Source organism: Polymorphum gilvum SL003B-26A1, assembly GCF_000192745.1.
GTDB lineage: Bacteria > Pseudomonadota > Alphaproteobacteria > Rhizobiales > Stappiaceae > Polymorphum > Polymorphum gilvum.
The window spans coordinates 3233901-3291571 of record NC_015259.1 but is presented as its reverse complement, the minus strand read 5'-3'; the positions used below and the strand labels follow the sequence as shown (position 1 = coordinate 3291571).

The window sequence follows — 57671 nt, the reverse complement described above, 5'->3', positions numbered from 1 at the left end:
ACCGGGTGGAAGGGAATACTGATGAACGTGCCGTTGGCCAGGGACGAGAGCGCGCGCCTCGGTGCGTTGTACTCCCTTGATGTGCTCGGCACCGGCAGGGAGCCCGAATACGACGCCATCGTCCGTCTGGCGGCGGAGATGTTCGCCTGTCCCATCGCGGTCATCTCCTTCGTCGATGCGAACCACCAGTGGTTCAAGGCGCGCCACGGCATCGACGCCGAATACGGTCCGCGCGAGATCGCCTTCTGCGCTCATGCCATCCTGCAGGACGACTGTCTTGTCATTCCCGACGCCGCCCGCGATGCCCGCTTCCGGGACAATCCGCAGGTGGTCGGCGAGCCGGGCCTGCGCTTCTACGCCGGGTATCCGTTCTCTCTCGACGGCCGCCACAACCTCGGCACCGTTGCAGTCGCCGACGTCGTGCCTCGGACGTTCGGTCCCGATCAGGTCCGGTGGCTCGGCCATCTTGCCAAGGCGGTCGAAGGGTTGTTGAAGGCGCAGGAAAGCCGCTTGCGCGCGGAAGAGGCCGCACGGCGGGCCGAGGAGCAGGCACGTGCCGCCGAGACCAAGGCGCGACTGTTGCGCCAGATCGAGCAGATGGCGCGGATCGGCGCCTGGCGAGTGGACCTCGACAGCCGCGAGGTGACCTGGTCGGAGCAGGTGTTCGCCCTGCACGACTTGCCTGTCGGTACGCCGCCGTCCCTCGACGAGGCGCTTGGCTGCTTTCCCGACCATGAGCGCAACCGGATCCTGCAGACGCTCCCCAAGGCGCTCCACGAGACGGGCCGCATCCAGTTCGAGGGCGATTTCGTCTCCTTCGCCGGCCGCCAGCGCCGGATGCGCTTTTCCGCCGAGATCGACGATGCGGTGGCGGGCCGACGGCAGCTGATCGGCGTCATGCAGGACATCACCGACCAGCACGAGGCGCAGCGCCAGCTCTGGCAGGCTGCCCATGTCGATCCGCTGTCGGGACTGGCCAACCGGACCTGGTTCCAGCAGGCGCTTGCCGGCGCGTTCGAGGCGGCACTGGGCGCGCAGACGGGCGCGCCGCGCGATCTGGCGCTTCTGTTGCTCGACCTCGACGGCTTCAAGGACATCAACGACAGCTTCGGTCATCAGGCCGGCGACGCGGTGATCCGCGAGACGGCGGCGCGACTTCGCAGCGAGTTCGGACAGGACGCCTTCTGCGCGCGTCTCGGCGGCGACGAGTTCGCCGTGCTGATGCCGGCAGCCGGCGAGGGCCAGGATCTTCTCGCCAGGGCAGAAGCCGTCCTGGCGCGGCTGCGCGCGCCGATCCTGTTCCAGGAGGAGGTGCTGCATGTCGCCGGCTCGATCGGGATCGCACGGGCGCCGGCGGATGCGGACACGCCCGACGCCCTGCTCAGATGCGCCGACATCGCGCTCTACACGGTCAAGCGGTCGGGGCGTGGCGCGGCGGGTGTATTCTGTCCCGAATACAGCAGCGTCTTCGACGCCCGCCGCCAGGCCATCGACACGGTGCGTGCAGCCCTGCGCACCGATAGGGTCGTTGCCCACTACCAGCCGCTCATTTGCCTGCACTCAGGCGCCTATGTCGGCGCCGAGGCGCTGGTGCGTCTCCAGACGGGCGATGGCGGCCTGCTCGGTCCGGAGCAGTTCTGGCCGGCTTTCGCCGATCCGGAATGCGTGCGGCAATTGGACGAGGCGGTGTTCGAGCGGGTTCTTTCCGATCTCGCCGGCTGGCAGGCTGCCGGCATCGAGACCGGGGTCGTCAGCCTCAATGCCTCGCGCTTCTGGTTCCAGACCAAGGGATTTGCGCGGCGGTTCGTCGACGCACTGGCAGCGCGTGGCATTCCGGCCGAATCGCTTTGCGTGGAGGTGACCGAGAGCGTCCTGCTCAACGAGGATTCCAGGAGCGTCGCCCGCGCGCTGAGCATTCTCAGCGAGGCCGGCGTGTCGATCGCGCTGGACGATTTCGGCACTGGTTTCGCCTCGCTGACCCACCTACGCGACTTCCCGATCGACAGCATCAAGATCGACCGCTCGTTCATATCCGGGCTGGGGGCGAAGCCGGAGAACACCGTGGTCGTCAAGGCGATCGTCGACCTGTCGAGAAGCCTTGGCATGAATACGGTGGCGGAGGGGGTCGAAACCGGTGCCGCATCGGAATTCCTGTCCGCGATCGGCTGTAGCCACGCGCAGGGCTTTCTCTATGCCCGTCCGATGGCCCCGCACGCCTTCGCCGCGCACGTTTCAGTGTCACGCGCGGAGATGCCGTTGAACTGGTCGATTTGACCTCTCGACCGACTTCCGGCGCCGCGCCGCAAATCCGCGAAAAAATTTCATGGCATCGGCTGTGAGGGCGAGGGGCGCGAATTGTCCTGCCGCGGGTCTTTTCCTGTCGTCAAAATAACGCGAGAAATCAGGTGTTTACTCGCAATAATTGCGTTTTGGCTGGCGCAGCCGGTCGACGACTGGTCGGCCGCTGCATGATGAATAAGTAATTTTCCCAATGTTACAAACTGTATGAATAAATTCTTTCTTATCGATTAAAGCCAAGGATCTCGCACGGCGGAAGCTTGATGCGGAGGGCTTCGAGATGGCTTCACCCGAAACGAGCAGGACGGAATTCCTTGGACTGGACGAGCAGCTTGGCGCGGTGCTTCGAGCCAACAGGGCAGGCATCCTGCAGGTCATCGAGGCGGTCCTGACCGACTTCTACCGGCATGTCGCACGCTATCCGGAAACGGCGCGATTCTTCCGCGACCCCGCCCATGTCGGCCATGCCAAGGCGATGCAGCTCAGACACTGGTCGGTGATCCTGGAAGGGCGCTTCGACGCTCCCTATTTCGCTTCCGTGGCCCGCATCGGCGAGGTGCACAACAAGCTTGGCCTGGAGCCGCGCTGGTACATCGGCGCCTACAGCTTCCTGCTCGGCGGCATCACCGAGCGCCTGCTCGCCTGCGACACCTCGTTCTTCCCCTCGCGGCGCAGGCAGCGCGAGCGCGGCTTGCTGCAGACGGCAATCCTGCGTGCCGCCATGCTGGACATGGACTGCGCGATCTCGGTCTACATCGACGCTGGCAAGCGGGATCGGCGCGAGACGCTGGAGCGGCTCGCCGCATCGTTCCGCACCTCGATCGGCGAGATTGCCGCTGGCGTCGCTGCGGCCGCGCAGGAGCTCGAAGGGGCTTCGGAACGGCTGACCCGGGCTTCGGAGCGCTCCCGCACGCGCGCTGCCGAGGTCGAGGCGTCATCGCTGGAGGCTTCCGCCAATGTCCAGACCGTCGCCGCGGCGACGGAGGAACTGTCGGTGTCGGTGCGCGAGATCGGCCGCCAGGTCAACGAATCCTATGCCATTTCCGACATGGCGGTGAAGGAGAGCGCCAAGGCGATGGAGATCGTCGGCGGACTCACCGCCGCCGCCGGCCGGGTCGGCGAAATCGTCAGCCTGATCAACGAGATCGCCGAGAAGACAAACCTGCTGGCGCTCAATGCCACGATCGAGGCGGCACGTGCCGGCGAGGCCGGTCGCGGCTTTGCAGTGGTCGCCGGCGAGGTCAAGGAACTGGCCGGGCAGACCGCCAAGGCGACCGCCGAGATCGCCGCCCAGATCGACGGAATCCAGGCCGCGACCAACCGCTCGGCGAGCGCCATCCGCAGCGTCAACGAGACGATCGAGAAGATGAATGCGATCTCCGCGACGATCTCGGCGGCGGTGGAGCAGCAGGAGGCGGCGACCGGCGAGATCAGTCGAAACGTCACCGAGGCGTCGACCGGCACGACCTTCGTGACCCGTTCCGTCGGCGACATCACGGTCGCCTCGGGCGAGGCCGCCGAGGTCTCCCGGCACGTCCTGTCGTCGACCAGGTCGCTCTCCGGGCAGTCGCGTACGCTGGATACGGAATTGACCCGCTTCCTGGACAGCATGAACGCCGCATGAGCGCCCGCCGGCAGGAGCCGCGCGTCGGCTCCGGCTCAGTCGACCAGGGTGGCCTGATAGGCGGAGCCGGCCAGGTTAAGGTCGATGAAGACCAGCTTGCGTACCGAGGCAAGGGTGTGGCGGAGGTGGTCCGGGTCAGTCATGCGCGTTTCGAGTACCCGCTCGAAGGCGTTCAGGAACCACAGATACGACAGGATGTAATAGGCCATCGGGACCTGGAATTCGCGATGACGGATGGCGATCCGCCGCGTCTGCGCGATATAGACCGTGTCCAGCGAGCCCGCGAACAGGTCGTCCCAGTAGTCCAGCTGCTTGGTAATCAGGGCGGAAGAGTCGAAGGCCGGAATCGAAAGGCTCGCGTTGTTGACGATCCGGGTCGCATAGAACTCCTCGAGGATCGCGCGCATGTGCGGTCTGACGACTCCCCACGCCTTCTGGCTGAGCCGGATGTCCTCAGCCGACAGGCCGGCGAATTCGATGAAATCCGAGATTTCTCGCCATTCCGACACTTTCATATGCTGAGGTCTCGTCCCGAATGGAATCAGTGAATTGACGATAGCATTGAAGTCATTCCCGTAAAAATTTCTAATTAAAATATATATAAGCAATATATGTTTAGACTGTTTGTTTATTTCAGTTGCCTAAATATAGATTGCGATAGTTACGTCACGCTGGTTATTATTTCACAGAGTGCAGATTTTTTGGGATGGAGTATGCGTTTCACAGAGCGTACTGACATAGCGGTCCGGCTTCTTCTTTTTCTTGCGTTGCACAAGGGGGCGAAGCTTTCGGTCGACGAGATCGTCGACCGGTATCTCGGCCACCGATCCCAGGTGGTCGCCGCGATCCAGGACCTGCGCAGGGGCGGCTATATCGGCTCCTCGCCCGGCCGCTCCGGCGGCGTCTGGCTCGTCCGGTCGGCGCATGAGATCACCCTCGCCGAAATCGTGCGGATGTTCGAGACCGACTTTCATCTGACCCGGTGCTTCAAGGACGGCGTCAAGGCCCGTTGCCTGATCTACGACGTCTGTGTCTTCAAGCAGGCCCTCGAACGCGCGCTGGGGAGTTTCTTCGCGGTTCTGGAGGAAACCACCATCGCCGACCTGATCGAGGACGAGGGCCGCATGCTGCAGGTCATGGAGATGGGGCGCTGACGCCGTCCGTCTGATCCGGCAGCGGCACCAGGCGGACTGGACCGGAAGCCGCCGCGCTCAACCGCCGGGGCTGGGCCTGAAAGCGCGCCTCCTGCCGTGGCCCGTGCAGCGGGCAAATCGGGGAAACTGGATGGTCGGAGTGGCAGGATTTGAACCTGCGACCCCCTCGTCCCGAACGAGGTGCGCTACCAGACTGCGCTACACTCCGATCCAGTGAGTTCCGGCGTCGAGGCCGCCGGGCGGGAGCGACGAGGCGCTTTGCATCGTCGATGGGCGCGTCTATTAGCACCGCTTGGTCAGGCCCGCAAGCCCGCATTGTATCCTTCCGGGCGGTTTTGGCGCCGCTCCGGCAAATCCCTGGCGGCCCGCCTCGGGCGGCCTGTGGAGAACCGATGTCGGGCCCGCGTCGCGGCGCCACGGCTCCGCCCGGCGCCCCCTCTGCCGCCGGGGCGCGGGGGCGCGCGACGGCTTGCGCGGCGCCGGAGGCCCCGCTATACAGCGTGCCCATGGCCGACGCACAGGCGCCCGGCCGGATTGGGGCGTAGCCAAGCGGTAAGGCAGCGGTTTTTGGTACCGCCATGCGGAGGTTCGAATCCTCCCGCCCCAGCCAATCCACATCTTCCCATCGGTTCCCGACTGCTGGCGGCGGAGCAGGCGCCGCGCCATCCTGCCGGCAGGCCGTCCGCAGGACCGAAATCGGGCGATGCTTCGCATTGAAGCGAAAAGGTTTAACAGTTGTTAGGCTTTGCCTGATATCGATGAACCCATGTTTTCTCAAGGAATTGGTCGGGTTCCATGTATCGCGTAACCTCCTGTTCGAACCTGGAGAAATCGGCCTCGCTGCCGATGGCCGATGCCGGCTGGAGGCAGGGACGCTCGGCCAGCCACGGCCGCTTGCGGATGCTGGTCGTCAAGAACCTGCTGTTCTGGGGGGCGATCGGCGTCTCCGGCACCATCCTCTACCTCGCCGGCAGGGCCCTGTTCGGATAGCGCCCCGGATAACGCCTCGGATAGCGCCTTGAGGGTCGGCAGGTCCGCGGACAAGCGGACACCGGAATATACGAACCGGCACATACGAAGCGGCTGCCGCAGCGTCAGTGAAGGGCGCGCGGGCGCTTGGCCGAATGCCTGTGGCCGAATGCCTGTGGTTCGTGTGCGGAGACGGCTTTCCCATCGCCGTGGTTGATGCTAACGTTAACGCGAATTGACGCATGTCATGCGACGGAGGCCGACCGATGACAGCAGCCCTTGTTGCGGGTGTTCTGCTCGTTGCGCTCTATGGCGTGGTGGCCGTCGTGTTCATGATCTTTTCCTGCGCCGAACTGGTCGATACAGGCCGCAGTTCGCCGGTCACGTTGCTGCTGGCGGTCGTCACGTCGCTGGCTTGGCCGCTGACGCTGATGGTCATGACGGTGGTCGTGGTGATGCGCTCGTCCCGTCACGCCGAGCCCGAGCGGCCGCGCACCGCCCCCACGCCCTTGGCCGCCCGTCGCCGGTTCCCGGTCTGAGCGTCTGGCTGAGCGTCTGTCTCGATCGGCGGGTCCGATCCCGTCCGAACGCCTGAGACGCGAACGCCTGAGACGCCCAAGGCGCGCGCCCAGACGGATCGGCCGCTTGGGCTGACAGCTGGATTTGGGCAGCTGGGACTAGTAGCCGCTCCCGCCGAGAAATTCCTGCCAGAAGGTGCGGAACAGGATCTTCAGGTCGAGCCGGTTGGAATAGCCCGCGACATATTGCAGGTCGTAGTGGAGCCGCATCCGGGCAGCATAGTCTTCCGTCGTTTCGCCGCGAAAGCCGTTGACCTGGGCAAGCCCCGTAATGCCCGGCTTGACCTTGTGACGGTCCATGTAGGCGCTGTCGAACTGTTCGTAGGGCACGCCGGCGGCGAGCATCCCCGGCACGTGCGGCCGCGGCCCGACCAGCGACATGTCGCCCTTCAGCACGTTCCACAGCTGCGGCAGTTCGTCGAAGTTCGACTGGCGCAGGAACCGGCCGACCGGCGTCACGCGCGGATCGTTCTTGCGCGTCTGGGCGACGCCCGACGCGTCCTGGCGATCGACGTACATGGAGCGGAATTTCAGCGTGTAGAACAGCTTGCCGTCGAGGCCGTAGCGGGCCTGGCGGAAGATCACCGGACCGCGGCTGCTGGCCTTGACCGCGACGGCGATGCCGAGCAGCAGCGGACTGAGCAGGACGAGTCCGGCGCTGCTGCCGGCGATGTCGACGGTTCGTTTGACCGCCGGCCGAAGGCGCGGCGCCTTGGGCGCGCTGCCCGCGACGCTGCGTCCGATTGTCAGCGGACGGCGATAGGATGCCTCGGATGCCTCGGATGCGCTCGGCGCGGCTGCGGCAAGAGCGCCTGGCGCCTGGCGGTTGACGGCGAACCGTCCGAACAGGGTCCGTTTACGCCGGTCGCGCCCGGTCTCCGAGGCCGGCTGCGTTACGACATACTCATGCACCATACCCTGACGCCCCCAATCGACACTAGGCCCGGTCTGGCCTTGCCGGCCACCATTGGTCCCTCGCACGCGTCATGCGAAAACGTTTTAATCAAAGTAATGTCAAAGCGGTACGGCCCGCTTAAGGATTTGGTAACACATGTTGCGGCGCACTGCAAATGCGACAATGGGCAAAAATCGCCATGAATGGGTCGCAGAAGCGCCTTATTGCCGTTAACGTGAATCCGCGCTGCGGCACGGCATGCGCGGTCGGGGCTGCCCGTGGACGCTCCGGATGCGTCCGGGTTCGGTTTTCGAATCCGGTCGTCAGGATTAACAGTGTTTTAAAAATCCGCCGCGCCGGGCGACTTGGTTGCTGTGCGGCGCCTTGACAGCGATTGTGCACTGCGTCAAGACTGCCGCACGCATTTGAAGACGGCCTGCGAGACTTGTTTGACGGCCGCAAGCATTCGTTTCGGCAGGCCAAGTAGTTTCATATTTCGAGAGGGACTGTTTTGAGTATCCTATCGCTGAACCAGCTGCGCGAGGGCGCATCGCCGTTGGCCATGACCGAGGCACTGATCGCGCTCGCGCTCGAGGCCGGCACGGCCATCCTGGCGGTCTACGAAACCGCCGGCGCGGCCCGATCCGAAGCCAAGGCCGACGGCTCGCCGGTCACCGAGGCAGACGAGGCGGCCGAGAAGGTGATCCTTGCCGGTCTCGCCGCGCTTGCGCCGGAAGTTCCGGTGGTCGCGGAGGAGGCGGTCGCCGCCGGCGACATTCCGCCGGTGTCCGGCCCGTATTTCCTGGTCGATCCGCTCGACGGCACGCGCGAGTTCATCAAGCGCAACGGCGAGTTCACCGTCAACATCGCCCTGGTCGAGGACGGCGTGCCGGTGCTCGGCGTCGTGCTGGCGCCCGCCCTCGGCGAGATCTACTGGGGCGATGCGACCGGCGCCTGGTCCGGGCGCGTCGCCGGTGCGGCGGTCGTCGAGCGCCGGCCGATCGCCGTTCGGCGCCGGCCGGAAGGCGGCCTCGGCGTGCTCGCCAGCCGCTCGCACCTGTCCGAGGAGACCAGCGCGCTGATCGACCGGCTGCCGGTCGCCGAACTGCTGTCGGTCGGCTCGTCGCTGAAGCTGTGCTGGGTGGCGGCCGGTCGCGCGGACGTCTATCCGCGCCTGTCGCCGACCATGCAGTGGGACATCGCCGCCGGCCATGCCGTGCTGCGCGCCGCCGGCGGGCGGGCGCTTGCGGCCGGCACGCGCGAGGAACTCGCCTACCGGCTGCCGCCGGTGCCGGGGCGCGACGACCTCGTCAATCGCCATTTCATCGCCATCGGCGACCAGGACCTCATCGACCTGGTGGCGTGAGGGCGGACCGGCTCGGCCGCCGGCCGGGCAGAAGACAGTCACTATCGGTTTGGAAGGGTCAGGCATGTCTGATCGTTTGAGCAATCTTCGCCGTCTTGAGGCGGAGAGCATTCACATTCTCCGTGAGGTTGCGGCGGAGTTCCGCAATCCGGTGATGCTGTATTCGATCGGCAAGGATTCTGGGGTGATGCTTCATCTTGCGATGAAGGCGTTCGCGCCGGGCAAGCCGCCGTTTCCGCTGTTGCATGTCGACACGACGTGGAAGTTCAAGGAGATGATTTCGTTCCGCGACGAGACGGCGCGGCGTCTGGGTCTGGACCTGATCGTGCACACCAACCCGGAGGGGCTGGCGGCGGGGATCAACCCGTTCGAGCACGGGTCTTCGGTGCACACGCATGTGATGAAGACGGAGGCGCTGAAGCAGGCGCTGAGCAAGTACGGCTTCGACGCGGCCTTTGGCGGGGCGCGGCGCGACGAGGAGAAGAGCCGGGCCAAGGAGCGGGTGTTCTCGTTCAGGACCGCCAATCACGGCTGGGACCCGAAGACGCAGCGCCCGGAGCTTTGGAACCTGTACAACGCGCGCATCGCGAAGGGCGAGTCGATCCGGGCGTTCCCGCTGTCGAACTGGACCGAGCTGGACATCTGGCAATACATCCTGACCGAGAACATCCCGATGGTGCCGCTGTATTTTGCGGCGCGCCGGCCGGTGGTGCGGCGCGACGGCATGCTGATCATGGTCGACGACGCGCGGCTGACGCTCCAGCCGGGCGAGGTGGTGGAGGAGCGCATGGTGCGCTTCCGCACGCTCGGCTGCTACCCGCTGACCGGGGCGATCGAGTCGGAGGCCGACAGCCTGGCGGCGATCGTGCGCGAGATGCTGATCGCGCGCACCTCGGAGCGCTCGGGCCGGCTGATCGACCACGACGAGGGCGCCTCGATGGAGAAGAAGAAGCGCGAGGGGTATTTCTGATGGCCGAGACCGAGACCGTGGCCGCGACCGTGGCCGAGACCGTGGCCGAGACCCTTGCCGACACCCTGGCGGCGCCGGCGGCGGTGGCCGACTACATCCGGGCGCAGGAGGGCAAGGACCAGCTGCGGTTTTTGACCTGCGGCTCGGTCGACGACGGCAAGTCGACGCTGATCGGCCGGCTTTTGTACGACACCAAGCTGATCTTCGAGGACCAGTTGGCCGCACTCGAGAAGGAGTCGCGCCGCCACGGCACGGTCGGCGACGACATCGACCTGGCGCTGCTGGTCGACGGGCTTGAGGCGGAGCGCGAGCAGGGCATCACCATCGACGTCGCCTACCGCTTCTTCGCCACCGACAAGCGCAAGTTCATCGTCGCCGACACGCCGGGCCACGAGCAGTACACGCGCAACATGGCGACCGGGGCGTCGACGGCGGATCTCGCCGTGCTGCTGGTCGACGCGCGCCACGGGCTGATGGTGCAGACGCGCCGGCACGCCTTCATCGCCTCGCTTCTGGGCATCCGCCACGTGGTGCTGGCGGTCAACAAGATCGACCTGGTCGGCTTCGACCGGGCGCGCTTCGAGGCGATCGAGGCCGACTTCCGCAGCTTCGCGGCCGGCTTCGACTTCGAGAGCCTGGTGGCGATCCCGCTGTCGGCGCGCTACGGCGACAACGTCACGGCGCGCAGCGAGGCGATGGCCTGGTACGGCGGGCCGACGCTGCTGGAGCACCTGGAGACGGTCGACGTCGGCAGCGACGCCGGCGAGCGGCCGTTCCGCCTGCCGGTGCAGTGGGTGAACCGGCCGAACCTCGACTTCCGCGGCTTTTCCGGCACGATCGCGGGCGGCCGCATCGCGGTCGGCGACCCGCTGGTGGTCGCCGGCTCGGGCAAGGGCTCGACGGTGGCGCGCATCCTGACGCCGGCGGGCGAGGCGCGCGCGGCGGGCGCCGGCCAGGCGGTGACGGTGACGCTCGCCGACGAGATCGACATCTCGCGCGGTGACGTGCTGTGCGCGCCCGAGGCGCGTCCCGACGTCGCCGACCAGATGGCGGCGCATGTCATCTGGATGGCCGAGGAGGCGCTGCTGCCGGGCCGCTCGTACCTGATGAAGATCGGCACCAAGACGGTGACGGCGACGGTGACGGAGATCAAGCACAAGATCAACGTCACCTCGTTCGAGCACGTGGCGGCCAAGACGCTGGGGCTGAACGAGATCGCCTTCTGCAACTTGGGCCTCGCCGCGCCGGTCGCCTTCGACCCCTACGAGGCCAACCGGACGACCGGCGCCTTCATCCTGATCGACCGGCTGACCAACGCCACGGTGGGGGCGGGCATGGTGTGGTTCGCGCTCAGACGGGCGAGCAACATCCACTGGCAGGCGCTCGACGTCGACAGGCAGGCGCGCGCCGAGGCGCTCGGCCAGAAGCCGGCGGTGCTGTGGTTCACCGGCCTGTCGGGCTCGGGCAAGTCGACCGTCGCCTCGATCGTGGAGAAGAAGCTGCACGCCGAGGGCCGGCACACCTACACGCTCGACGGCGACAACATCCGCCACGGCCTCAACCGCGACCTCGGCTTCACCGACGCCGACCGGGTCGAGAACATCCGCCGGGTCGCCGAGGTGGCCAGGCTGTTCGCCGACGCCGGGCTGATCACGCTGGTGTCCTTCATCTCGCCGTTCCGCTCCGAGCGGCAGATGGCACGCGCGCTGCTGCCCGACGGCGCCTTCGTCGAGATCTTCGTCGACACCCCGATCGCCGAATGCAGGAGGCGCGACCCCAAGGGCCTCTACGCCAAGGCCGACCGCGGCGAGATCGCCAACTTCACCGGCATCGACAGCCCCTACGAGCCCCCCGAGGCCGCCGAACTCGTCCTGAACACCGTCGGCCGCGACCCCGAAGCCGTCGCCGACGACGTCATCGCCTACCTCAAGGCTCAAACCATCATCGCATGACAAAATCACCAGAAGGGGACACCCCCTGCCGGTCCGGCCCTGCGCCAGACCGGCAGGGGGTGTCCCCCCAAAAGAGGCTTTCGCCTGCCGCGAAAAAGCCTTAGAAAAAGATACATTGTTAACCAGTTCCGGCGCCGCATCCGGGGTGCCGTAACCATTGATTTTTGACCCGGCCCGGCCACTCCGTCCGGCCCGGCACTCGATCGAGACGCCTCCATCCATCCGTTTTGTGAGGGGCACGTGTCATGACCACGGACTCGAGCAGGGACGACGCAAGCAGGGACATGGATGCCGTTGTGGCGACCAGGCGCTTCGGCTACGGTGCCCAACCGGGCGAGATCGCCGCTCGGGCAACCGATCCGCGCGCCAGCGTGCTCGCCGAACTCGAGCATCCCGACGCAGCACTACTCGACGACGCCGACCTGCCCGACCGCAGCGCCGTCATGCGCCGGTTCTTCGATTATCGCGACGAACGCAAGGCGTTCCGCGCGTCGACGCAGCTCAAGGGCGCCGAACGGGGCGAGGCGGAGCGCGAGCAACTGGGTCCGAACCCGCTGCAGGAGATCTACCGCGCAGAGGTTCTTGCCCGGATCCGGCGCGCGACCGCGACCGCCCGCCCGCTTCTCGAGCGCCTCGTCGCCTTCTGGTCCAATCACCTGTGCATCGCCGCCAACGCGGGGCAGGTTGTCCGCCTGCTCGCCGGCCAGTTCGAGCGCGAGGTGATCCGCCCGCACGTGCTCGGCCGCTTCGAGGACATGCTGGTCGCCGCCATGCGCCACCCGGCGATGCTGAGCTATCTCGACAACGACCGCTCGGTCGGTCCCAATTCCAGGGCCGGGCAGAGGACCGGCAAGAGCCTCAACGAGAACCTCGCCCGCGAGATCCTCGAGCTCCACACGCTCGGCGTCGACGGCGGCTACTCCCAGGCGGACGTCACCGACTTCGCCCGCGTGCTGACCGGCTGGGGCTTCGAGGGAGCGAAGGGCGACAGGCCCGGCGCCTTTCTCTTCAGGCCGGCGCGCCACGAGCCCGGCGCACCGACAGTGCTCGGCCGCGTCTACGGCCAGGCGGGCGAGGCCAAGGGCCTCGCCGTGCTGCGCGACCTGGCGCATCATCCCTCGACCGCCCGCTTCCTGTCAGTCAAGCTGGTGCGCCATTTCCTGGGGCGCGTGCCGGCGGGCGACCTTGTCGACCGGCTCGCCGGCGTCTATCTCGGCTCCGGCGGCGATCTGGGCGCCTTGACCCGGGCGCTGGTCGCAGCCCCCGAGCTGTGGCGGCCGGAGCGGCCGGTGCTGACCGCGCCCTACGACTTCCTGGTCGCCACCCTGCGCGCCTCCGGCGCCGTCCCCAAGGATCGGCAGATCCTGCGCATGCTGGAGGTGTTCGGCCAGCCGACCTGGGTGCCGCCGTCGCCGGCCGGCTGGCCCGACGAGGCCGAGGCCTGGCTCGCGCCGGGTGCGCTGCTGGAACGGCTCGACTGGGCCGAGATGATGGCCGGGATCGTCGACCTGCCCGATGACATGGACGCCTACGGCCGCGACATTCTGGGCGCGGCCTACGATCCCGACACGCGGCTGGCGCTGCGTCGCGCCGAATCGCGCCGGCAGGCTTTCGTCATGCTGGTGATGAGCCCCGGCTTTCAGAGGAGATAGGCGACATGGGACTGTGCGACTATTCGCGGCGCCAGGTCCTGGCCGGCACCGCCGCCCTGGTCACCTGGGCCTTCCAGCCGCGTCTCGCCGCGGCCGCACCGGGACGCGATCCGCGCCTGCTGGTCGTCAATCTGCGCGGCGGCATGGACGGCCTCGGCGCGGTCGCCCCGCTCGGCGATCCGGACTATCGCCGGCTGCGCGGCGAGGCCGTGCTGTCGGCCGACGACCCGGCCCGCGGCCTGCCGCTCGACGGCTTCTTCGTCCTGCATCCGGCGCTGCCGACGCTGGCGCGGCTGTTCCGGGCCGGCGAGGCGCTGATCGCCCATGCCGTGTCGACGCCCTACTGGAAGCGGTCGCATTTCGACGCCCAGGACGTGCTTGAATCCGGCCTTGCCGGCGCCGGCCAATCGCGCTCGGGCTGGCTCAACCGGGCGCTCGCCGCCCTGCCGCGCGGCGAGGCGCTGCCGCCGCTGCGCGGCCTGGCGGTCGGCGCCCAGGTGCCGCTGCTGCTGCGCGGCGAGGCACAGGTCTTGTCCTGGATGCCGCCGGGCTTCGCCCCCGCGGGCGACGACATCCGCATGCGCCTGCTCGATCTCTATCGCCACACCGATCCGGCCCTGCTCAGAACCTTCGAAGGCGCGCTGAAGCTCGACGAGATCACCGGCGGCGAGGCGGCGATGGAAAAGGCGATGGAAGCCGACATCGGCGCGAGGAAGGGCGCGGACGCGGCTGCGCGCATGACCGCCGCCGCCGTCGGCCGCCTGCTGCGCGACCCGGCCGGGCCGCGTCTCGGCGCCATGGATCTCGTCGGCTGGGATACCCATGTCGACGGCGAGCCCTTCGACCCGCGCTTCGTCGGCCAGCTGGCGCGGCTCGATGCCGTGCTCGCCGATCTGGTGGAAAGCCTGGCGCCGGTCTGGGACCAGACGGCGATCCTGGTCATGACCGAATTCGGCCGTACCGTGCGGCTCAACGGCTCGGGCACCGACCACGGCGTCGGCACCGTGGCGATCCTCGCCGGCGGCGCGGTCGACGGCGGCCGGGTGCTGGCCGACTGGCCGGGCCTGTCGGACCGGGCATTGTACGAGGGTCGCGACCTGCAGCCGACGCTCGATGTCCGCGCCCTGTTCAAGGGGCTGCTCCACGAGCACCTGGGTCTCGGCGAGCGGACCCTTGCCGAGACGGTCTTCCCGGACACCGGGGCGCTGCGACCGCTGTCGGGCCTGATGCGCGCGGTGTGACGCGCGTGGTTTCGAGATCCTGCAACCTGAGCGCCGACGTCATGTTTACCAAGATGTGAACGCGCGCTGGTGCAATGCGGTAAGCCTCTGTAGGATCGACGGGCAAGGGGGGCACCGCACGGCATTTCGGGTGCCTGCCGATCGATTGCGAATGGGGCGATTTTCATGAGACGGGCGGTTGTCTTCGGGGGGGCCGGCTTTATCGGCACCCATCTTCTGACCGAACTGGGCCGGAGCGGCGCCTACGACCTCCTGGTCAGCGCCGACATCGCCGAGCCGGAGCGCGCGGTCGAGGGCGTGAGCTACCGGCGCATCGACGTGCGCGACAAGATCCCGGCCGATCTGTGCCCCGGTGTCGACGAGGTCTATAACCTCGCCGCCGTGCACCGCACGCCCGGCCACGACACCCACGAATATTACGAGACCAACGTGACTGGCGCGGTCAACATCTGCGCCTATGCCGCGCAAGCCGGCGCCGGCCGGCTGCTGTTCACCAGTTCGATCGCCGTCTACGGTCCCGAGGAGACGGCGAAATCGGAGGCGACCGAGCCGACGCCGAAGTCCGCCTACGGCTGGTCCAAGCTGCTCGGCGAGCGGGTGCATCAGCGCTGGCAGGAGGCCGATCCGGCGCGCCAGCTGGTCATCGTACGCCCGGCGGTCATCTTCGGCACCGGCGAGAAGGGCAACTTCACCCGCCTGGCCGGCGCGCTGAAGAAGGGCATGTTCTTCTTCCCCGGCCGCAAGGACACGGTCAAGGCCTGCGGCTATGTCGGCGAACTGGTGCGCTCCATGGATTTCATGCTGAGCCGCAACGAGCCTTTCACGCTCTACAACTTCTGCTATCCGACCCCCTACACGATCGAGCAGATCTGCGACAGCTTCGGCCGCGTCGGCGGCCTGCCGCGCCCGCGCGGCACCGTGCCGCTCGCGCTGCTCAACCTCGCCAGCCTGCCGTTCGAGCTGCTCGACGCGCTTGGCGTCAGGAACGGCATCAACCGCGAACGCATCCGCAAGCTGGTGGTCTCCACCAACATCGTGCCGCAGACGCTGGTCGACGTCGGCTACCGCTACGAGACCGACCTGGACAAGGCCATCGCGGAGTGGAAGGCGGCAGCGCCCCAGGGGCGGTTCTCGTGACCGCCGCCCGGCAGGAAGCGGCGCCGGTCGCGTCGAGCGCTCCCGTGGCGGGCGGACAGGGGCTGAAGGTCGCCATCGTCCATTACTGGCTGGTCGGCATGCGCGGCGGTGAGCGCGTCGTCGAGGCCCTGTGCCGGATGTTCCCGGGCGCCGACATCTACACCCATGTCGTCGATCGCGCGCAGATCAGCGACACCATCGCCCGCCACGACATCCGCACCACCTTCGTCTCGCGCCTGCCCAGGGCGCACAAGCTCTACCAGAACTACCTGCCGCTGATGCCGCTGGCGCTCGAGGAACTGGACCTCGCCGGCTACGATCTGGTCATTTCCAGCGAGGCGGGACCGGCCAAGGGCGTGATCGTGCCGCCTGGCGTGCCGCACTTGTGCTACTGCCACTCGCCGATGCGCTATCTGTGGGACCAGTATCACATCTACAAGGCCGGCGCCGGACGTCTGACCCGGCTGGCGATGCCGCTGCTCGCCCATCGCCTGCGCCAGTGGGACGTCACCTCGGCGGCGCGTGTCGACGCCTTTCTTGCCAACTCGCATCACGTCGCCAACCGGATCGAGAAATACTGGCGCCGGAGCGCGCGCATCGTGCATCCGCCGGTCGCCGTCGACGACTTCGCGCCGGTGCCGCCCGGCGAGATCGGCGACCACTACCTGTGGGCGGGCGAACTGGTCTCCTACAAGCGCCCCGACATCGTCATCGAGGCGTTCAATCGCACCGGCCGCAAGCTCGTCGTCATCGGTGGCCCGGACAAGGCGGTCGCGGCGCTGAAGCGGACCGCGAAGGACACCATCACCTTCCTCGGCAAGGTCCCCTTCGAAACCCTGAAGCATCACATGGCCCGCTGCCGCGCCCTGGTGTTTCCGGGCGAGGAGGATTTCGGCATCGTGCCGGTCGAGGTCATGGCCTCGGGCCGCCCGGTCATCGCCTACGCCAGGGGCGGGGCGCTGGACACGGTCGTCGACGGCAAGACCGGCCTGCTGTTCCCCGACCAGAGCGTCGAGGGGCTGATCGGCGCGATCGAGCGCTTCGAGGCGGCCGGCGCGGCCGCCTTCGATCCGGCCGTCCTCGTCGCCCATGCGCGCCGCTTCGACGAGGCGCATTTCCGCCAGGGCGTGCTCGACGCGCTGGCCGCGACGAGCCTCGCCGGCCGCCTCGGCCTTGGCGGCGCGCGCCGCAGCGCGGAGGCGGACCTGCCGTGATTGCCGCCGCCATGACCCGCACCCGCCGCCTGCTCGACCGCCTGCTCGGCGACGACCTGGCCAGGAAGCTCGCCCGCGGCGGGCTCGCCGCGCTGGTCATCAAGGTCGGCGCCGCCGGCCTGTCGTTCCTGATGTTCCTGGTCCTCGCCCGCGCGATGAGCGCGGAGGATTTCGGCCGCTTCGGCTTCGGCTTCTCGCTGGCGACCCTGCTCGCCGTCGCCGGCAGCTTCGGCCAGCGCATGCTGGTGCTGCGCTTCGCCCCGGTCTACGACCATGACGGCGACCGGCAGAAGCTTGCCGGCGTGGTGCGCGACGGCTACCGGCTGGTTGCGCTCGGCTGCGGCCTCCTCGGGCTCGCCACCGTGGTGACGGGGCTGCTCTGGCCGGGGCTGGCGGCGCGCGGCTACCTGGTCGCCGCCGGCGTCTTCACGCTGGTCCTCGGCCTTGCCGAATACCAGGCGCATGTCTTGCGCGCCTTCGGCGGCATGCTGCTGTCGCTCGGACCGCGCGACATCCTGTGGCGCGCCGGCGTCATCCTGCTGGCGCTCGGTGCCGCGCTCGGGCTGCTGCCGAAGCTGGACGCGGCGGGCGGGCTCTGGCTCACCGCCGGCGTGCTCGCCGCCGTTGTCGCCGGCCAGGCCCTCGCCCATCCGGTCACCCGCCCCGCAGCCCTGTTCGCGGGCCCCGCCGATACGTCCGACCGCCCGACCTGGCGGCATGCCATGTGGGGGCTGTGGGCCAGCAGCTTCATCCGCACCGCCGCGCCGAACCTCGCCGTCGTCGTGCTGGGGCTCGTCCTCACCCCGGAGGCGACCGGACCGTTCTTCGCCGCCCTGCGCCTGTCGATGCTGCTCAACCTGTTCCTGATGGCGGCGAACATGATCGCCGCGCCGATGATCGCGCGCACCTATCATCGCGGCGACCGCGACGACCTCCAGCGCCTGTGCGCCCATGTCTCGGTCGGGCTGACCCTGCCGACGCTGGCCGTCTTCCTCGTCTTCGTCCTCGCCGGCGACCGGCTGCTGGAGCTGTTCGGCACGGGCTACGCAGCCTATTACTGGGTGCTGATCGTTCTGTCGGTGGGGTACCTGGTCAACGCCCTGTCCGGATCGACGTCGCAGCTGATGGAGATGACCGGCGACGAACGCTATTATCTCAGGATCGTGACCGTCGTGAACGGCATCGCCATCGCGGCGCTGGCGCCCCTGAGCCTGCTCCTCGGCCCGCTCGGCGCGGCGATCGCCCTGACCTTCAGCCAATGTGCCTGGAACGCAAGCTGCATCCTGCGATCGCGGACCCGCTGCAAGGTCGACCCGTCCATCTTGAGCTTTCTTTACAAGCCCTAAAATTTTCGAGGAATTTCCCGAAATGCGATTGCCGGATTTCATCTATGTCGGGACGGGCAAGGCTGGCACGACCTGGTTGCTGCAGGCCCTGAACGCCCATCCCGGGATCTACGTGACGCCGGTCAAGGAGACGAACTTCTTCGATCTCAACCATGACAAGGGTCTCGGCTGGTACGCCTCGTTCTTTTCCGACGCGCCCGAGGGCAGCATCGTGGGCGAAATCTCCCACCGCTATCTGCGCGACCCGCGCGTGGCCGAGAGGATCGCGCAGGATCTCGGCAGGGTCAGGATCGTCGTCGGGCTGCGCGAGCCGGTCGACTATTGTCTCTCCGACTACCTGTTCAGCAAACGCAGCGGCCAGTTCGACGGCGACTTTGCAGCCTGGCATCGGGAGGGCAGAAGCCACGGCGCCCTGCGCTATCGGGACATGATCGAGCCCTTCGTGACGCGGTTCGGCATCGAAAACATCCATGTCTACCGCTTCGACGATCTCGCCGGCCGGCCGCAGGCGATGTTCGACGACCTGGTCCGTTTTCTCGGTGCCGCGCCGTACACGCTTCCCGAAGAGGTGCTCAAGCCGGTCAATGTCGCCAGCAAGGCGCGCATCGGGTGGCTGTCGCGGCTGGCGAGCCGCGCGTCCAAGCGGCTCAAGCGGCATGGCGGCCAGAGGCTGATCTCGGCGGTAAAGTACAATCCGCTGGTTCAGGCGCTGCTCTACAGGAAACTGCGCGACAAGCCTGAGGTCGACGGCCGCCTGCGTGCGGAGATCCGCGCCCTCGCGGCCCCGCATGTCGCATGGCTGGACGAAACTTTCGACCGGGGGTTTTCGTCCTGGCTTGAGGAGAGGGCCTGAGCGATGGCGGCGCCGCGCCCCAACACCTTCCTGATCGGCGGGCCGAAATGCGGCACCACGTCGCTCGCTCATTATCTGTCCGAACACCCGGACGTCTTCCTCGGCTATCCCAAGGAACCGTCCTACTGGAGTTCCGATCTCGCGCAGAGCGGAACCGTAGCGCTAGTTAGATCTTTGAATGACTATCTGAATATATACTCATCCGCTGAAGGCAAGAAAGTCGTTCTTGATGCCTCGACACGTTACCTGTTTTCAAAAGTTGCTGTGCGGAGGATCGTTGAATTTAACCCGAAAGCCAAGTTCATAGTTATTTTGAGGAATCCGATCGAGGCAGCTTATGCTTACCATATGGAGAAGGTCTTCAATCATTTCGAAGACGAAGAAGACTTCGAGATCGCATGGAAGCTTCAGTCTCGTCGGCTCCAAGGGCACTCAATTCCGTCAGGGTGCGACGAACCGAAAGAACTACAATACCAGCAAGTGGCCAGTTTCGGATCTCAACTCGCATCTGTTCTGGAACACGTGAAGCGTGATGACCTGCTGGTTTTGTTCACGGAGGACATGGCCTCGGATGCTCGTGGAACTTATCTGAAAGTGCTGGATTTCCTCGATCTGGAAGATGACGGCCGAACCGACTTTAAGATAAAGGGTGGCGCACATTTCAACCGGTTTCAAGCTCTTTCCAGGCTTTATCAGAACCCTCCAAAGGTTATCAGACCAGTTATTCGCTCCCTAAAGCAATTGATCAGACGAAATTTTCCGTTGTCATGGGAGTATATGATAAAAAAGGTCCTTGTCACGAGAAAGGCGCGTAAGCCTCTGTCCGAGGAAATGCGGAGAGATTTGGCGAGCGGCTTTTGCGAGGACGTTAAGCTGCTTGAAAAAGTCACCGGAAAAGATCTGAGGCACTGGCTCGATGCTTCCTAACACATTCATAATCGGTGCCCCGAAGTGCGGAACGACCGCCTTGGCAAGTTACTTGGCATCGCACCCGGAGGTATACTTCTCGGTTCCCAAGGAACCTCTTTTCTGGTGTCAGGATCTGCCGGCAGCCAAACACGAACTCAGGCCACGCACACTGGAAGAGTATCTGTTGCTGTTCAAGGAGGCTGATCCCCGTCGACACAAGATCGTAGCGGAAGGCAGTACGGCATATCTTCGTTCGAAGGTCGCGGTTCCCAGAATTCTTGAGTTCTCACCGGATGCGAAATTTATCGTGATGCTGCGAAATCCGGTTGACGTTGTGCAGGCGTTCCACATGGAGCAATGCTATAATCAAAATGAAACTGAGACCGACTTCACTAAGGCATGGGCATTGCAAAGCGAGCGCGAGCAGGGAAGGTCAATGCCGAATGCGTCGATCGGTAGAGATGACGTCCTGTATAGAAAAATAGCCCGGTTTGGCGAGCAGGTTCGGTTCATCAAGTCCCATGTCTTGAAGAATAACATAAAATATATCTTCTATGAAGATTTTCAAGCTGATTCGAGGCGTGTATACACTGATGTACTTGAATTTCTTGGCCTTCAAGACGATGGGCGGGATGAATTCGAGCCAGTAAATGCCGCGCATTCGGCGCGGATCCCCCTAATCTCAAGATTTATTTTACATCCGCCGGCTATCTTGGAGCGGCCGATGCGATCACTGCGCATGTATTTAATTAGGAATAATTATAAATATATAAAAATAGTAAAGAATTATTTGAACAAAAAATCACTTAGAAAGCCTGTAAGTGAAAATTTAAAACAAGAGATCTCGAATTATTTTTTGGAGGATATCAAGCTCCTTGAGGATGAAATTGGTAGAAATCTATCCATGTGGACAGGCGCCAAATGACCTCCTTCTCTGGCGAGATTTTCTCTTCTCGGTTGGAGAGGGTTTCAGGATCGCGGATCAAGGATAATCTATTCTTTTGGTTGATCTTCTTATATTTGATGTGTTCTCCAGTTTTGTATTTTAGGGTTGGGGGTAATTCTGTATCAGCGGTAGATTTTATAGGCTCTCTTTCAATAGTGTTATTATTAATATTTAGCTCGAAAAAGGTTACGTACTATACAGCCTTTTATGTTGGTTATATCTGCATGGCCTTTTTTTCGGTCGCTGCGTCTTCCGAGCCGGGCGTAGGTCTCTCGAATTTGGCACTTGCTCTCCGGTTACTTTTCATTTTTATGCCGTTTATTCTTATAGAGCATCTGGATCTAAGGTTCCTTGCCAATGACCAGCGTTTGGTGAAGGCGATGTTCTTCAGTTCGTATTTCGCTGTCGTCCTAGGGTTGGGGTTGTATGCGCTGGGCATCGAAGTGCGCGACAGTCAGCACGTGTTGTGGCTCGGCAGCGGCTATGGAGCGGCGATGCGTGCAGGAGGTATTGTCGGCAATCCGGCCTCATATGGACTCGTTGCAGCTTTTCTTTTATTCTCAGGAATGCTTTATAGGAAGTTGTGTGGCGGCTCATATATAATTATTATGACGTCTTTTCTGGCTTCATTTGCGGCAATTATTGTTTCGTCGTCGCGTGGAGCTTTGTTGATGTTAGTAGTTTTTTCTATGGTTTATTTTATGACGAACCTAAGAAGGGCGCTTTTGGGTGTTGTCGGATTATTTATTTTGATTCCGGCCCTTCTATTGTCTGCTCTTTTCCTTGATGTTCGAAGCTTGCCGCCCGGGCTATATGCTGCAATTAGACGTTTGGACATGTTCAACATCATGGATGACAGTAAATTTTTCACAACTGTAAGATTTGATACGTGGGGTAATCTGTACAATAGGCTCTGGGATGTACCTTTCTTTGGAGTTGGGTATAAATCATTTCAAGAAAACTTCGGAGCATATATTGATAATTCGTACCTGTCAACGTGGATTGAGGTTGGTATAATAGGGTTCGTATTATTCATTTTATTTTGGACACTTGTTCTCGTCAGGTTTGGTTATATTTTCGCAAAACGTGGAGGTTTTTATTCTGCTTTCGGTCTCGCCTTGACCGTCGCCTTCATGATGAGAATGGTAACCGGGGGGGCCAATGCAAGTTGGAGCGCAGCCCCGCTGTATTTTGCTGCGCTTGCCTTACTGCTCCGACTGGCAAGTGTTCCTCATCGAAAAGCGACAGGGTAGAGCGAGACTGTGCCTTCCCTCCTCGAGATCACCGTCCGGGCGGATATCGGCGGCGGGCCGGAACACCTGTACCAGCTCCTCGCCCATCTGCCCGGCCGCTTTGAGGCCCATGTCGCCTGTCCCGACGACCGGCCCTACCGGCAGCGCTTTACCGACCTGCTCGGCGCCGGCCGCATCGTCGACGTGCCGCATCGGGCCTTCTCGCTCGCCGCCTTGCGCCGGCTCGCCCGCGAGGTGCGCGCGCGCGACGTCGCGCTGATCCACTGCCACGGCAAGGGCGCCGGGCTCTACGGCCGCCTGCTGGCGGTGCTGACCGGCCGGCCCTGCGTGCACACCTTCCACGGCCTGCATGTCGGCGACTATGGCGCCGCGAAGCGGCTGGCCTATCTCGGCCTGGAGGCCCTGCTCGGCCGCGCCACGGCCGCCGCCGTCTGCGTGTCGCAGGGCGAGCGCGACCAGATTCTGCGCGCCGGCTTCCTGCCGCGTTCGAAGCTCCATGTCGTCGAGAACGGCGTCGAAACGCCGCCGCTGCGCGCGTCCGAGCCGCCGGCCGGGCCGTTGCGCCTGGTGGCGGTCAACCGCTACGACGTGCAGAAGAACCCGGAACTGATCCTCGATATCGCCGCCGCGCTGAAGGCCGATCCGGCCATGCCGGCGTTCCGCATCACGGTGCTGGGAACCGGCGAGCGGCTTGCCGCCTGCCGGGAGGCCGTGGCGCGGCGCGGGCTCGCCGACTGTGTCGATCTCGCCGGTCCGAGTACGGCCCCGCGCGCGGCCTTTCGCGCCGCCCACGCCTTCCTGTCGACCTCGCGCTGGGAAGGCATGCCGATGGCCGTGCTGGAGGCCATGTCGGAGGGCCTGCCGGTGGTCGCCACCGATGTCGTCGGCAACCGCGACGTGGTCGCCGGCGAGGTCAGCGGCCTGCTGTTTGCGACCGAGAATGCCGCCGCCGGCGCGGCCGCGATCCGCCGGCTCGCCGACCCGGCCCTGCGCGCCCGCCTCGGCGCCGCCGCACGGCGCGTGGTCGAGGAGCGGTTCTCGGTGACGAGGATGGCCGAGCGCACGGCCGACCTCTACGACGCGGTGCTCGCCCGCCGCTGAGCCGGCGCCGCGCCGCGCGCCGGCGCGGGCAGGGGGCTTATGGCAGCTGGACGGTTCTATCAACTCGACCCTTGCCGATTTTGACACCAGCATTTCCCCGGCAGAGTTGTGAAGCAGGCTCATGATCGGCGCGAAGACGACAGATTTCGGCTGTCGACCCGACGCCTCGGCCGATCCCGCTATGCCATCGCCGCCTTTTCGAGGCAGATCAGCCGTTTCACGTTATAGACGATGTTGGCCATGCCGATTTTCAGCGTGGCGCGAGCAATGCCGATCGTGCGGATCACGAGGCTCATTCTCGATTTCTGCTCGGCAAAGACATGCTCGACATGGCTGCGGATTTTCGATTTGCGGCCGTTGGCGATCGCTGTCCGACGCGGCATTGGCCGCCCCTTCGGCTTTTTCCGATGAACGCATGAGACGAAGCCGTTCTCGTCCATGAACATCTCGTTGGCCTTGGACCGATACGCCGTATCTGCCCAGACGTGGCTGGCTGTGTTGGACTTGTCGAGCAGCCCCTCACGCAGACGTGCGCCCTCATACGCCGCGGCGTCCGTGGCCTGCCACTTCCGGATCAGGCCGAACCGCCGGTCGATCGAGATGTGGTTTTGATACCCGAAGGCCGGGATCGCGATATCAACCGGCGGCTTGGTTCCATCAGGCCGCTCCTTCGCCTTCGAGAACTTGACGGTCCATCTGGCATCCCGATCCTTTTGCCGGAGTTTGGCCGGCTTGGCCTTCCATTCTTCCGGGATACGCCCCTCCTTGAGATCGTTCTTCTCATCCTCGGTATTGCGCTGCTTCGGCGCGGCGATCAGGCTGGCATCCACAATCTGCCCGCCCATGGCGATGTAGCCCGAGGCCCGCAGCGCGGCGTCGAACCGGTCGAACAAGGCTTGGATCGCATCGGCTTTGGTGAGCTTCTCCCGGAACAGCCAGATCGTCCGCGCATCCGGAACGCGATCCGAAAGCCCAAGCCCGAGAAAGCGCATGAAAGACAATCGGTCGCTGATCAGGAACTCGGTCCGTTCATCCGACAGGCTATTGGCGGCCTGGATGACCAGCACCTTGAACATCATCACGGGGTCGAAGGGCGGTCGGCCGCCTTGGGATCCATCCGAATAGGCCAGCGCCTTCACCAGATCGGCCCGGAAAATCTCGAAATCAACCGCTCCGGCAAAGGCCTCGAGTTGATCGCCGAGGTCGCTCAGACGCTTCAACCGTTCGTCGATATCGAAAAATCCTGGCTGGCCCCGCATCCCGCATCATTCTCCTGTTCCAACGGAGGCATTGAATCAAAATCTCACTGAAATGGCGAGGTTTTTAGAACTGTCCAGCTTCGTGCCGGCCAGCATCTCGCGCTTGGCGGCGAAGCCCTTGCGCCGCTCGACCCTGAAGCCGGCGGCCTCAAGCGCGCGGCGCACCCGGCCGGCGGCCGCGTAGGTGGCGAAGCGGCCGCCCGGCGCGGTGGCGGCGAAGACGGCACGCAGCAGATCGCCGCTCCACAGCTCGGGATTGCGCGCCGGGCTGAAGCCGTCGAGATACCAGGCGTCGACCGGGCCAAGGCCCGCCCGCCGGGCGAGCTCCGGCACCAGCGCGTTGGCGTCGCCGACGGCGAGCCACAGTTCGGCGCCGGCCATCTCGATCCGCTGCCAGCCGGCCGCCGGCGCCCAGCGGCTGAGCAGGGCGTCGGCGAACGCCGCCAGGTCTGCGAAGGGGGCGAGCGCGCGCGCCATCTGGGCGCGGCTCAGCGGATGGCGCTCGAAGCCGACATAGGTCAGCCGCGGCCCGGCCGGCGCCCCCGGGGCCTCGGCTAGCGACTCGGCCAGCGCGGCCAGCGTGGCGAGGAAATTCAGGCCGGTGCCGAAGCCGAGTTCGGCCACGGTGAAGGTGCCGCGCCCGAGAAAGCGTTCGGGCAGGCCGGTGCCGGCGAGGAACACGTGCCGGCTTTCCGCCAGCCCGCCCTGCGGCCCGCCGGCGCGCGAGAAATAGCTGTCGCCGTAGGCCGGCGCGAAGGGCACGCCGCCCTCAAGCCAGTCGAGGTCGGGCGCAAGGCCGTTGCCCGTGCCGTTGCCCGTGCCGTTGCCCGCGCCTGGCGGCATTTCCCTTTGCGCAGGCCTGTCCATGGCTCTAGAACCCTTGCTGCCGCATCCCCGCCGCTTCTTAAAGGACCGTCCGCTGGTGACCAAGCCCCGTGATCTCGCCGTCGTCGGCGCCGGCGTCTTCGGCCTGTCGCTCGCCCGCGCGGCCGTCGCCCGGGGCCTGTCCGTCGTCGTCATCGAGGAACGGGCCGTCGGCGCGGGGGCGAGCGGCGGCGTGCTCGGCGCGCTGATGCCGCACATGCCGGCGCGCTGGAACGCCAAGAAGGCGTTCCAGTTCGAGGCGCTGACGACCCTTGCCGGCCACGTCGCCGCGCTGGAGGCGGAAACCGGGCTCGCCACCGGCTATCGCCGCTGCGGCCGGGTGATGCCGATCGCCACCGCCGACCGGCGGGCGCATCATCTGGAGCGCGCCGAGGAAAGCCGCCTGCGCTGGCGCACCGACGAAACCGGATACGCCTATCGCGTCGAGGAGGCCGGCGCCCACGCCCGCTGGCTTGCGCCCGAGACGGCCCCCTTCGGCGTCGTCGTCGAGACGCTGGCCGCGCGCGTCTCGCCGCGCTGCTACCTCGCCGCGCTCGCCGCCTCGGTCGGCGCGCGCGCCGAGATCCTCGTCGGCCGGGCCTTCGCCGGCTTCGACGAGGCGGCCGGCCGCGTCCGCCTCGCCGACGGGACGACGCTGGCCGCCCGCAGTCTGGCGCTGGCGAACGGCTACCGGGCCTTCGCCGCCATCGAGGCCCTGAGCGAGAGCCGGAGCGAGACCCTGAGCGAGGCGCTTGACGGGCGGGGCATCGGCGCGGGCGAGAAGGGTCAGGCGCTGCTGCTCGAAGGCGGCGGGCTGGAAGCCATGCCGGCTGTCTATTGCGACGGGCTCTATGTCGTCCCCCACGACGACGGCACGGTGGCGGTCGGCTCGACGGCGGACGCCGACCTGTCCGATCCCCGTCCCGATCCGGCGCAGACCGCGGCGCTGCTTTCCCGTGCCCGCGCCTTCTGTCCGGCGCTGGAGGGATGCGCCCTGCTGGAGGCCTGGGCCGGCATCCGGCCGAAGCCGGCGGCGCGCGATCCGCTCGTCGGCCTGCTGCCGGGATGCCGGCAGGTCTTCGCGGCGACCGGCGGCTTCAAGATCGGCTTCGCCATCGCGCATCTGGTCGCGGATGCGCTCGCCGCCGAGATCGCCGGCGAGGCGGCGCGCGTGGCGCTGCCGCCGTCCTTTCGTCCGGCCCATCATGTCGGCTGATCCACGTGCAGTTCCTAAGCCGTCACAGGTGCAGCGACGAGGCCAGCGCCAGCGCCTTGCGCAGCACCTCCGGATCGACGCCGGCCAGGTGCTTCGACAGCGCCTCGGCGTCCTTGTCGCCGGCCTTCGGCTCGGCCTCCCTGGCGACGGCATGGAGCCCGCCGCCGGCTGCCGCCAGCGCCGGGTCGAGCAGCCCATGGGCATGGCCGCTCGCCTTCAGGTCGAGCGAGTTCATCTTGATCAGGTCGTCGAAGTCGATGGCCAGGTCGTCGAACTTGTTCTCGGCGATGGCGGCGAGGCTCGGGTCGGACTTCTGGTAGATCCAGTCGCCCGAGAGCATCTGGTCGACGCGCTTTTCCGAGAAGGTGCGATAGGTCTGCTGCAGCTGGAACAGCGGGTTGGTGCGCGGGTTGGACACCAGCAGGCCGATCTCGACATCGGCATAGGGACTGCGCTCGATGTCGATGGCGTCGCGCAGCACGACGAGTCCGGTGCCGGCGAGGTCGAGATCAAGGGTGGCGTTGCCGCCGGCCACGACCTTCTGCACGGCCTCGCTCGTGCCCTGATTGGTCAGCGTGCCGAAGTCGTAGGGGTTGAAGGCATCGAGTTCGGCGGCGGTCGCCGCCGCACCCGGCGAGGCGGAGACGCTCGGCAGCGCCAGCGCCAGCCCGCATTCGACCAGGCTGTGATGGTATTGCAGCACCATGGTGGCGATCGGCACCAGTTCGTAGCCGAGCGAGATCTCGCTCGCCGCGCCCGCCTGCAGGGTCGCCTTGCCGATCGGCTGCTGGCTCAGCGACTCGATGTAGTAGGCAAGTACGTCGAGCGCGTCCGTGGTCGTGCCGGAAATGTCGGCACCGAGATAGGGGCCGTAGAATCGCTCCATGTACTTGACCACGGAGCGGTCGAGCAGGCGGTTCTTGAAGATGCCGAGGTCGGGCAGTTCCGCGGTCAGGACGTCCGGCACCGGCCGGCGCGCCCGGTTGGCCTCGTTGAAGGCGATCTGGTTGCGCAGGCCCTTGCGGAAGTCGTCGACGGTCGGATCGCCGCCGAACTCGAAGAATTCGCCGAGATAGCGCAGCACGTCGCCGATGGCGAAGATGTCGTAGATGGTGGTGGCGTCGGCGAACTGCTTCGCCCGCACCTTCGCCGCCGCCAGCGCCGCATTGGCCCTGGCGTTGTTCGGCACCGCCTGCAGCGAGCCGACCCAGGTCGAGAAGGCGCCGGCGAAGGCGGAGGGAAACTCGGTGCCGGGCAGGAACAGCAGGCTGTTCAGAGCGTCGACCATGGTCGAGATCTGCGCCGACCGGAGCCGGTTGCGCGCTTCCTGGACCGCTGCTCCATAGATGATCACGGGCGCCATGGCCTCCCCCTTCCGCTCACGCTGGCCGACGACACCCGACCACGATCGGTCGGGTGTCGCTTCAGGGACGTGCGGGCGCGCGCTTCGTGACGGCGGAAGAGCTTGCGGCGACGCCCTCCTGCCTTTAGTCGTTCGCCATGACTTCCAGTCCTTCGGCCGGACACGCCGGTCCGGCCGGTTTCCGATCTTTCGCCGCTCCACAGGGAGGCTCCGCAGGCATGGGCATCGACACCGTCCGCCAGTTCTTCGCCGACAAGGCGCCCGACATCGCCATCATCGAAAAGGACGCCAGCACCGCCACGGTGCAGGAGGCCGCCGACGCCCATGGCGTGGCGCCGGCCCAGATCGCCAAGACGCTGTCGCTGCAGGCCGGCGACGAGATCGTGCTGGTGGTCGCGCGCGGCGACGCGCGGCTCGACAACAGGAAGGCCAAGGCCGCCTTCGGCGCCAAGGTCAAGATGCTCGGCCTCGACGTGGTGGAGGAGATCACCGGCCATCCCGTCGGCGGCGTGTGCCCGTTCGGCCTGGCCCGGCCGCTGAAGGTCTATTGCGACATGTCGCTCAAGGCCTTCGACGTGGTCATCCCGGCCGCCGGCGCGGTCAATGCCGCGGTGCGCATCGCGCCGCAGCGGATGGCGGAGCTGACCGGCGCGACCTGGATCGACGTGTGCCGGGAGCCCGAGGCTCAGGACGGCTGACGCCCGGGACGACCGAGGACGGACTGGACAAGCGCGAGCCGATCCCGGAAAACTCCGACTGCCGGGGCCGCACCGGGGCCGGAACGTTTTGCAGCAGGCTTTTTCAGGATCCATCGGTTTTCGGGAGGTGTCATGGCGGTTCTGGTCACCGGCGGCGCAGGCTACATCGGCAGCCACATGGTGCGCTCGCTCCTCGACGCCGGCGAGACGCCGGTCGTGGTCGACAATTTCTCGACCGGCTTCGACTGGCTGGTGCCCGAAGAGGTGCCGCTGGTCACCGCGGATGTCGGTGATCTGGCGACGATAGAGGCGGTCATCGAGGCGCATGGCATCGACGCCGTGATCCATTTCGCCGGCTCGATCATCGTGCCGGAATCGGTCGCCGACCCGCTGAAATACTACCGCAACAACACTGCCGCCTCGCGCAGCCTGATCGAGGCCTGTGTCAACAAGGGCGTCGGCACGTTCATCTTCTCCTCGACGGCTGCCGTCTACGGCGATCCGGTCAGCGTGCCGGTCGACGAGGACGCGCCGCTGGCGCCGCTGTCGCCCTACGGCACGTCGAAGCTGATGACCGAGCTGATGCTGCGCGACGTCGCCGCCGCCCATGCTTTCCGCTACACGGCGCTGCGCTATTTCAACGTTGCCGGCGCAGATCCGGAAGGCCGCACGGGCCAGGCGACGAAGAACGCCACCCACCTGATCAAGGTCGCCTGCGAGACCGCACTCGGCAAGCGCGACGAGATGGCGATCTTCGGCACCGACTACGCCACGCCCGACGGCACCGGCGTGCGCGACTACATCCACGTTTCCGACCTGGTCGAGGCGCATCGCCTCGCGCTGTCACGCCTGCGCACGGGCGGGGACAGCCTGGTGATGAACTGCGGCTACGGCGAGGGCTACTCGGTGCGCCAGGTGATCGACGCGGTCAAGGCCGTGTCGGGGATCGATTTCGCCGTGCGTATCGCACCGCGCCGGGCCGGCGACTCGCCCAGGGTGGTCGCCGCCAGCGAGCGCGTGCGCCGCGAACTCGGCTGGGTCCCGCACCACGACGACCTCGAGACCATCGTCCGCCACGCGCTCGCCTGGGAACAATCGCTCACGGCCCGCAACCGGCTCTGACCTCCGCGCCCGACCTCCGGCCTCGACCTCCGCGCCTGACGGCATGCCCGTGCCCTCTCCGCGTCACCCCGGACGCAGCGCAGCGGAGATCCGGGGCCCACTCGCGGATCGGCCTGCCGCAGCGGCGAATGCGGAGGGCGGCGGTGCGTGTGGAACGCCGCCGCTCTGGCAACGCGTGGACCCCGGGTCTCGCACTGCTCGCTCGGGGGTGACCTCCAAGCGTGCGAGCAGACCTGCCGCCTTTCAGCGTGCAGCGGTGGCGGCGTCGGACCAGATTCCGGCCCGGAGGTCGCGGGCGAAGGCCTCGGCGGTGGCCAGATCGGCAGCAAGATCTCCCAGATCGCCGCCGAGGTCTCGTGCGGCAACCGCCGAACCCGAGCGCAGCAGGTCGAGGGCAATGCGGTCGACGCCACGCACGCAGTCGACAAGCACGGGGCCGGGATCGGCCTTCGGCGCTGCCTCGGGCGGCCGGCCGTCGTCGGCCGCCACCCCGATGCGCCGGCAGGCGATCTGCTTGCCGGCGATCATGGCGCGCAGGTTCATGCGCGCGCGCAGGCCGCAGGCCCAGCGCTGGCCGGAGGCCTCGCGGCAGACCATCTGCGGCGGCACCGGCTCAAGCACGGCGAGGCGGTAGACGGTCCCCTTGACCTGGAAGGTGACGCTGTTGGGCACGCGCACCGAAGGCGGCACGTACATCGTGTCGGGATAGGGGGAGACGCGGTCGGGGGCACGCGGCAACTCCTGCCGCTTCGGATCGATCCGCACCGGCTTGGTCGTCCACAGCACGCCGGTGCCTGGCTGCCCGGCCGGACCCGCACCTTCGGCGCCCGCGTCAAAGGCAGCAACCAGAGGTCCGGCCAGGGAGAACGCAAGCCCGCCGAGGCCCGCAAGACATGTCCTTCGGATCGCGCGCATCGAACCCGTCGCCGGTTGCAGCCTGGGATCCTGCCATCCAACGCGCGATGCGGGGCAAGGTCAAGGCGGAAACGCGGCTGGCCGGGCAAACGACGACAGGCGGGGACGAGACCTGCCTTCGGCCTGCCGGCAAAACCTCCAAACGCGTCATCCCGCAGGCAGCGAAGCGCAGATGCGGGATCGGCGAGCCGGGGCCTCTCGGTCTCCTTCATCGAGACCATCGATATCGCGGCTCTCCGGTTCCGGCTCGCGGCTCACGCTTGGCCAGAATGACACCGGAGAGGCTGCGGGTGTGTCGCAACCTCAAGGCAGGGACAACGCCCTGCCTTCGGCCGTTCGCCGTCGATGGCCGCCGCCCAGGCGGCCGGACAGCCGTCTCAGATCGCCCGCCACTGCCGGGCGTTGGCCTGCGACTGGATCTTCAGCCAGGTCAGATCGGTCTTGTGCCAAGGCACGATGCGCGACGTCCGGTTGTCGAGCACCAGGTCTCCGTCGCTGGTGCGCACGACGAGCACCGCGTGGCCCTCGCCCCACGGCGTGCGGGCGACCGCGATGCGCAGGGCGCGCGACGGCCAGCCGAGCCGGATCAGTTCGCGGCGCTTGGTCAGCGCAAAGTCCTCGCAATCACCCTTCGTGACCGCGATCGACCAGGTGTCGCCGAGGCCGTCGCCCTTGTCGTTGACGGCGCGGATCTGGCGGTTGATCTGCGCGTTGACGCGGCGCAACTCGTTCGAGCGCGCCTCGGTCAGCTTCACCACCGCGACACCGCGCACCCGGCATTCCTCCGGGTTTCGGGAGCAGAACACGACGTGCCCCATGGGCGCCAGGGTGGCGCCGCGGTCGGAAATGAACTTCGGTTCGACCAGTCGCTTGACCGATCCGAGGCCGCTGCCGATGCCGAAGGCGAACGCGCCCTGCACCGGAGCGACGACAAGCCCCAGAGCCAGGGCAAAAAGTACCGCTTTGCTTCGCATCTCACCACTCCCCTTCCAGGAACTGATGAGACACTACACAAAACATCTGAAATCGAAGTTCTTGGAGGAGTTATGCTTTTCGATAAATGCGAGCTATTGAATAAACTCTTCATTAACCAGCGTTCAAGCCGCCGATTGCCTGCTGAATACCATCATTGGGCGTCGTTTCCAAGCGGGTCGTTTGCCGCATCCGCCGGCGCATCCGGCGCCGTCGGCCGATGGCTGGTCTTCAGCGCATCCAGCCGGTGCAGCAGCGTCTCGTCCCGGCGCATGGCGTCTTCGCTCAGCACCGCCCAGTTGCCGTTCCACGCGCCGCGCCGCGAGGCGGCGGCCGCCTCCGCCAACCGGTCGAGGTGCAGCCGGCCGAGATGGTCGGGTCTGGCAAAGCCGGCCGCGACCTGATGGGCTGCGATGTCCGTCCCCTGCAGGGTGCAGGCATGGCGGAGGTCTCCTTCGTCGTAGAACACCGGCCGGCAGGTCAGCGGGGCGTTCGACACGAGGTTCTGCATCGAGGCGCGCCCCATCAGGCCGCAGGGAAACCTGGTCAGGCCCACATTGAGGCACAGGTCGGCGGCGGCAAGGCCGTCGATAAAGGCGAGGCGGATCCGCACGTCTCCCGCCGTGAAGGCATCGGCGGCGGTGACCGCATAGGGCGGCTCCAGGGCGAGCTGGGGCTCGAAACGGGCGAACGGCGGGAGGGGGGGCGCGGTCAGCCGCTGTGGCGGCGCCTCGTAGCGTGGCTTGAGTCGGGCGGCGGGTTCGGGCGCCGGTTCCCGAGACCAAAGCGCCGCGACGTGCCGCGACACGGCGCCAAGGTCTGATTTCAGCCGGTCGTGAAAGGCGAAGGACACGGCATTGCCGGCGGCAACCACGACGAACAGGACGAGATAGACCCGGGTCGCGGTCCGCCCGAGCCTTCGGCTGACGGATCTGTACAAGGCACCTGCGACCGGGGGAACGAACCTGTTCGACCTCATTCCGGATGGGACCCGACCTGTGCGCCCCATCGGGGCGGTGCATTGCGCGCTGGCGAGAGCGGCGCTGTCCTCAAAGCCCTACCATGACGCGGCGCTCGCGCCAATGCGCAACCGCGGAAGAGTCAGCGCGGCACCCTGCCGCGCCCGAGGGCAACGGCAATCGCACTGGCCAGCATCAGGGCGTAAAGGGCGGTGACGGCGGGGATCTGAAGGGAAAAGTCGACGGTGGCGTGCACCGTGACCAGGAGCGTCCCGGCAAGTCCGGCGACGACGAAGGGCCGATACTCGCGCCGCCCGGCAAGACCCGTCCGGAGGGCGCTCACGACAGCCACGAGCCCGGCGACGAGGAAGACGACGTAGGGCAGGCCGAGTTCGAGGAGGTTTTCGAGATAGGAGTTGTGGGCCAACTCCCAGGTCCCCGTGATGAAGCAGGCCGGATCGCGGAAGCTCGGGAACACGTCCTGGAACGAGCCGAGCCCGGTGCCGAAGGGCAGGTTGGTCATCGCCGCCTCGACGGTCGAGCGGAAGGCGCACAGGCGGCCCTCGCTTTCCCCCGCCTCCAGGCGGAACAGGGTACGGCCGGCGAACACTTCGGCGACCAGCAGGACCAGCAGGCCGACCACGGCCGCGATGACGAAGCGGTTGCGGATCCGGTCGCGAAACAGGCGGAAATCGAGCAGGGGCACGGCGAGGACAGTGGCGGCCGCAGTCGACAGCAAGCCGCCGCGCGAGGCGGTCATGCCGATGGCGAGGACCTGTAGAACGCCTGCCCCGGCCCAGACGAGGGCTTCGCGCGTCGGCCTGAACGGCCCGATCTGGTAGCGTTTGACGTCGGGCCCGGACGACTGCCTGCCGCGGCGGATCTCCCTGCGGAACAGGGCAAGTGTGGCCAGGAACGTCAGACCCAGGAGAGTCGCGGCACTGTTGCGGTTGACCAGCGTGCCGCTGAGATTGCTGGTGTAGAACCGTTTCTCTTCGAACAGCAGCCAGCTCGGAAACAGCAGGAGCTGCAGGATGCCGTAGAGCGCGAAGGCCGTCCCCAGACCCGCAATGCATTTCCACAGCAGGACGGTGTCCTTTTCGTACTGGAACAGGGCCAGCGCCGTCAGGAAGACGACGAACGGCATCAGCAGGCGCAGCAGGCTCCACGGCGATTGCCCCGGCACCACCGAGACCGAGCCGGCGATATCCAGTCCGAGCCGCTCCCCGGGCGCCGACCAGATCGGATTGGCAAGCAGGCCGCCGGGCAGGGGCAGGGCCTGGAAGCCGACATAGAGGGCGAGCAGGGTCGCGAAGCCGAACGCCAGGGCCATGAACCGGCCGATGTCCGCGTTGCGCGGCGCCTCCAGCAGGCTGAGGGCGAAGATCAGCCCGAGCGGGATCGCGGCCGCCTCGACGGCCGGCCAGGGCGTGCCGCCCTTGACGAGGAGGAGGGCGAGGATCACGGCGAGCAGCGACCAGCGCAGGCCGGTCAGGATGCCCGATCGCAACCGCAGGACCAGGGGCGACGCCATCACCGCTCTCCCACGCAGGCCCCCAGGCGCCTGAAATAGCGCGCGCAGCGGTCGCTCATCAAGGCGATCTCCAGCATCTGGTCGAGGCGAACGAGGCGATGGCGGTCGAGGGCCGCGATGATCTCCCGGTTGTCCGCCTCGAGACGCTCGCGCATGAGCTTCCGGCCATGGACCCCGAGGGTCTCGTAGACGCTCTGCACCTGGCCGAGCGGCGCGTAGCGCAACAGCGTGTCGAGGTCGCGGCCGAGCAGGTCGCGGGCCTCCGGACGCGCGGTCTGGGCAAGGGCGACCAGGAAGGGGATGCGCACGGACAGGATCCAGGCTTCCCGTGGCATCGTCAACTGGGACATTTCAGCCTGGGAAAACACCCGGTCGACCGGTCCTTCCATCAACATGGAGGCCATGGCCGACCGCATCCAGGCGTTGCCCGACAGCGGGAAACAGCTCAGCGTCCGGGCGACGCCCTGCTGAACCTGCGCGTAGGCGGCATCGAGTTTGCCTCCTGCGGCGGCGTCCTTGCGCCTGTGGTCAAGCAGCGCCAGAGATACGGTCAGCGCGGCTTCCTGGACGTCGCGCCGGCACGGCAGGTCGGCATTGCTCCGATAGGCCGCGACCCGCTCCGCTTCCTCGCTCAGCAGTGTGAGGCCGCTGGCCAGGCGCTCGCCCGTGAACAGCACCTGACGCGCGGCGACGTCCATCCCGAACAGCCATGCCCCCGCGACGGAGAATGCCAGCCCGGATAACGCGAACACGAAGCGACGCAACAACCAGCTCCCGCGGCTACTCGGAGTAATACCTGGAATAGGCAGAGTACTGATAGCCTTCCGAGTTGTACTTCTCGTACATCTTCTGCGCCTGCGTATCGACCTTGTTCAGCACCACGCCGAGGCATTTTTCCCGCAGGCGCTCGTCGTGCGCCAGCGTCGCGCGGACGGTCTGGCGGGCGGTCTTGCCCCATTCGACGACCAGCAGGAAGGCATCGATCTGATCGGTGATCGCCCGCACGTCGACGACGGGAGCGAGCGGCGGCAGGTCGACGATGATGTAGTCGAAGCTCTCGCTGGCGTCCTTCAGCAGCTTGCGCATCGCCGGCGACGCCAGCAGCTCGCTCGTGTGCGAGATCCGCTGCTTGACGACGGCCGGCAGCACGAACAGCTTCGAGTCCGGTTCGACCAGAAGCGCGCCCTTGAGCGACTGTTCGTCGAGCAGCACCTCCATCAGCCCGCTTTCCGCCTTGGCCGCCACCGAGCGCGTTAGGCCGGGATTGCGCAGGTCGCAGTCGATCAGCAACGTCCTGGCGCCGAGATTGGCGAGCAGCGAAGCGAAGTTCTTCGACACGGTCGACTTGCCCTCGCCGGGGAAGATCGACACGGTGCCGAGGATCTTCACCTTCTTGTCGCCGACCATCAGGTCGGCGGCGATCTTGGCGGCGCGCAGGGTCTCCGAGAAGCCCGACAAAGGGGCGTCCAGGGTCTGGCGCATCACCGCATCGGTCGGCTGGATGAAGCGGGTCGTGTTGCCGCCGGCGGTCAGGTTGCCGGACGGCTTGAGGATGCGATGCGGCAGGATCGGCAGCAGGCCGAGAAATTCGAGGCCGAGCCGTTCGCGCACCTGCTCGCCGGTGCGGAAGCCGCGGTCGCGGAACTCGCGCAGGGCGCCGGCGCCGACCCCGGCCATGCCGCCGAGCACCAGCGACAGGGCGAGCACCAGGGCCTTCCTGGGATGGCTCGGCTTCTCGGGCGGCATCGCCTCGGTGATGATCCGCGCCTCGGTGACCGGGAAGGACTGTTGCTGCACCGTCTCCTGGTAGCGCTGCATGAAGGTCTGGTAGAGGTTGCGGTAGGTCTCGGCCTCCCGCTCCAGCTCGCGCAGGGCGACCAGGGTCTCGTTGGTCCCCGCGCTTTCCCCGACCATCGTGGCGAGGCTGTCCTGGATCGATTTCTCGCGCGACCTGGCGATCGCGAGCTCGCTCTGGTAGCTTTCGGCGATGCGGCCGAGTTCGTCGAAGATGACCTTCTGGTATTCGGTCATGTCGTTGCGGAACTTGACCGCCTGGATGTGACTAGCGCCCAGGTTCTGGCTGATCTCGGCATAACGCTTGGAGGCCTCCAGATACTTCGAGCGGAGGTCGGCGATGACCGGGTTGTTGAGCGCCTCGGTCACCGCGGCGTCCATCTGGCCGCGGGTGATGATGTCGGCGATGCGGCTGTATTTCGCCTCGGCTTGGGCGGTCGCCGCGCGCGCCAGGATCAGCTGGCTGTTCATGTCGGCAAGCTGCTGGTCGCCGAGTAGGGTGCCGTCCGCCATGATCAGGTTGTTCTCGGCCCGGAAGCGCTGCACGGCCAGGTCGGTCGTCAGCGACTGTTCCTTCAGTTCCTGGATGCGCGATTGCAGCCAGGTACTGGCCCGGCGCGTGGCGTCGTATTTCGCCTCGAGCTGGTCGAGCAGGTAGGCCTCGCCGAAGGCATTGGCGATGCGCGCCGCGTCGCGCGGTACCGGTGCGGTATAGCTGATGCTCAGGACATAGGTGAGACCGGAGCGGGAGACCTGCAGGTTGTCCTCGATGATGGCAAGTGCCTGGCGCTGGCGCGCGAGCTTCTCGTCCTCGCTCAGTTCGGTCTCGATCCCGAGCCAGCGGTTGAAGTCGAACAGCGCCTTGATGGCGCCGACGCCCTTGCCGAGGATCGAGGCGCCCGACTCCATGAAGGCCGGGTCGTCCATGAGGCCGAGCTTGTCGATCACCGACAGGGCGATCCGCTCCGACTTGATCAGCTCGACCTGGCTGTCGATCTTGGCCGCGTCGAAACGCACGTTCAGGCCGGATTCCGTTTCGCCGAAACGGACCTGCTGGTCGTCGATCAGGAGCTGCGTTGTCGCGGTATAGAGCGGCTGGCTGGTCAGCAGATAGCCCACGCCGAGCAGCAGGCCGATGCCGCAGGCGGCAAGGATCACCCTGACCTGGCGTTTGGCCGCGCCCAACAGGCGGTCGAGATCGATCGTCAACTCGTCCAGCGGCTCGGATTGCGCCTCGTACGAACGGGACGGCGGAAAGCTCGGCGATCCTACCGGTCTGTTAAGCATGAATTCGGAGCCTCAAAAACAAAGAGCGGCACGGGCCGCTCGATGAGTGTCTCATCAGATCACTGCTCTGTCACCGACGGCCGCTGCGCGGTCACCGGGGGCTAACGGGTCGCCGTTCGACGGTCGAACCACCGCCGCCTCCGCCGCCGTTGGTAGCAAGCGAGAAGCCGCTGTTCGTCGCCGTGGAATCGCCGCCGCTGCCGCCACCGCCGCCGGCGCCACCGCCCGCACCGCCGCCGCCGATACCGCCGGCACCGCCACCGCCCGCACCACCGGTGCCGCCGACGGCACCGACCGCGGCGGTCTGTGTGTTGCCCGTGGAGGCGGCGAAGGCGACGACCAAAGCGTTGAGGCCGCTCTCGGCCACTGCGAGCTGGATCATCTCGGCGATGTCGGGGCGCGTCGCCACGCAGGCCGTCGCCGCCTGGGCGAGGCCGGCCGCGATCGCCGCGACCTGTTCCGGGTTCGCCTTGCCGGCCAGCGCGACCAGAGCCGAAATGGCATCCGTGTCGGAGCCTGCGAGGCTGCGCACCTGGGTCGTCAGGCTGTAGCCGCCGACCGGATTGGCCGACAGCAGCCCGTCCGGATTACCGAGGAAGGCGCTGATCGCCTCATCCGAAAGCTTGGCCGGCGGCACGAAGCAGGAGTCGGCAAGAGCGGCAGGGGCAGCCATCAGGGAGGTGACGACCGCGAGAGCCGCAACGCCGCCGAGGAAGCGGTTCCGACGTCCGAATGCAATATCCTTAAGCATAGAACTGAACTCCATTCGAAAACCGTTCGTTAATAATTACAACTTTTCGGGCTCCGGCACAATACAGGCTGTTCAGAGGCGCGCTTGATCCCAGCAAGAGGGTTAAGGCACACCCCGCCACGGGCGCATGCGCATGCCCGTCGCACGCGCCCGCCTGCGTCGGCTGTGCGGCCCTGCTGCCGCGGCAGCCCGGCCGCTGCGCTTACTCGTCGAGCGTGACGTTGAAGCCCTTGGACAGAGACACCGCATGGTTGCGCGTGAAGCGCGCATCGCCGGACACGCCGGACACCGTCGAGGTCACCGAGTTCAGCACGGTCAGGAACTTGACCAGCTCGACCGAGTCGGCGTTGGAGATGTAGACGATGTCCTCGCTGCGCAGCTTGAACTTCTGGGCCAGGAAATACCCCGACGGATCGCGGAAGTTGGTCCGGTAGATGGTCGGGATCTGCTTGGCGGAGGGGTCGAAACGGGTCGAGTCGATGCCCATCTCCTCCAGCGCCGTGCGCGACTCCAGGCGATAGACGAAGACCTGGCCCGGGTCGGCGCGGCTGTCGAGCAGGCCGCCGGCCTTGCCGACACCCTGTGCGAGGGTCAGTTCTTCCTGGTCGAACTTGAACTCGCCGCTCAGGCCCGACGCGCCGAACGCCTGGAAGGAGCGCTGCTCGCGATCGACATAGAGCGTGTCGCCCGGCGCCACGTAGATGTTTTCCTGCGGGTTGGCGATGATGGCGTTGAAATAGACCTTCGCGCTGCGGCCGCCGCGCTGCAGGGTGATGAAGGATTCGTAGCCCGGGTACTTGAGGCCGCCGGCGCGGGAGATCAGGTCGAGGATGCGGTCGCCGCTTTCGTTGATGTCGAGCTTGTTCGGCGCGTTGACCTCGCCGACCACGGCGGCCGACGTGGCGTTGCGCTCGATGAAGGCGACCACGGCCTGCGGTTCGATCGCGCGATTGGCGAGCTTCGCCTCGATCTCGGTCTGGATCTGCGGCAGCGAGCGGCCGGCGGCAAGGATCTGGCCGGCATAGGGCACGGAGATGTAGCCGCGCTTGTCGACCGTCTGCTGAGGCAGGTTGACGAAATTGCCGGGGCGGCTGCCGGCATCGGCCGGGATGAACAGGCCGCCGGCGGCGCTTTCGAAGATAGTCACCTGGATGACGTCGCCGACGCCGACCAGGATCTCCGGAGCGCCGCCCCGTCCGCCGCCGAAGCTGCGGTTGAGCGAGCCGATGCCGGGATCCTTGACATAGCTGAGCACGTGCGGGGTCAGATCGAGAAAGGCGTAGGCCATGGCGCTGCGCTGGGCATCGCCGGTCTTCTCGACGATACTGTCGGTCGCCTGCGCCTGTATCGCTCCGTGGTCCGGTCCGGAGCGCGGCAGGGTCTCGCAGCCGGCGACCATCGCCGTCGAGCACATCAGCAAAATACGGAAAAACGGAATATCCATGATCGCAGCCCCGATCGCAAATCGATTTCGCGGGCGATGGTCGCTGCCCGCAATGACAACTTTAACAAGCAGGTACCACGTTCGGCTCGCTTGGAAAACGGCGGAAACCCGGCATTTACCAAGAATCCCTGCTGACCGTAGCATATGGGCAACACCCTGCACGTGAATGCTGCGCCCCGATGCCGGTTTGCCCAAAATAAGGGCACGAAGACGAGGCGTGCGGGTCCGGCCCGCGGGGCGCGACGGACGATGCGAACCGTACTCCGGCGCCTGGCGGACGCCAGGGAACGCGCGATTCGGTCTCCCGCGCCCTTGTCGGACCCGCAATCCTGCCGGGCGGCGGCAACCGGATCGGCCTCGTGCACGGGCGACTCCACTTTGTCGGGCGGCGATGCCATATCCGACAGGAGGCCTTCATCACTCGTTCCGGTCAGGCCGTGCGTCAGAGGATTGACGCGGGAGGCCGGACGCGAGAGACCTCAGGCAACAGAGAGGCTGCATGATCCTTCGCCGGTTCCGACGATTGCTCGACGACCTGCAGGCCAGAACGTCCGGCCCGCTGCTGCCGGAGGGCACGCGCGTCTATGCCGTCGGCGACATCCACGGTCGGTTCGACCTGCTGTGGCGCCTCGCTGGCGCGATCGAGGCCGACCTTGCTGCGCGTCCTGTTGCCCGGGTCGTCGAGGTCTATCTCGGCGACTATGTCGATCGGGGCCCGGACAGCGCCCGCGTGGTCGACTGGCTGAGCCGGCCGGCGGCGGGCGGGCGCGAGCGCATCTGCCTGATGGGCAACCACGAGCACGCGCTGCTGAGCTTCCTCGCTGACCCGGGGCTCTTTGCCCAGTGGCGCCAGTTCGGCGGCGGCGAGACGCTGATATCCTACGGCATCGATCTGCCAGCACGGGCCGATCAGGCCGATCCCGAGCGGTTGCGCGCGGCCCTGCGCGCGGCCCTGCCGGTGTCTCACCTGCGCTTTCTGCGCGCCCTGCCGGCCCTGCATCGCATCGGGGGCTATGCCTTCGTCCATGCCGGGGTGAAGCCGGGGGTGACGCTCGATGCGCAGGTCGAGACCGACCTGTTGTGGATCCGTCAGGAATTCCTCGACTATCCGGGCGATTTCGGCGCCGTCGTGGTGCACGGCCATACCCCTCAGGACACCATCGATCTGAAGCCCAACCGGATCAATATCGACACCGGCGCCTACATGACCAACCGGCTGACCTGCGCCGTGCTCGACGCCGATGGCGTGCGCTTTCTGCAGACGACCCGCGAGGGCATCGTCGCGCGCGCCGCCGGGGATCTCTAGCCGCCGTCCGGTGCGGTTATCCCCGCCTTCGCCGTAGCCCCCTAGACTTGTCCCTCACTGAAATCCGACAGTAAGGGAACTCAGGCCATGACCGACCCCCATACCCGAGCGACCGGCCTCGACAGCCCGCCGGCGCGGTTGTTCCAAATCGGCCCGGACGACGATGCCGATCTCGCCGTGACCACGCGTGGCCTCATGGTCGGCACCGCCGGCGACGTCCGGGTGACGACGCTGGCGGGCGACACCGCCGTGCTGCCGGCGCTGGTGCCGGGCGTGCAATATGCGATCCGGGCGCGACGCGTGCATGCCACCGGCACCACGGCAACCCAGATCGTCGGGCTGGCCTGATGCGGATCGGTCTTGTCCAGCCCACAGGCCAGCAGCTTGCGGCGCGGCGCGCCTTCCCGCCGGCGGCCGGGCCGTTGACGCTCTGGTTGCGCGCCAGCAACGCGGCGAGCCTCGTGGCTGCGGAAGGAGGCCTCGTCCCGCCGCCGCCCGGTGGCGCGGTCGCCCAGTGGCGCGACGGCAGCGGGCTCGGCCATCATGCCAGCGCCCTGGTCGACGCGCCCTTGCCCGTCCGCAGTGCCGATGGCGCCGGACTGATGTTCGCGGCCGGCAGCGGCCTTGCCGTAGCCAATACGCCGGACATCAACATCGGCACCCCGACTGCGCTCACCCATCTGGTGCGCTTCGTGCCGGGCAGTGCGACCGACACGCGGGTCGTCTACGAGGAAGGTGGCTCCGGCACCGGCCTGTCGGTGCTGACCAGCGGCGGACGCATCTGGTCGTTGATGTGGTCGGCGGCCCCCGCCGGTTCTCCGCCCAATTTCGTCGACCTGGTCGATCAGGGGCCGGCTACGGCGAGCCGGCCGACCAGCGTCGCCATGGCGTGGTCGCAGGCCGAGGCAACCCGCCGGCTTTTTCTCGACGGCGTTCTCACCCACAGCCGCGCGGTGGGCAGCCGCTGGCCGAGCCATTCCGGCAACATCCGCATCGCCCTTGCCGGCGACAGCTTCTACGGCTCGCCAGCCGTCGTGCCGGCCCCGGCTGCCGGAGCGAGCTTCGACGGCGTGCTGCTGGAGATCGTCCGCTGGCAGGCCTGAGACGCTGCCCGCGGCTCTGTGCCCGGCCTTACCCCCGCCCGATGAACGGCATGGCGGTGGCCATGACGGTCATGAACTGGACGTTGGCGTCCAGCGGCAGCGAGGCCATGTGCAGCACCGAGGAGGCGACGTGGGCGACGTCCATCACCGGTTCGGGCCGCAGCGAGCCGTCGGCCTGGGGGATGCCCGTGCGGAACTGGTCGGTCATTTCGGACGCCGCATTGCCGATGTCGATCTGGCCGCAGGCGATGTTGAACGCTCGGCCGTCAAGCGACAGCGTGCGCGTCAGGCCGGTGATGGCGTGCTTGGTCGCGGTGTAGGCGGCCGAGCCGGGGCGTGGCGCATGGGCTGAGATCGAACCGTTGTTAATGATCCGCCCGCCCTGCGGATCCTGTCGGCGCATCAGCGCGAAGGCGCCGCGGGCGACCAGGAAGGCGCCGGTCAGGTTGACGTCGACGACGCGCCGCCAGTCGTCGACAGAAAGGTCGTCGATCAGCGTCGACGGCAGGCTGATTCCGGCGTTGTTGAAGACGACGTCGAGGCGACCGAAGCGGTCGGCGATCGCCGTGTAGAGTGCGTCGACATCGTCAGGATTTGTCACGTCTCCGGCAGAGCATAGGCAGGTTTCCGGCACCGCTCCGGCAGTCCTTGCCGCCTCTTCGAGTTGCTCCGCGCGCCGGCCGGTGAGGATCACCCGGCTGCCGGCCTTGAGGAAGGCGATCGCCGTCGCTTTGCCGATTCCCGAACTCGCCCCGGTCACCAGGACCACCTTGCCCTCCACACCCATCCGGTTTTCTCCCTGATTCCAAATACTTGACACCATTTCGACCGTCGCCTCCCTGGCCTCTCCACGGCCGCTGCGGCCAGCCTAGGGGCCTGCCGCAGCGCGCGCAAGGCCGGCCGGGTCATGCCGCCGTCACGCCCGTCTTGGATAAGGGCGGGCGATCCCCTATGCTCATGACGCTGGGGAGGAGGCCGCCCGCGCGGCACCGGCGAGAGGGAGAACCGAGGATGAGCCTCACGCACGAGCCTTGGCTCGTGGCGCTTTCGTTGATCGTTGCCTTCCAGGGCAGCTACGTCGGCCTGAGCATTGCCGTGCAGGTCACCGACGCGGTCGACCCGCGACGGCGTTACCTGCTGGCCGGCGCGGCACTGTCGCTCGCCCTCGGCATCTGGTCCATGCATTTCGTCGGCATGCTGGCCGCCCGCCTGCCGGTGGCAGTCGATTTCCTCGTCCTGCCGACCCTGCTGTCCTTCCTGGTGTGCGTGCTTGTAGTCGGCCTGTCCGTATTTGCCGCCAGCAACGGCCCGCTTGGCCGGCTGCGGCTGTCCCTGTCGGCCTTCGTCATGGGCACCGGCATCTGCACCATGCACTATCTCGGCATGTATGCACTGCATGCTTCCTCCCGCATGGATCACGATCCCCGGTTCGTCGGGGCAAGCTTCGTCGTTGCCTTCGCGGCTTCGGGGTTGGCGCTGTGGCTGGCCTTCGGCGCCGGCCGTCGGCCGCCGGTCCTGATTTCGGCAGCAGTGCTCGGCGGCGCCATTTCCGCCATGCACTACATCGCCATGGCCGGCATGACCCTGACCCCGCACAGCGCTCCGCAGGCGCTCAGCGCGCCAGCGGTCGGGCCGGGCACGCTCGCTATCATCGTCGCCATCGTCGCTTTCGTGGTCTCCGGTCTGTTCCTGCTGGCGCTGGTGCCCGAACGGGGAGCGACACGCGCGCCGAGCGCGCACCGGCCGGCAGGCCGGCTGGTCCAGAACGGCGGCGGGGCTGCAGACCTGACCGAGCAGACCGATGTGGCCGCCCTGGCGGCCTTCGCGGACCTGTCGCGTGCCCAGGATGCTTCCGGCAACGCCGCCCTTGCCGAGCCGCTGCGTCGTGCCGCCCTCGGTCTGCAGGGAGCGCCGGAGGATCGCCTGCGGACCGGCTCGGCGGGAAAAAGCCTGCCGATCGAGCGGGATGGCGTCAAGGCGCGACTCGCCATCGACGATCTGCTGGCGGTGCAGGCGGATGCCCACTACACCCGCCTCTATGACAGCAGCCGCAGCTACTTCTGCCCGCTGTCGATCGGCGAGGTGGAGCGGCAGCTGGATTCGAAGCTCTTCGCGCGGGTGCATCGCAGCCACATCGTCAACCTGAGCCGGGTTGCGGGCCTGCGGCGTGCGGGTGACAGCGGCTTGCTGCACATGGCCTGCGAAGAGCCGCACGCCGTGCCCGTCAGTCGGTCGAAGTGGTCGCGCATCAAGGCGCGGATCGCGGCCCTGGACACGGCGCCGCCGGCTGCTGCTGCAGAATAGCGGCCGGTCGTCATCGGCCAAACCGATCGGCGCCTTGCGCTCTGCACGGGGGGCGGTTCCTTCCGGCCCTTGACAGCTGGTCCCACAGGACGGCGGACGCCCGTACGGGAGGGACGTCGCGAAAGCCCGCGCCAAACCATTGAGGCAGCGCTCTCGTTCCTGCGTCCAGCCGTTGTCTGCGTAACGGCCGGATCGCGTCAGATGCGTCAGGAACATTGACGCAATTCGTGCGCAATTGCCGTATTTCGTGCAATTCCCGCGTCATCCATGAACGCTGGGTTGTGCGTGCACCGCACTGTTTTCCAGCATCACATGTGCCGTTCCGCCGCACCCATCGTTTGCCGGAGACGTCCGTGACGCCGGGCTGCCGGCTGCGTCCGGAGCTGCTCCTCGGAAAGCGAGGGAAGGCTGCGTGGGCAGGCCGAGGGAATTCCCGCCAGGTCAGGCACGCGTGGTCCGGGAGCGGAGGACCTGCTTGGGAACGCCCTAGAGCACGGCCCGGAGCACCCCGGAGCACGAGGTGCGGTCCCGGGTGCGTAGGCGGCGGCAGCGATCAGGCTGAGGGAGGATCGAACGTGATACCTGGGAATTTCGTCTATCACCGTCCGAAGACGGTTGCCGAAGCCGTCGCGCTTCTGGCCGATCACGGCGAGGAGGCACGCCCGCTCGCCGGCGGCCACAGCCTGATCCCGATGATGAAGCTGCGCATGGCCGCGCCCGAACATCTGATCGATCTCGCCGGCGTGGCGGATCTCAAGGGCATCCGCGAAGAGGGCGGCGCGATCGTGATCGGCGCCACCACCACGCAGCATGAGGTGATCGGCTCGACCCTGCTCACCGAGAGGGTACCGATTCTGCGCGAAACGGCCCTGCTGATCGCCGATCCGCAGATCCGCTATCTGGGCACAATCGGCGGCAACGTCGCCAACGGCGATCCGGGCAACGACATGCCGGCGCTGATGCAATGTCTCGACGCCTCCTACACGCTGGTCGGGCCGAACGGCGAACGCCGGGTTGCCGCGCGCGATTTCTACGAGGCTGCCTATTTCACGGCGCTGGCGCCGGACGAGATCCTCGCCAGCATCCGCATCCCCGTGCCGCCGGCTGGTCACGGCTATGCCTACGAGAAGCTGAAGCGCAAGGTCGGTGACTATGCGACGGCTGCGGCCGCGGTCGTGCTCACTGTGTCGGGCGGCAAGGTCGCAACCTGCTCGATCGGCCTGACCAACGTCGCCGACACGCCGCTCTATGCCGAGGAGGCGGGTTCGATCCTGATCGGATCGACGCTTGATGCGGACACAGTCAAGCGCGCCGTCGTGGCAGCGGAGGCGATCACCAATCCGGCCTCAGACGGGCGCGGCCCGGCTGAGTATCGCACCAAGATGGCGGGCGTCATGCTGCAGCGGGCGCTGGCCCGTGCGGCCGAACGCGCCAGGGGTTGAGGGAGAGGATACCCATGAGCGAAGTCGAAAAAATGCCGGTGACCCTGACGGTCAACGGCAAGAAGGTGCAGCGCTTCGTCGAGCCGCGCACGCTTCTGATCCATTTCCTGCGCGAGGACCTGTCGATCACCGGTCCCCACATCGGCTGCGAGACGACCCATTGCGGCGCCTGCACGGTCGAGTTGAACGGCATGTCGGTGAAGTCCTGCACGATGTTCGCGGTCCAGGCCGACGGAGCGGAGATCACCACTATCGAGGGCATGGCCAATCCGGACGGTACCCTGTCGGCGCTGCAGGAAGGCTTCCGCCAGATGCACGGCCTGCAGTGCGGCTTCTGCACGCCCGGCATGATCATGCGCGCCCATGTGCTGCTGAAGGAGAACCCGGACCCGAGCGAGGACGAGATCCGTGCCGGCATCGCCGGCAACCTGTGCCGCTGCACAGGCTACCAGAACATCGTCAAGGCCATCCAGTACGCCGCAGCCAAGCTGCAGGGGCGTGAATTCCAGGAGGCGGCAGAATGAACGACATGACCCTCACCAAGGAGCAGCGCGAAGCCCGTCTGGAGGGCATGGGCTGCAAGCGCAAGCGCGTCGAGGACATCCGCTTCACGCAGGGCAAAGGCCAGTACGTCGACGACATCAAGCTGCCCGGCATGCTGTACGGCGACTTCGTCCGCTCCCCCTATGCCCACGCCAAGGTCAAGAAGATCGACGCCACCGAGGCTCTGAAGCTTCCCGGCGTGATCGCGGTGCTGACGGCCGAGGACCTCAAGGGCGTCAATCTCGCCTGGATGCCGACGCTGGCCGGCGACGTGCAGATGGTGCTCGCCGACGGAAAGGTACTCTACCAGAACCAGGAAGTCGCCTTCGTCATCGCCGAGGACCGCTATGTCGCCGACGATGCGATCCAGCTTGTCGAGGTCGAGTACGAGGAACTCCCCGTGCTGGTTGACCCGTTCAAGGCTCTGGACCCGGACGCGCCGGTGCTCCGCCCCGACCTGGAAGGCAAGACCGAAGGCGCCCATGGCCCGCGCAAGCATCACAACCACATCTTCTGCTGGGAAGTGGGCGACAAGGACCTGACCGCCAAGGCCTTCAGCGACGCCGACGTGACGATCAAGGAGATGATCTCCTATCACCGCACCCATCCCTCGCCGCTGGAGACCTGCCAGTGCGTGGCGTCGATGGACAAGATCAAGGGCGAGTTGACGGTCTACGGTACGTTCCAGGCGCCACATGTGATCCGCACGGTGGCGTCGCTTCTGTCGACGATCCCCGAGCACAAGATCCATGTCATCGCGCCGGACATCGGCGGCGGCTTCGGCAACAAGGTAGGTGCCTATCCGGGCTACATCTGCGCCATCGTGGCCAGCATCGTCACCGGCCGCCCGGTGAAATGGGTCGAGGACCGCATGGAGAACCTCTCCACCACGTCCTTCGCCCGCGACTACCACATGACCACGGAAGTCGCCGCGAAGAAGGACGGCACCGTGACCGGCCTGCGCGTGCACGTGCTCGCCGACCATGGCGGCTTCGACGCCTGCGCCGACCCGTCCAAGTGGCCGGCGGGGTTCTTCAACATCGTCACCGGCTCCTATGACTTCCCTGTGGCCCATCTGGCCGTCGACGGCGTCTACACCAACAAGGCGCCGGGCGGTGTAGCCTATCGTTGTTCGTTCCGCGTCACGGAAGCCGCCTACTGCATCGAGCGGGCGATGGACATCCTCGCCCAGAAGCTCGGCATGGACCCGGCGGATCTGCGGATGAAGAACTTCATCAGGCGCGATCAGTTCCCCTACCAGTCTGCGCTGGGCTGGGAATACGATAGCGGCGACTATCACCTCGCCATGCAGAAGGCGATGGACGCCATCGGTTACCGCGAACTGCGCGAGGAGCAGAAACGCAAGCAGGAGGCCTTCAAGCGCGGCGAGACACGCGAGATCATGGGCATCGGCATCTCGTTCTTCACCGAGATCGTCGGCGCCGGCCCGTCGAAGAACTGCGACATCCTCGGCGTTGCCATGTTCGACTCGGCCGAGATTCGGGTCCATCCGACCGGCTCCGTGATCTCGCGCATGGGCACCAAGTCCCAGGGCCAGGGCCACGAGACGACCTGGGCTCAGATCATCGCCACCGAGATCGGCATCCCGGCCGAGAACATCATGGTCGAGGAAGGCAACACGGACACGGCGCCCTACGGTCTCGGCACCTACGGTTCGCGCTCGACGCCGGTGGCCGGCGCAGCCATTGCGTTGGCGGCCCGCAAGATCCGGGCGAAGGCGCAGATGATCGCCGCGCACATGCTGGAGGTGTCCGAATACGACCTGGAGTGGGACGTCGACGGCTTCCGCGTCAAGGGCAACCCGGAAGCGCGCAAGTCCATGACAGAGATTGCCTGGGCGGCCTATCATTCGCCCCCTCCGGGCATGGAACCGGGTCTCGAGGCGGTCAGCTACTACGATCCGCCCAACATGACCTACCCATTCGGCGCCTATTTCTGCGTCATGGACATCGACGTCGACACGGGCGTTGCCAAGACCCGGCGCTTCTACGCGCTGGACGATTGCGGCACCCGCATCAACCCGATGATCATCGAGGGGCAGGTACATGGCGGACTGACCGAGGCCTTCGCCATCGCGATGGGCCAGGAGATCCGCTACGACGAGACCGGCAACGTGCTCGGGGCGTCGTTCATGGACTTCTTCCTGCCGACGGCGGTGGAGACGCCGAAGTGGGAGACCGACTACACGGTCACCCCATCGCCGCATCACCCGATCGGGGCCAAGGGCGTCGGCGAAAGCCCGAACGTCGGCGGCGTGCCGGCCTTCTCCAACGCCGTCAACGACGCCTTTGCCTTCCTCGGCTCGACGCATATCCAGATGCCGCACGACAGCTGGCGGCTCTGGAAGGCTGCCAAGGAACTGGGCGCTCACGGCTAGGCCGGCGGGATGACCGGGCTGCGGGGAACCTAGCCGCCCGCAAACGGGCCCCTCTCCGCCGCACGTTCGGCGGAGAGGGGCGCCGATACGGCGGTCGGCGTTCGCTCGAGCGGCCAGAGGTCTTTTTCTGCGAAGGGTTTACAGGAACTGCGCTGATATGATCCGCGACAAGAACGAGTTGGCGAAAGCCCTGGCCGAGACCGGCTACGTCGCCGACGAGGGCCTGGCGACGGCGCTGCTGCTGATGGAGCTTCTGGGCCGGCCGCTGCTTCTTGAGGGCGAGGCCGGCGTCGGCAAGACCGAGGTCGCCAAGGCGCTGGCGGCGTTGCATGACACCGATCTGATCCGGCTGCAGTGCTACGAGGGCCTGGACCGCTCCGACGCCCTCTATGAATGGAACTACCAGCGCCAGTTGCTCGCCATCAAGGCACATGAGGGCTCTGGCGAGGACGCTCAATCCATTGAGGACGCACTGTTTTCCGAAAAGTACCTGCTTGAGCGCCCGCTCCTGGCCGCCATCCGCCAGGACAAGCCCCCGGTCCTGCTGATCGACGAGGTCGACCGTGCCGACGAGGAATTCGAGGCCTTCCTGCTCGAACTCCTGTCGGACTACCAGGTGTCGATCCCCGAACTCGGCACGGTGACCGCGACGAGCATTCCGAAGGTGGTGCTGACGTCGAACGGGACCAGGGAACTGTCCGACGCGCTGCGCCGGCGCTGCCTCTATCACTACGTGGATTATCCCGACGTCGGCCGCGAAGCTCAGATACTTAGGACCCGCGTGCCGGGGATAGACGCCGTGCTGGCGCTGCAGATCGCGGAACTGATGGCGAGGCTGCGCAAGGAGGATCTCGCCAAGGTGCCGGGCGTTGCCGAGACCATCGACTGGGCCGCGGCGCTGGTCGGGCTCGGGGGGCGGAACCTGCACGAGGACCGGGAGCTGGTCTTCGACACGCTCGCCTGCGTGCTGAAGACGCGCGAGGACCAGGCGCGGATAACCCGCGAGGTAACCGACCGCCTGCTCGGCAAGGTGGCCTGACATGGCGGCCCATGCGCTTGAAGGATCGGAGCAAATCGGTGCCGCCATGCGCGTGCGCCTGGCCGGCTTCGTGCGCATGCTGAGGGACAACGGCTTCAAGGTCGGCCTCGCCGAAACGACCGATGCGCTGGCATTGCTCGCCACAGGCCCGGCGCGGCGCCAGGCAGACCTGCGGGGGGCCTTCCGCGCCCTGTTCTGCGGACGGCGGTCCGACTGGCTCAAGTTCGATGCGCTGTTCGACGCCTACTGGACCGGCAAGGGCGTCAAGTCGGCGGTCAAGGTCAGCGGCAGCCACTCCGGAAACACTCCTAAGACTCTCCGACATCTGTCCGATGACGCCGCGACAACGGAAATCGGCCCGGCCGGCGACGTCGAACGACGGGCCGGCGAGGCGGAGGAGGGCGAGGAGGACCCTGCCGGCAAGCGCGAGGGTGCCAGCCGGGCGGAGAACCTCGCGAAGACCGACTTCCGCAAGATTGCCGATCCTGAGGCGGTGGCGCAGGCGCATGCGCTGGCCGAGCGGCTGGCGCACGCGATGCGGGTCCGCCTGACCCGGCGCGACCGCCAGCGGCGCAAGGGGCCGCGGCTCGACCTGCGCCGGACGCTGCGCAGGTCGATCGGCCACGGCGGCACGCCGATCGAACTGGTGCGCAAGGGACCACGGGAGAAGCAGTTGCGCATCGTCGTGCTGCTCGATGCTTCCGGCTCGATGAACAACTACACGGGCGTCTTCACCCGCTTCGTGCACGGCATCCTCGACAGCTTCCGCGAGGCGGAGGCGTTCCTTTTCCATACCCGACTGGTTCATGTCTCGTCGGCGCTCAAGGAACGTGACGCGGCCCGCGCGCTCGACCGCATGGGGCTGATGGCGCAGGGCGTCGGCGGCGGCACGAAGATCGGCGAGGCGCTGGCCGAGTTCAACCGCTGGCATGCAGCCCGGGTCATCCATTCGCGCACCTGCGTGATGATCCTGTCCGACGGATACGACACCGGCGATCCCGAGCGGTTGGGCGCCGAGATGGCCGCATTGCGCCGGCGCTGCAAGCGTATCGTCTGGCTCAATCCGCTGATCGGCTGGCAGGGCTACGAGCCGACCGCCGCCGGCATGGCCGCGGCCTTGCCCCATGTCGACCTGTTCGCGCCGGCTCACACGCTGGAGAGCCTGGCGGCCCTCGAACCCTATCTGGCGAAGCTGTGAAAGGGATGCTGATGACCCCGTCGACCAGCCACGTGCCGCCCTCCGACGACCGCGGCGACCTGCACGACCTGATGAACCGCCTGCGCCGGGAGGGACGGCCGTTCGCTCTGGCGACGGTCGTGCGCACCATCTCGGTGACTGCCGCCAAGGCCGGCGCCAAGGCCGTGATCGGGCCGGACGGCGGCATCGCCGGCGGCTGGATCGGCGGCGGCTGCGCGCGCGCCGCCGTGCTTAAGGCGGCAAGGGAGTCCCTGGTCGACGGTCAGACCCGGCTGGTGTCGATCCAGCCGGAAGACCTGCTGAAGGATCTCGGCGTCACACCGGGGGAGGAGAAGCAGGGCATCCGCTTTGCCAGGAACATGTGCCCGAGCCAGGGCACGATGGACGTCTTCGTCGAGCCGGTACTGCCGCGACCGAACCTCGTGGTGCTGGGAGCCAGTCCGGTTGCCGTCGCGCTCGCCGATCTGGGGCCGCGCATCGGTTTCGACATCACGGTCTGCGCCCCGGCCGAGGATCAGGGCCTGTTCCCCAGGGCAAACGAACGGATCGAGGGCTATGCGCTGACCGTCGAGACGGCCGCGCAGCGGTATCTTGTCGTGGCGACGCAAGGGCGTGGCGACCAGGCGGCCCTGAAGGCCGCGGTTGCCGTCGATGCCGACTACATCGCCTTCGTCGGCAGCCGCAAGAAGGCCGCAGCGTTGAAGGCGGCGCTGGAAAAGGACGGTGTCGATCCAGGCCGGCTGGAGCGGATCAAGGCGCCGGCAGGCCTCGACCTCGGCGCCATCACGCCAGAGGAAATCGCGCTGTCGATTCTCGCCGAGATGCTGCGCGTGCGCCGCACGGGCCAGCGGGATGCATCGCTGCTCCCCTCTATCGCACAAACCTAACCGGAGATCTCCGACCATGAAGATGGCTGACAGTCAGCGGATCGAAGCCCCGCGCGAAAAGGTGTGGCAGGCCTTGAACGACCCGGATGTTCTCAAGGCCTCGATTCCAGGCTGCGAGGATCTGGTCAAGCATTCCGATACGGACATGGAAGCGAAGGTCACGCTGAAGGTCGGTCCCGTCAAGGCGACCTTCGGCGGCAAGGTGACGCTGAGCGAGCTGGATCCGCCGAACGGCTACCGGATCGACGGCGAGGGCTCGGGCGGTGTCGCCGGCTTCGCCAAGGGCGGCGCCACGGTGCGCCTGGAAGAAGACGGTCCGAACGCCACGGTCCTGCACTACACCGTCGACGCCAATGTCGGCGGCAAGCTTGCCCAGCTTGGGGCCCGACTGATCGATTCCACGGCCAAGCGACTGGCCGGCGAGTTCTTCGAGACGTTCGGCAAGCATGTCGCCGGTCCGGCGTCGGCGGAGGCGCCTGCGGCAACCGCGGCCACGGCCGAACCGGAGACGGTGCCCGTAGCCGCCAAGGAAGCGGGAGCGCCGGCGCGTCGGTCGTTCTGGGCTTGGCTGCTGAGCGTGCTCGGCTTGCGCAAGAAGGTGGCCTCGTAGGGGCCGGACGATAATTTTCTTGGTTCTGGAGGAGGAACGACCATGACTTCAGTCGCTGCATGTGCATCGCCGCAGGAAAGCCTGCGCTCGATCGCGACGGATCCGATCCTGATGGCTGCCGTCGTCACCGGGCTGGCGCTCGCCGCCTTTCTCGTTGTCGCGCATGCCTGCTGCTTCGGTGCGGACGCCGCCCTGCCGCACGTTCTGGCGCCGCTATGTTCCAGCGTCGGATAGCGCCGGCAGGAGAAGCTCATGCATAGCCCTTGCGTTTGTCGCGTGACGCCAGACTGAGGCCCCGCACACATCGGCGGGAGGATCGGCGGGCTAGGGGGCGACGTCGAGTGCGGCTGGCGGGACATGCTCCGAGGTGGCGTCCGGAACGTTCATTTCCTCGCGCTGCCGCGCAATCCGGGCCATGTTCTCGGCAATATCCGGACTCTGCTTCATCAGCGCGCGGAAGTCACCGGCACCGAGGACGAGCAACTGGCAGTAGCCTAGGGCGGCGACGTCGGCGGTGCGTGGCTTTCCCGACAGCAACGCCATTTCGCCGAACACGTCGCCGCGTCCGAGACGGAGCGGGCCGTGGGGCGTGCGCACCTCGACCGCGCCGGACGAGATGAAATAGGCCGCGTCGCCTTTCTCCCCCTTGCGGATGAGCGTCTCGCCCGGAACGGCAAAATAGGGGCGCATCAGGCGTGCGATCGCCTCGCGTCGGGTGTCCGGCAGGTCGGCGAACAGCGGATGCCCGTCGACAAGGTCGCGGGTCTTCAGGCCGAGGTCGAGACGCGGACGGACGCGCGTTCGGTCGCGCGCCGTGCTGACGCTCCGCTGCAGATCGTTGTAGAGTTCCGATCCGATCAGTTTCTGGGTGAAGGCTTCCGAATAGGCCTGCTCCTCGAGCCGCAGCCCGGTCCGGCGCAGGAACTCGTATTCGAGCGCCTGGGCGTAATCGGGGTACTGCAACTGAAGGCCTTCGAGGCCGCGCAGGTTGTCCTCGCGCCGGATCGCGAGGGTTTCGTGCAGGATGCCGGCGACCCGCTCGCCGAGCAGCGGGCGGATGCGCTCGTCGTTGAATTCGATCAGTTCCTTGATCACGATCCGGCCGATCAGCAGGCGCTCGAAGCGATCGGCGACCATGACCGACAGCAGCCCGTCGATCTTCAGGTGGCGCTGGAGCCATTGCGCGAAGCGGAATGTCGGCCCGTAGGCCAGGGCGCTGCGGGCGGCCCGGTTGTAGCCGACGCGTCCCTTGGACCGCGTCTGGTCGGCGATCCGGCCGGCGAGCGTCAGGTGGGACGCGATGGTCCGGTTGGAGACCGTGCCTTCGTGGAAGTGGCGCAGGATCAGCACGCGTTCGCGGTCGGCCAATGCGACGAGGCCAAGGACGACCCGCTCGCGGTCCATGATCTCCTCGGCAAGAACGTTGTCCTCGACTGCTGTAGAGGCCTGGCTCGAGTAGTTCGTACTCAGCTTTTCAGCGACCTCCGGCGCGATGTTGTAGTCGCGTGCGGCATCGTCGACCGCCTCGCGCACGTCCGAGAGGGCGAGCGCCAGGAACTGCTTGCGCATGGCGATGTCGAGCGGGGTGAGCGTGTTGAGTTTCAGGGCGCGGATCAGCCGCTTGAGAGTCGTGCCGTAGACCAGCAGCGTGAACAGTACGAAGCCGGTCGCCAGGACCGCGATGAAGTGCTGGACGTCTTCCGACAGGCTGGGGTGCTCGGTGACGGACAGGGCAAGGGTCAGCGTAACGGCGCCGCGCATGCCGCCCCACAGGATCACCGTCTTGTAGCGGTTGCTCACCGCCTCGCCGATGCGCAGGACGCCGAGCACGGGCAGCAGGCCGAAGATCACCACGGCGCGGGCCGCCAGGGCGGCCACGATGAGGACGACGAGAAGCAGGATATCGAGCAGCTTGAAGCCGGCGAGCAGTTCGGGAATCAGGATCGAGGCGAGCACGAAGATGAGCGAACTCGCCCAGAAGGCGATCTGCTCCCACACGTCGTGCAGATAGGACCAGGCGGCCGGGGCGACCCGGGCGGGACCGTAGAGGTTGAACACGATGCCGGCTGCGACGACGGCAACCACCGCGGACACGTCGGCGCTCTGTTCGCTGACGACATAGACGAGGTAGGGCAGGGCGAGGCTCAGCGTCACCTGCGCCAGCTTCTGCTCGCGCATCAGCGGCAGCAGCATGACGAAGAGACGCGCGAAGAGGGCGCCGACGACGATGCCGCCGGCGAAGGACCTCAGGAAGGTGACCACCGCCTCGACTGCATCGGGCGTCTGCTGGCTGGTCAGCATGCCGAGCAGGAGCACGAACAGGACGATGGCGGCGGCGTCGTTGAGCAGGCTTTCGCCTTCGACCAGCCGGCCGAGGCGGGCGGGCGCGCCAATGTCGCGGAAGATGGCGACGACCGCGACGGGATCCGTGGTGGCGACAATAGCGCCAAGCAACAGGCAGGCGACCAGGGGCACGCCGGCGAGCGGGTAGAGCGCAAGGCCGATGAAGGCGGTGGCGACCACGACGGCGACCACGGCCATGACCAGGATGGCGCCGATGTCTTCGAAGATTCGCCGCACGTCGAGGGTCAGGGTCGACTGGAACAGCAGCACGGGCAGGAAGATGTAGAGGATCTTCTGCGAATCGAACGGCAGGTTGACGAACACCATGGCCAGTTCGTTGAAGGCATCGGTGGTCGGCGTGTAGAGCAGGAAGGCGGCGAGCAGGCCGATCAGGGTGCCGACGCCGGCCAGCAGCACGCTCGGCGCCAGCCCGAGGCGGCGGGCAAGCGGCTGCAGCAGCGAGATGACGACAAGAAGACCGGCGAAGGCGGCCACGATGATCGGCGTATCCATGATCCTCAGCTGAACCAGGGATATGGCAATTTAACGTTAAAGGCCGGCCAGTGTCGCTTTTTTTCCCGGCCAGGCAAAGGCTCAGGCGAGCGCGCTGCGCCGCTCGGACAGCCAGATGCCGCCGAGCACGAGAACAAGCGCCGCGCCGTGGTGGAGGTGGAACGGCTCGGACAGGATCGCGACCGCCAGCAGGGCGGAGAAGATCGGCACCAGGTTGATGAACACGCCGGCCCGGCCCGGCCCGATCAGCTCGACCGCGCGCATGAAGAAGATCTGCGCCAGGCAGGACGGAAACAGCGACACGAAGAGCACGATGAGCCAGCCGTCCGGTGTCGGCCACAGGGCGCCGCCGGAGGCCATCTCGTAGGCAAGCGCCGGGACGGAGCAGATCGCCGCGAAGATCGACAGGACCGAGAAGAACACCAGGCCGGAAACCCGCGGCCGGTTGCGCAGCGCGAGGGTGTAGCCGGCATAGAAGATGCAGGCGAGGAACATGATGCCGTCGCCGGGGTTGATCGACAGGCTGCCGAGGGCGCTGAGGTCGCCGTGGGTGGCGACCAGCGCGACGCCGACCATGGTGGCGAGGATGCCGAGGATCTGCAGCGGCAGTACGCGGGCGCGGAACACCAGCACGGTGCCGACCAGCACCAGGATCGGCATGGCGCCCTGCAGGATGCCGAGGTTGATCGCCGTGGTCGTGTAGGCGGCGATGTAGAACAGCATGTTGAAGGCGACGAAGCCGAACAGCGCCATCAGCATCATGACGCCCAGCCGCGGGCGCATGGTCGGCCACTCGGCGCGAATGCGCGGATAGAGCAGCGAGGTCATCAGGATGCTGACGATCAGCCAGCGCAGGAATACGAGCACGAAGGGCGACACCTCGCCGATCGCCAGCCGCCCGGCGATGGTATTGCCGCCCCACGACAGCATCGCAATGAACAGCATGAGCACCGGGCGGTTGAAGAAGCTCGCGCCGAGGCGCCGCGTGGTGGCGATCATGCAGGTCTTCCTCCCGATGCCGCCGGCGCACGCCCGATGCGAGACCGGGCGTCAGGGCAGCCTTTCCGTCCCGTTTAGTCTGTCCACTTGGGCACGCGCAAGGCGGGAGTGGCGCCGAACCGTGTATCGGCGCGCCGCGAATTTTGTGCAACTGCGGAAAAAGTTTTTCGTATTGACAACCGATTGACCTAAATCTACGCGGCCTCGAAACTGGCACTGCAACGAGAAATGGACGTCCTGCGCGCTGTGCCTGCGCGCAGGCATGTGTTTTCCGCAGGGGCCTTGGCAATGCGGAGGCGAAGGAGAGGACGATGCAGGATCGGGTCGAGGTCGACGGGCTGAAGGTCGCGAGGGAACTCTACGACTTCGTCAACGCGCGCGCCCTGCCGGGGACCGGCGTCGAGCCGGCGACCTTCTGGAAGGAACTGTCCGCCATCGTGCACGATCTCGCGCCGAAGAACCGCGCCCTGCTCGCCCGACGCGACGCGTTTCAGGCGAAGATCGATGCCTGGCACCGGGCCCATCCGGGCGTGCCTGACATGGCGGCCTACAAGGCTTTCCTGACCGAGATCGGCTACCTGGTACCGGAGGGCGGCGCCTTCACTGTGACCACCGCCAACGTCGATCCGGAAATCTCCACCGTCGCGGGTCCGCAGCTTGTCGTGCCGGTGATGAACGCCCGTTATGCGCTCAACGCCGCCAACGCCCGCTGGGGCTCGCTCTACGACGCGCTCTACGGCACCGACGCGATGGGGTCGCTGCCTGCGGGCGGCGGCTTCGATCCGGCGCGCGGCGCAGAGGTGATCGCTTATGCGCGCAAGCTGCTGGACGAGGTGGCGCCGCTCGCTTCCGGCTCCTGGGCCGACATCATCGGCTGTTCCGTTTCCGGCGGCGCGCTGAGCGTCGCGACCGACGGCGGTGCCGTCGCGCTCGCCGACCCGTCCCAGTTCGCCGGCCATGACGGCGATGCGGCCGCTCCGTCCAAGGTGTTGCTCGCCAGGAACGGCCTGCATCTGGAAATCGTCATCGACGCCGACCATCCGATCGGCAGGACCGACAAGGCGCATATCGCCGACGTGATCGTCGAGTCGGCCATGTCCACGATCATGGACTGCGAGGATTCAGTCGCCGCCGTCGACGCCGAGGACAAGGTCGTGGTCTACGGCAACTGGCTCGGCCTGATGAAGGGCGACCTCGAGGAGACCTTCGAGAAGTCGGGCAAGATGATGACGCGGCGCATGAACGGCGACAGGACGTACACGGCGCCGGACGGCTCGCAGCTCACGCTGCACGGACGCTCGCTGCTGCTGGTGCGCAACGTCGGCCACCTGATGACCATCGACGCGGTGC

General features: G+C 66.6%; 50 protein-coding genes and 2 tRNA genes (1 of these 52 only partly in view). 35 read left to right on the top strand and 17 right to left on the bottom strand.

What is annotated here, in order from left to right; translation table 11 throughout:
- Positions 1-21 precede the first annotated feature (21 nt).
- Entirely contained in the window at positions 22-2274 is a 2253-nt protein-coding gene (locus SL003B_RS15405; protein ID WP_013653787.1) for a putative bifunctional diguanylate cyclase/phosphodiesterase, read from the top strand.
- A gap of 304 nt (positions 2275-2578) precedes the next feature.
- Positions 2579-3922 carry a methyl-accepting chemotaxis protein gene (locus SL003B_RS15400; protein WP_013653786.1) on the top strand — a complete coding sequence of 448 codons (1344 nt, stop codon included), beginning with the start codon at positions 2579-2581 and terminating at the stop codon, positions 3920-3922.
- 35 nt (positions 3923-3957) lie between these two features.
- On the opposite strand, the gene SL003B_RS15395 is transcribed toward SL003B_RS15400, so the two are convergent.
- Positions 3958-4437 (bottom strand): protoglobin domain-containing protein, encoded by a 480-nt coding sequence (locus SL003B_RS15395; RefSeq protein WP_013653785.1) that lies wholly within the window; start codon positions 4435-4437, stop codon positions 3958-3960.
- 198 nt (positions 4438-4635) lie between these two features.
- Here SL003B_RS15395 and SL003B_RS15390 point away from each other — a divergent pair, with 198 nt between their 5' ends.
- The gene (locus SL003B_RS15390; protein ID WP_013653784.1) at positions 4636-5076 is read left to right on the top strand and encodes an RrF2 family transcriptional regulator; all 441 of its coding nucleotides are present in this window, start codon (positions 4636-4638) and stop codon (positions 5074-5076) included.
- A 131-nt stretch (positions 5077-5207) separates the two neighbouring features.
- Here the strand turns inward: SL003B_RS15390 and SL003B_RS15385 are convergent.
- Positions 5208-5284 (bottom strand) — tRNA-Pro (locus SL003B_RS15385).
- 327 nt (positions 5285-5611) lie between these two features.
- Between SL003B_RS15385 and SL003B_RS15380 the strand changes: the two genes are divergently transcribed.
- The 3 genes from SL003B_RS15380 to SL003B_RS15370 all read left to right on the top strand — a co-directional run bounded on the left by SL003B_RS15380 (position 5612) and on the right by SL003B_RS15370 (position 6584).
- Positions 5612-5686: transfer RNA gene (locus SL003B_RS15380), tRNA-Gln, on the top strand.
- A 185-nt stretch (positions 5687-5871) separates the two neighbouring features.
- Complete coding sequence (locus SL003B_RS15375) at positions 5872-6066, top strand: hypothetical protein (RefSeq protein WP_041375578.1); 195 nt, start codon at positions 5872-5874, stop codon at positions 6064-6066.
- Between the two features lie 245 nt (positions 6067-6311).
- Entirely contained in the window at positions 6312-6584 is a 273-nt protein-coding gene (locus tag SL003B_RS15370) for a hypothetical protein (protein WP_013653783.1), read from the top strand.
- Positions 6585-6722: 138 nt separating this feature from the next.
- Here the strand turns inward: SL003B_RS15370 and SL003B_RS15365 are convergent, their stop codons facing one another.
- The gene (locus SL003B_RS15365; RefSeq protein ID WP_013653782.1) at positions 6723-7538 is read right to left on the bottom strand and encodes a sugar transferase; all 816 of its coding nucleotides are present in this window, start codon (positions 7536-7538) and stop codon (positions 6723-6725) included.
- 491 nt (positions 7539-8029) lie between these two features.
- Between SL003B_RS15365 and cysQ the strand changes: the two genes are divergently transcribed.
- From cysQ to SL003B_RS15310, 13 genes are all read left to right on the top strand, one after another.
- Positions 8030-8884, top strand: a complete 855-nt coding sequence (cysQ, locus tag SL003B_RS15360; protein ID WP_013653781.1) for a 3'(2'),5'-bisphosphate nucleotidase CysQ — start codon at positions 8030-8032, stop codon at positions 8882-8884.
- 64 nt (positions 8885-8948) lie between these two features.
- Entirely contained in the window at positions 8949-9854 is a 906-nt protein-coding gene (gene cysD, locus SL003B_RS15355; RefSeq protein ID WP_013653780.1) for a sulfate adenylyltransferase subunit CysD, read from the top strand.
- A complete protein-coding gene (cysN, locus tag SL003B_RS15350) occupies positions 9854-11806 on the top strand; it encodes a sulfate adenylyltransferase subunit CysN (RefSeq protein ID WP_013653445.1) in 1953 nt (650 codons plus the stop codon). Before cysD ends, cysN begins: the two co-directional genes overlap by 1 nt.
- Positions 11807-12051: 245 nt before the next feature.
- Positions 12052-13458 carry a DUF1800 domain-containing protein gene (locus tag SL003B_RS15345; protein ID WP_041375576.1) on the top strand — a complete coding sequence of 469 codons (1407 nt, stop codon included), beginning with the start codon at positions 12052-12054 and terminating at the stop codon, positions 13456-13458.
- A 5-nt stretch (positions 13459-13463) separates the two neighbouring features.
- Positions 13464-14699, top strand: coding sequence for a DUF1501 domain-containing protein (locus tag SL003B_RS15340; RefSeq protein WP_013653778.1), 1236 nt, complete (start codon positions 13464-13466; stop codon positions 14697-14699).
- Positions 14700-14864: 165 nt separating this feature from the next.
- A complete protein-coding gene (locus SL003B_RS15335; RefSeq protein WP_013653777.1) occupies positions 14865-15836 on the top strand; it encodes an NAD-dependent epimerase/dehydratase family protein in 972 nt (323 codons plus the stop codon).
- Positions 15833-17050, top strand: a complete 1218-nt coding sequence (locus SL003B_RS15330) for a glycosyltransferase (RefSeq protein ID WP_013653776.1) — start codon at positions 15833-15835, stop codon at positions 17048-17050. Before SL003B_RS15335 ends, SL003B_RS15330 begins: the two co-directional genes overlap by 4 nt.
- Positions 17047-18396, top strand: a complete 1350-nt coding sequence (locus SL003B_RS15325; RefSeq protein WP_013653775.1) for a lipopolysaccharide biosynthesis protein — start codon at positions 17047-17049, stop codon at positions 18394-18396. The genes SL003B_RS15330 and SL003B_RS15325 overlap by 4 nt, the downstream gene beginning before the upstream one ends.
- 22 nt (positions 18397-18418) lie before the next feature.
- A complete protein-coding gene (locus tag SL003B_RS22430; RefSeq protein ID WP_013653774.1) occupies positions 18419-19249 on the top strand; it encodes a sulfotransferase domain-containing protein in 831 nt (276 codons plus the stop codon).
- Positions 19250-19252: 3 nt separating this feature from the next.
- Positions 19253-20176: a sulfotransferase domain-containing protein gene (locus tag SL003B_RS22840; RefSeq protein ID WP_013653773.1), complete on the top strand. Its 924-nt coding sequence runs from the start codon at positions 19253-19255 to the stop codon at positions 20174-20176.
- Positions 20166-21083, top strand: coding sequence for a sulfotransferase family protein (locus tag SL003B_RS22835; protein ID WP_083812107.1), 918 nt, complete (start codon positions 20166-20168; stop codon positions 21081-21083). Before SL003B_RS22840 ends, SL003B_RS22835 begins: the two co-directional genes overlap by 11 nt.
- Positions 21080-22357 carry an O-antigen ligase family protein gene (locus SL003B_RS22830; protein WP_083812106.1) on the top strand — a complete coding sequence of 426 codons (1278 nt, stop codon included), beginning with the start codon at positions 21080-21082 and terminating at the stop codon, positions 22355-22357. Before SL003B_RS22835 ends, SL003B_RS22830 begins: the two co-directional genes overlap by 4 nt.
- A 9-nt stretch (positions 22358-22366) precedes the next feature.
- Entirely contained in the window at positions 22367-23458 is a 1092-nt protein-coding gene (locus SL003B_RS15310; protein ID WP_013653771.1) for a glycosyltransferase, read from the top strand.
- A 179-nt stretch (positions 23459-23637) separates the two neighbouring features.
- On the opposite strand, the gene SL003B_RS15305 is transcribed toward SL003B_RS15310, so the two are convergent.
- Together SL003B_RS15305 and mnmC2 are read right to left on the bottom strand one after the other, a co-directional pair.
- Positions 23638-24717: an IS5/IS1182 family transposase gene (locus tag SL003B_RS15305; protein ID WP_013651464.1), complete on the bottom strand. Its 1080-nt coding sequence runs from the start codon at positions 24715-24717 to the stop codon at positions 23638-23640.
- Between the two features lie 36 nt (positions 24718-24753).
- A complete protein-coding gene (mnmC2, locus tag SL003B_RS15300; RefSeq protein ID WP_013653770.1) occupies positions 24754-25560 on the bottom strand; it encodes a tRNA (5-methylaminomethyl-2-thiouridine)(34)-methyltransferase MnmC2 in 807 nt (268 codons plus the stop codon).
- A 79-nt stretch (positions 25561-25639) separates the two neighbouring features.
- Here mnmC2 and SL003B_RS15295 point away from each other — a divergent pair, with 79 nt between their 5' ends.
- Complete coding sequence (locus SL003B_RS15295; RefSeq protein ID WP_013653769.1) at positions 25640-26797, top strand: NAD(P)/FAD-dependent oxidoreductase; 1158 nt, start codon at positions 25640-25642, stop codon at positions 26795-26797.
- 22 nt (positions 26798-26819) lie between these two features.
- On the opposite strand, the gene SL003B_RS15290 is transcribed toward SL003B_RS15295, so the two are convergent.
- Complete coding sequence (locus SL003B_RS15290) at positions 26820-28160, bottom strand: hypothetical protein (RefSeq protein ID WP_041375574.1); 1341 nt, start codon at positions 28158-28160, stop codon at positions 26820-26822.
- A gap of 218 nt (positions 28161-28378) precedes the next feature.
- Here SL003B_RS15290 and SL003B_RS15285 point away from each other — a divergent pair, with 218 nt between their 5' ends.
- Positions 28379-28858, top strand: a complete 480-nt coding sequence (locus SL003B_RS15285) for a YbaK/EbsC family protein (RefSeq protein ID WP_013653767.1) — start codon at positions 28379-28381, stop codon at positions 28856-28858.
- Positions 28859-28990: 132 nt separating this feature from the next.
- Positions 28991-29980 (top strand): UDP-glucose 4-epimerase GalE, encoded by a 990-nt coding sequence (galE, locus tag SL003B_RS15280; protein WP_013653766.1) that lies wholly within the window; start codon positions 28991-28993, stop codon positions 29978-29980.
- A 243-nt stretch (positions 29981-30223) separates the two neighbouring features.
- Here the strand turns inward: galE and SL003B_RS22425 are convergent, their stop codons facing one another.
- From SL003B_RS22425 to SL003B_RS15240, 8 genes are all read right to left on the bottom strand, one after another.
- Positions 30224-30766: a thermonuclease family protein gene (locus SL003B_RS22425; protein ID WP_148259326.1), complete on the bottom strand. Its 543-nt coding sequence runs from the start codon at positions 30764-30766 to the stop codon at positions 30224-30226.
- A 506-nt stretch (positions 30767-31272) separates the two neighbouring features.
- Complete coding sequence (locus tag SL003B_RS15270; protein WP_013653764.1) at positions 31273-31869, bottom strand: transglutaminase-like cysteine peptidase; 597 nt, start codon at positions 31867-31869, stop codon at positions 31273-31275.
- 152 nt (positions 31870-32021) lie between these two features.
- The gene (locus SL003B_RS15265) at positions 32022-32807 is read right to left on the bottom strand and encodes a thermonuclease family protein (RefSeq protein WP_013653763.1); all 786 of its coding nucleotides are present in this window, start codon (positions 32805-32807) and stop codon (positions 32022-32024) included.
- A gap of 161 nt (positions 32808-32968) precedes the next feature.
- Complete coding sequence (locus tag SL003B_RS15260; protein ID WP_013653762.1) at positions 32969-34360, bottom strand: O-antigen ligase family protein; 1392 nt, start codon at positions 34358-34360, stop codon at positions 32969-32971.
- Positions 34360-35124, bottom strand: coding sequence for a hypothetical protein (locus tag SL003B_RS15255; protein ID WP_013653761.1), 765 nt, complete (start codon positions 35122-35124; stop codon positions 34360-34362). The genes SL003B_RS15260 and SL003B_RS15255 overlap by 1 nt, the downstream gene beginning before the upstream one ends.
- A gap of 16 nt (positions 35125-35140) precedes the next feature.
- The gene (locus tag SL003B_RS15250) at positions 35141-37441 is read right to left on the bottom strand and encodes a polysaccharide biosynthesis tyrosine autokinase (RefSeq protein ID WP_013653760.1); all 2301 of its coding nucleotides are present in this window, start codon (positions 37439-37441) and stop codon (positions 35141-35143) included.
- A 91-nt stretch (positions 37442-37532) separates the two neighbouring features.
- Entirely contained in the window at positions 37533-38192 is a 660-nt protein-coding gene (locus SL003B_RS23410) for a hypothetical protein (RefSeq protein WP_013653759.1), read from the bottom strand.
- 202 nt (positions 38193-38394) lie between these two features.
- Positions 38395-39636 (bottom strand): polysaccharide biosynthesis/export family protein, encoded by a 1242-nt coding sequence (locus tag SL003B_RS15240; protein ID WP_013653758.1) that lies wholly within the window; start codon positions 39634-39636, stop codon positions 38395-38397.
- Between the two features lie 499 nt (positions 39637-40135).
- Between SL003B_RS15240 and SL003B_RS15235 the strand changes: the two genes are divergently transcribed.
- The 3 genes from SL003B_RS15235 (at position 40136) to SL003B_RS15225 (ending at position 42045) form a co-directional block, all read left to right on the top strand.
- A complete protein-coding gene (locus SL003B_RS15235; protein ID WP_013653757.1) occupies positions 40136-40942 on the top strand; it encodes a metallophosphoesterase in 807 nt (268 codons plus the stop codon).
- Positions 40943-41029: 87 nt separating this feature from the next.
- Positions 41030-41290 (top strand): spike base protein, RCAP_Rcc01079 family, encoded by a 261-nt coding sequence (locus SL003B_RS15230; protein ID WP_013653756.1) that lies wholly within the window; start codon positions 41030-41032, stop codon positions 41288-41290.
- The gene (locus SL003B_RS15225; protein ID WP_013653755.1) at positions 41290-42045 is read left to right on the top strand and encodes a hypothetical protein; all 756 of its coding nucleotides are present in this window, start codon (positions 41290-41292) and stop codon (positions 42043-42045) included. Before SL003B_RS15230 ends, SL003B_RS15225 begins: the two co-directional genes overlap by 1 nt.
- 28 nt (positions 42046-42073) lie before the next feature.
- Here SL003B_RS15225 and SL003B_RS15220 read toward each other — a convergent pair whose 3' ends face one another.
- Positions 42074-42832 carry an SDR family oxidoreductase gene (locus SL003B_RS15220; RefSeq protein WP_013653754.1) on the bottom strand — a complete coding sequence of 253 codons (759 nt, stop codon included), beginning with the start codon at positions 42830-42832 and terminating at the stop codon, positions 42074-42076.
- Between the two features lie 224 nt (positions 42833-43056).
- Here SL003B_RS15220 and SL003B_RS15215 point away from each other — a divergent pair, with 224 nt between their 5' ends.
- The 9 genes from SL003B_RS15215 (at position 43057) to SL003B_RS15175 (ending at position 52700) form a co-directional block, all read left to right on the top strand.
- Positions 43057-44349: an MHYT domain-containing protein gene (locus SL003B_RS15215; RefSeq protein WP_013653752.1), complete on the top strand. Its 1293-nt coding sequence runs from the start codon at positions 43057-43059 to the stop codon at positions 44347-44349.
- Between the two features lie 575 nt (positions 44350-44924).
- Entirely contained in the window at positions 44925-45791 is an 867-nt protein-coding gene (locus tag SL003B_RS15210; protein ID WP_013653751.1) for an FAD binding domain-containing protein, read from the top strand.
- 14 nt (positions 45792-45805) lie between these two features.
- Positions 45806-46315, top strand: a complete 510-nt coding sequence (locus SL003B_RS15205) for a (2Fe-2S)-binding protein (RefSeq protein WP_013653750.1) — start codon at positions 45806-45808, stop codon at positions 46313-46315.
- Positions 46312-48732, top strand: coding sequence for an aerobic carbon-monoxide dehydrogenase large subunit (locus SL003B_RS15200; RefSeq protein ID WP_013653749.1), 2421 nt, complete (start codon positions 46312-46314; stop codon positions 48730-48732). The genes SL003B_RS15205 and SL003B_RS15200 overlap by 4 nt, the downstream gene beginning before the upstream one ends.
- Before the next feature lie 157 nt (positions 48733-48889).
- Positions 48890-49771, top strand: coding sequence for an AAA family ATPase (locus SL003B_RS15195; protein WP_013653748.1), 882 nt, complete (start codon positions 48890-48892; stop codon positions 49769-49771).
- Between the two features lies 1 nt (position 49772).
- A complete protein-coding gene (locus tag SL003B_RS15190; RefSeq protein ID WP_013653747.1) occupies positions 49773-50969 on the top strand; it encodes a vWA domain-containing protein in 1197 nt (398 codons plus the stop codon).
- Positions 50970-50980: 11 nt separating this feature from the next.
- Positions 50981-51856, top strand: a complete 876-nt coding sequence (locus tag SL003B_RS15185; protein ID WP_049792675.1) for an XdhC family protein — start codon at positions 50981-50983, stop codon at positions 51854-51856.
- 16 nt (positions 51857-51872) lie between these two features.
- Positions 51873-52466, top strand: a complete 594-nt coding sequence (locus tag SL003B_RS15180; protein WP_013653745.1) for an SRPBCC family protein — start codon at positions 51873-51875, stop codon at positions 52464-52466.
- 42 nt (positions 52467-52508) lie between these two features.
- A complete protein-coding gene (locus tag SL003B_RS15175; RefSeq protein WP_041375573.1) occupies positions 52509-52700 on the top strand; it encodes a hypothetical protein in 192 nt (63 codons plus the stop codon).
- A 90-nt stretch (positions 52701-52790) separates the two neighbouring features.
- On the opposite strand, the gene SL003B_RS15170 is transcribed toward SL003B_RS15175, so the two are convergent.
- Both SL003B_RS15170 and SL003B_RS15165 read right to left on the bottom strand, forming a co-directional pair.
- Positions 52791-55322: a cation:proton antiporter gene (locus SL003B_RS15170; RefSeq protein WP_013653744.1), complete on the bottom strand. Its 2532-nt coding sequence runs from the start codon at positions 55320-55322 to the stop codon at positions 52791-52793.
- A gap of 81 nt (positions 55323-55403) precedes the next feature.
- Complete coding sequence (locus SL003B_RS15165; protein ID WP_013653743.1) at positions 55404-56321, bottom strand: DMT family transporter; 918 nt, start codon at positions 56319-56321, stop codon at positions 55404-55406.
- A gap of 311 nt (positions 56322-56632) precedes the next feature.
- Here SL003B_RS15165 and SL003B_RS15160 point away from each other — a divergent pair, with 311 nt between their 5' ends.
- On the top strand, positions 56633-57671 hold the start of the coding sequence (locus SL003B_RS15160; RefSeq protein WP_013653742.1) for a malate synthase G. Its footprint extends 1124 nt past the window's final position; 1039 of the gene's 2163 nt are visible here — the first part of the coding sequence; its start codon is at positions 56633-56635; its stop codon lies off the right edge, out of view.

Coding starts and splice junctions, on each gene's coding strand:
- SL003B_RS15375 (WP_041375578.1), top strand. CDS start 5,872: ATGTATCGCGTAACCTCCTGTTCGAACCTGGAGAAATCGGCCTCGCTG.
- SL003B_RS23410 (WP_013653759.1), bottom strand. CDS start 38,192: ATGCTTAAGGATATTGCATTCGGACGTCGGAACCGCTTCCTCGGCGGC.
- SL003B_RS15270 (WP_013653764.1), bottom strand. CDS start 31,869: ATGCGAAGCAAAGCGGTACTTTTTGCCCTGGCTCTGGGGCTTGTCGTC.
- SL003B_RS15195 (WP_013653748.1), top strand. CDS start 48,890: ATGATCCGCGACAAGAACGAGTTGGCGAAAGCCCTGGCCGAGACCGGC.
- SL003B_RS15170 (WP_013653744.1), bottom strand. CDS start 55,322: ATGGATACGCCGATCATCGTGGCCGCCTTCGCCGGTCTTCTTGTCGTC.
- galE (WP_013653766.1), top strand. CDS start 28,991: ATGGCGGTTCTGGTCACCGGCGGCGCAGGCTACATCGGCAGCCACATG.
- SL003B_RS15260 (WP_013653762.1), bottom strand. CDS start 34,360: ATGGCGTCGCCCCTGGTCCTGCGGTTGCGATCGGGCATCCTGACCGGC.
- SL003B_RS15215 (WP_013653752.1), top strand. CDS start 43,057: ATGAGCCTCACGCACGAGCCTTGGCTCGTGGCGCTTTCGTTGATCGTT.
- SL003B_RS15250 (WP_013653760.1), bottom strand. CDS start 37,441: ATGCTTAACAGACCGGTAGGATCGCCGAGCTTTCCGCCGTCCCGTTCG.
- SL003B_RS15175 (WP_041375573.1), top strand. CDS start 52,509: ATGACTTCAGTCGCTGCATGTGCATCGCCGCAGGAAAGCCTGCGCTCG.
- SL003B_RS15205 (WP_013653750.1), top strand. CDS start 45,806: ATGAGCGAAGTCGAAAAAATGCCGGTGACCCTGACGGTCAACGGCAAG.
- SL003B_RS15235 (WP_013653757.1), top strand. CDS start 40,136: ATGATCCTTCGCCGGTTCCGACGATTGCTCGACGACCTGCAGGCCAGA.
- SL003B_RS22430 (WP_013653774.1), top strand. CDS start 18,419: ATGCGATTGCCGGATTTCATCTATGTCGGGACGGGCAAGGCTGGCACG.
- SL003B_RS15285 (WP_013653767.1), top strand. CDS start 28,379: ATGGGCATCGACACCGTCCGCCAGTTCTTCGCCGACAAGGCGCCCGAC.
- SL003B_RS15165 (WP_013653743.1), bottom strand. CDS start 56,321: ATGATCGCCACCACGCGGCGCCTCGGCGCGAGCTTCTTCAACCGCCCG.
- SL003B_RS15335 (WP_013653777.1), top strand. CDS start 14,865: ATGAGACGGGCGGTTGTCTTCGGGGGGGCCGGCTTTATCGGCACCCAT.
- cysD (WP_013653780.1), top strand. CDS start 8,949: ATGTCTGATCGTTTGAGCAATCTTCGCCGTCTTGAGGCGGAGAGCATT.
- SL003B_RS15180 (WP_013653745.1), top strand. CDS start 51,873: ATGAAGATGGCTGACAGTCAGCGGATCGAAGCCCCGCGCGAAAAGGTG.
- cysN (WP_013653445.1), top strand. CDS start 9,854: ATGGCCGAGACCGAGACCGTGGCCGCGACCGTGGCCGAGACCGTGGCC.
- SL003B_RS15190 (WP_013653747.1), top strand. CDS start 49,773: ATGGCGGCCCATGCGCTTGAAGGATCGGAGCAAATCGGTGCCGCCATG.
- SL003B_RS15340 (WP_013653778.1), top strand. CDS start 13,464: ATGGGACTGTGCGACTATTCGCGGCGCCAGGTCCTGGCCGGCACCGCC.
- SL003B_RS22835 (WP_083812107.1), top strand. CDS start 20,166: ATGCTTCCTAACACATTCATAATCGGTGCCCCGAAGTGCGGAACGACC.
- SL003B_RS15365 (WP_013653782.1), bottom strand. CDS start 7,538: ATGGTGCATGAGTATGTCGTAACGCAGCCGGCCTCGGAGACCGGGCGC.
- SL003B_RS15240 (WP_013653758.1), bottom strand. CDS start 39,636: ATGGATATTCCGTTTTTCCGTATTTTGCTGATGTGCTCGACGGCGATG.
- SL003B_RS15405 (WP_013653787.1), top strand. CDS start 22: ATGAACGTGCCGTTGGCCAGGGACGAGAGCGCGCGCCTCGGTGCGTTG.
- SL003B_RS15185 (WP_049792675.1), top strand. CDS start 50,981: ATGACCCCGTCGACCAGCCACGTGCCGCCCTCCGACGACCGCGGCGAC.
- SL003B_RS15225 (WP_013653755.1), top strand. CDS start 41,290: ATGCGGATCGGTCTTGTCCAGCCCACAGGCCAGCAGCTTGCGGCGCGG.
- SL003B_RS15230 (WP_013653756.1), top strand. CDS start 41,030: ATGACCGACCCCCATACCCGAGCGACCGGCCTCGACAGCCCGCCGGCG.
- SL003B_RS15200 (WP_013653749.1), top strand. CDS start 46,312: ATGAACGACATGACCCTCACCAAGGAGCAGCGCGAAGCCCGTCTGGAG.
- SL003B_RS15390 (WP_013653784.1), top strand. CDS start 4,636: ATGCGTTTCACAGAGCGTACTGACATAGCGGTCCGGCTTCTTCTTTTT.
- SL003B_RS15305 (WP_013651464.1), bottom strand. CDS start 24,717: ATGCGGGGCCAGCCAGGATTTTTCGATATCGACGAACGGTTGAAGCGT.
- SL003B_RS15220 (WP_013653754.1), bottom strand. CDS start 42,832: ATGGGTGTGGAGGGCAAGGTGGTCCTGGTGACCGGGGCGAGTTCGGGA.
- SL003B_RS22840 (WP_013653773.1), top strand. CDS start 19,253: ATGGCGGCGCCGCGCCCCAACACCTTCCTGATCGGCGGGCCGAAATGC.
- SL003B_RS22830 (WP_083812106.1), top strand. CDS start 21,080: ATGACCTCCTTCTCTGGCGAGATTTTCTCTTCTCGGTTGGAGAGGGTT.
- mnmC2 (WP_013653770.1), bottom strand. CDS start 25,560: ATGCCGCCAGGCGCGGGCAACGGCACGGGCAACGGCACGGGCAACGGC.
- SL003B_RS15290 (WP_041375574.1), bottom strand. CDS start 28,160: ATGGCGCCCGTGATCATCTATGGAGCAGCGGTCCAGGAAGCGCGCAAC.
- SL003B_RS15400 (WP_013653786.1), top strand. CDS start 2,579: ATGGCTTCACCCGAAACGAGCAGGACGGAATTCCTTGGACTGGACGAG.
- SL003B_RS15395 (WP_013653785.1), bottom strand. CDS start 4,437: ATGAAAGTGTCGGAATGGCGAGAAATCTCGGATTTCATCGAATTCGCC.
- SL003B_RS15345 (WP_041375576.1), top strand. CDS start 12,052: ATGACCACGGACTCGAGCAGGGACGACGCAAGCAGGGACATGGATGCC.
- SL003B_RS15370 (WP_013653783.1), top strand. CDS start 6,312: ATGACAGCAGCCCTTGTTGCGGGTGTTCTGCTCGTTGCGCTCTATGGC.